We start from the raw sequence: 57,671 nt of genomic DNA on the forward strand, positions 1-57,671 counted from the left end.
GGGGCGGGGGGACCACGGGCGCTCCTTCTGCCGGAGGGGGGCGAACACGCTGACCACTGCCACCTGCGCTACCCAGTGGTAGCCCGCTGATTGCCGCGTTGCATCGTGGGGCCGACCCCTTGCACTGTCAACGCATCTGCGCCAGGCGGTAGTTGATTCCGCCAAGGTCACGCGCGCCGCCGTGCGGCCGGCCTTTTCGGCCGCCCTCCCCGCTCCGAGGTGCAGTGCCGCACCGGCCGCCCGGCGGGACCGGGCCGGGTGCACCGTCCGGCGGCGCGGGGGCGGTCCCCGCGCGTCCCGTTCCGCTCCCGCCACCGTGCGGCACAAGCCCGCTGTCCACGCGCCGTCACACCGGCGGCCCCGGGCCCCTCACTCCCCACCGGCCCGTTATCGCCCACCGGCCCCAGGGGTGGCCGATAACTGCTTGCCCCGGCATGCCCCGCATCCCGGTCCGGTGGTCCGCTGCCGCCGGGCCCAGAAGGGGCGGTCGGCCCAGCGGGTTTCCTGGGCGTGCACGGCACGGTGGCCGTGGTGGTAGGCGCCCCGGGCCGCGGCGACCTTCGCGGCGTAGTCGGCCAGGGCCGTCCGGTCGCCGTGCAGCCGGGCGTCGACCGCCTGGCCCGCGCTCAGCCCGGTGTAGAGGGCGGTGAGGATGCCCTGGGAGCTGAGCGGGTCGAAGGCGGCCGCCGCGTCTCCGGCGGCCGTCCAGCCGGCGCCGTGCACCCGGTCCAGATGTGCGCTGTGCGCGGGGGCCCGGCGGGGTGGCCGCAAGGTGCCCAGGCCGTGCGGAAGGGCCCGGCCGGAGAGGTGCCGGGTGGCCAGCAGCCGGTCGCGGAACCGCTCGGGCCCGCGGACGGCGGCAAGGAGGTCGGGGTCGGTGAAGTAGGCGACCAGGCGGTGCCGGGAGGGCAGCAGCGCGCTGTACCACCAGCCGTCCTCGTCGGACTCGACCAGCGAACGGCCGTCGGTGGGGGTCTGCGGGGCCGGGTCGAGGAGGAGGTGGAGGGCGGTGAGCCGGTCTCCCGTGCACCGCCGGGCACCGGAGCGGACGGCGAGCGCGGCGCGCCGTCCGGTGGCGTCCACCACCCAGCGGCAGCGGACCGTCCGTTCCCCGCCGCCGGTGCGGTCGCCCAGGGTGAGCCGCCAGGTGCCGTCCGGCTGCCGGGCGGGGCGCCGTACGCCGGTGTGCTCGGCGACGTCGGCGCCCGCCGCACGGGCGGCGGCGCGCAGCCGCCGGTCGAAGAGCGGACGGTCGAGGTGCCAGCCGTGACCGTACGGGTCGTGGAGGGAGTCCACGGCGTGCAGTGCGGCCGAGCCCCAGGCCGACAGGGTGCCGTGGCAGGGCAGATGGCCGCTGCCCAGGACCGGTCCCGCCACGCCGAGGTCGGCCAGGAGCAGCCGCCCCACGGACACCAGCGCCTCGCCGGTCTTGGGCGGGCCGGTGCCGGCGTCGGCGAGCAGGACGCTGCGCCCGGCCCGTACGAGGGCGAGCGCGGCGGCGCAGCCGGCCGGCCCACCGCCCGCGACCACGACGTCGTAGCCGGGTGCGGGGGTCACGGGGCGCCGTGGAAGGGGTCGAGCTTCTCCAGGTATCCGGCGGCGATCGCCGACTCGTCCTGACCGGTCGCCTCCTTGACCTCCAGGACCGCCTGCTGCACGAGCATGGACTCCACGGTCTCGGCCGGGACCTCCCCGGTCCAGGTACCGGCCACCCCTGCCAGTTGGGGCACGCCCGCCTCGGGTACCTGGATGTTGATGAGGTTGGCGTGGTCGGGAGCCGGCGGATAGCCGGGCTCGGACTCCACGTGCAGGTAGCGGGGGAACTTCGCGTCACCCACGGTGTATTCGCGGGTCTCGACGATGCCGAACCTGAACCAGTCGTCGATCATCTGCCGGCGCTGCTTGTTGAAGTCGGCGCCCCGCAGACCCCGCAGCCACACCGCCCGCTTCTCGAAGGCCTGCTCCCTGGCGCTGTCGTCGGAGCCGGCCGGCGGGGTGTTGACGGCGGCGAAGTCCGACTGCGTGAGCACGTGGTTGGGGATCTGGGCGGGCCAGAAGGTGGGCAGATAGGGGCTGTAGCGGGGGCCGAGCCCGGACCGCACCTGGTAGCCGGAGCGGCAGCTCGCCGCATCGCACTGCCAGGGGGCGGCCATCCAGCGGGTGAGGTCGCCCGGGCCCTGGGCGTACAGCGGGCCGTTCTTTCCCAGGGCGTCCTGGACCGTGAGGACGTCGCCGTAGTCGCGTTCCGGGTTCTCCGGCGTGCGGTGCAGGATGCGGAAGGGCTCGGCGTACAGGGTCTTGTGCCGCATCGGCCAGGTGACCTCGATGCCGGGGTGGAAGGCGTCGGCGGCGCAGTTCTCCAGTGCGGCCCGGTCCAGCAGGTGCGGCTGTTCGGCGGGCGGCGCCTCGTCCACGACCGGGTAGCCCGTGCGGGGCGGGCCGGTGGTGAAGTGGCCGTCGGCCCACTGGGCCAGCATCCGGTCCTGGGTCGCGGAGAGCGTGATGTGCTGCCGTACGGACGTGGGCTTGCCGCTGGCCATGGCGTCGCCGTAGAGCCAGGGCCAGGGCAGTGGGGACGTCCCGTCCCGCTCGAAGTCGCGCATCTGCACGTAGATCTGGAGGCGGAGTTCCCGGCTGGCCTCGCCCGGGTCGGCGAGCCGCTTGCGCAGGGCCGGTTCTCGGAAGTCATGCGGGCCGCCCCAGCCGAACTGGGTGGCGAAGCCGTGGTTGACCCACTGCAGATCGCAGAACCTCCGCAAGAGCGGTTCGATGTGGTCCGGGTACGAGACCTGCTGCACGGCGGGCAGCGTGTGCTCGGTGACGAACACGTCGTAGAGCAGGTCGTAGAGGGTGCGGACGGTCTTCACGCCGGGTGCGAAGTGCGGCGGGCCGACCACGACCCAGGCGGGGGTCGCGGTCTTCGTGCCGCCCCTGAGGGTGACCTCCGCGGTGACCGGGCCGTCGGAGACATCGTCGTACCAGGTGTCGTTGTTGGCGACGCCGGAGATCGGCGTCTCGGGCGTGGTGTAGGACGCCGACGTGCCGGCACCGCCGACGACCAGCAGGCGGCCGTCGGTCTGGGTGGAGATCGAGCCGAGGGGAGCCGGCCGGTTCATGATCTTCCCGGCGAAGGTGGCGGTCTCGTGCACGGAGGCGCGGATGGTCTGCCGGCCGGGATCGTTGACGAGCTTCTTGCGCTCCGCTCCCCGGACGCCGAAGTTCCGCCGGCGCCGCTGGGCGTCCGGCAGGGCGGTGGCCTCGGGGATGTCGAGCGGGAGGTGGAACTGGTACCAGGCGGCCTTCTTGTTGGCCAGGTGCACCGACCACGTGATCTCGGTGACCTCCTCGTCGCCCAGCTTGAGCTCCCGGACGACCTCGCCCGCCTGGTTGTAGCCGTAGATCCGGAAGCGGGCGGCCTGCCGGACGATCTTCCCCGAGCTGTCCTTGTACGAGCCGGCGGGCGGCGGCGGCTGGTCCGGTGACTCCGGGCCGAGGAAGGGCTGCTGACCACTGTTGCCCACCCGGGCTATGCCGATGGCGGGGTGGATCTTCACCTGTGCGATCTGGGTGTCCATCGAAGGCCTCTCACTGGGCGGGCGTGGATGCCCCCGAAGGCTTCAAACGTAGGATCGGCGCCGCTCAGGGGAGGACATCGAGGCGTCGCAATGGGTGCACGGATTCACCCCTTCGGGACGGCCCGCGCGCGGATCCGCCCGGAGCCCGCTCACGGGCCGTGACGGTGACCACCGGGCCGGCGGGGCGGTGCCCCAGCGGCAGGCCCGGTCCGCGGTCCCTGGGCGGCGCCGCACTGCGCGCCCGTCAGCCCGCCGTGAGGCCCAGCAGCGAGGGGTCGTGGGCCAGTTCGCGGAAGGCCGCCCGCGGGTCGGCCAGCAGCTTGCGTGCGGTGAGGTCGAGCAGTCCGCAGACGGCGCTCACCTCGGCCGCCACCGTCCCGTCCGTCGTGCGGACGGTCTGCTCGATCCGGAAGGTCTTGCCCTCGCCCCAGACGAACGCACAGCTCACCTCGACCTCGTCACCCGCGCGCAGCTCCCGCCGGTAGCGGATGGTGGTCTCGACCGTCACCGGGCCGATGCGCCGGTCCACCATGGTGCTCTGGCGGATCCCGCTCGCCTGCAACAGCGACCAGCGGGCGTGCTCGGCGTACTGGAGATAGACGCTCTGATTGAGATGCCCCTGGGTGTCCGTCTCGTAGCCGCGCACCGTGATCCCGACGGCGAACGGCTCCGCCGCGTCGTGGGTGCCCACTGCCGTGTCCGCCAGTTCCGTCACGAGCGCTCCGCTCCCCTCGGACCCACGCGCCACAGGGGCACATCAGGCCTCATCAGCCACTGGCTTCACACCGTACGCGACGGGTCACCGGGGGCGGAGCGTCCCCCGGCAATCGGACGCCGGCCCGTGAGAGCCGCGACGGGCGGCGGCGTGCGTCAGGGGCTGCCCGTCTTCAGCTTCAGATTCCACCTGGCCAGGGCCTCGCCGACCGGCTGGAAGATGGTCAGGGTGGGGCCGCCGAAGTTGCCGCAGGTCGCGGGGCCTCCTCCGGAGTGCATGCCGAGCGCCATCGGGGCGTTGGGCTGGGTGACGTACGAGCCGCCCGAATCGCCGGGCGCCGAGCAGGCGTTGGTGAACGACAGGCCCTCGATGACCGTGTTTCCGTAGTCCACGGTCTGGTCGACCCGGGTGATCTCCCCGCAGTGCCAGCCACTGCTCTGGCCGGAGCGGCACATCGACATCCCGACCAGCCCCTCCTGGGAGCCGGTGACGGCGACCGGCGTACCGCCCTGGCCCGCCACGTTCGAGCTGACGGTCCAGCCCGGCTGGTCGACCCGGACCAGTCCGAAGTCGCCCTCGCGTCCGTTGATGCTGTGCCCGCCGCCCTGGTTGGAGGTCCCCATGCGGCTGCCGTCCTTGCCGTAGGCGGCCTGATCGGCGGTGAGGGTGCAGTGACCGGCCGTCAGAAAGCCCTGGAAATCGCCGGGTCCGGTCACCGTGAAGCCGATGGAGCAGATGCCCTCGCTGCCGGGCAGCCACCGCTCCCCGCCCACCACCGATCCGCCCTGCTGCCGTGGCGTCTGGTCGCTGCGCTCGACGGTGACCGGGATCCTCGCGCGCGCCCCGAGGCCGCGGACGGTGCGCTCGAAGGCGTCGGTCCGCGGGCCGCGCCGGGTGCGGGCGACCCGGAGCACGACGCCGTTGGCGCGCTCGTCCACCCCCCAGCCGGTGACGCCCGGCACCCCGCCACCGGCCCGGCCGCTGATCCGGCGCATCAGGCCGGTGAGCGCGGCACGGCTGTGCGGCACCGTCCTGGGCACCGCCCCGACGTCCCGTACCCGCTGTGCGTCGGCGGCGCCGGTGACCGCGACGACGAGCCGGCCGGTCGACTTGTCGAACCACATGCCGGCGGGCGGCGCGCTCAGCGCCCGGCGCACGGCGGCCACCGAACGGTGGGCGTCGGCCTCCTGCGCGAGCCGGGTCCGCACCTGCGCCGCCGTCAGCCCGAGGTCCCGCCGCATCGCATCGAGCATGCCGCGCGGCGCCGGCGAGGGCGACGGGTCGGGCCGGATCCCGGCGTGTGCCGGGCTGAGCGGGCCGGCTGCCGCCAGGACGGCGGCCACGGCCGCGCCCCAGAGAGCTGCCTTGCGAGAGCGGCGTTCCATCGGGGTCTCCTCGCGGTGTCGAGTGCACGTCGGATCCGATGGAGCGAGCCTGCGCGACCCCGCGAGGTGCGGCACGAGGGAGACCGGGTGCACCATGTCCGGATGACCGACGAGCACCGGCACCAAATTCCCGCCGCCGGCGGCGCGGTGGCGTTCGCGCGGTTGCCGGAGGTGCTGCGCAAGGTGACCTACTCGGGTGCCCGCCATCCGGGAGCCGGGGCACCTGAATGCCCGTCATTCCTGCCGCGGAAGGCCGCCGGTGCCACCGTCCCGGCCGCCCCCGACGCCTTCGCCGACCTGGCCGACGGCGCCAACTGCCAGCGCTACGCCTATGCCGTGCTGCGCCACTTCGGGCTGCTGGTACCGCCGTTGCGCTCGGCGGAGCTGTGGGCGGACGACCGGGCGACCCGGCGGGCCGCCCGTCCGCAACCGCTGGACCTGGTGCTGTTCGACGCCGGCCCGGCCGCCGACCGGCCACCGGGGTACGGCGCGCACGTGGGCGTCCATCTGGGGCCCGACCAGGTGCTGCACCTGTGCCGGGAGGCCGGCCGGCCCGCCGTCTGGCGCTATGCGGACTTCGCGGCGCGGCCGCGTTACCGGCGGTTCCTCGGTGCCAAGCGGGTGGTGCGCGCGACCGGCCGCTGACGGCTCAGAAGCCGCCGCCGTCACCGCCGAAACCGCCGCCGTCCCCGAACCCGCCGCCGTCACCGAAGCCGCCGCCGAAGTCGTCCGGGTTGAAGTCGGATCCGGAGAAGTCACCGCCGTCGGCACCCGTGCCGCCGAAGTCGGCGCCGTAGGCGTTCGACGACATCATCATGTTGCCGAGCAGCGTGCCCACCAGGAGCCCGGGCAGCAGACCGCCGCCGAAGTAGCCGCCGGCCCAGGGGGCGTAGGCCGGTCCCGCGTCCCAGTAGGGGCGGTCGCCGCTCGCCGTGCGGACCGTGCGGGCCAGCGGTTCCCGGCCGTCGTCCAGGCGGCTCTTGTCCGCGGCGCAGACCGGTACGGTGCGCTCGGCACCGCCCGCCGGCGCCCAGGTCGCGTCGGTGACGGACGGGCCGTGGCGCGGGTCGAAAAAGCAGGGCAGCCGGCGCTCGGGCAGCGGCTTGCCCTCCCGTCGCGCGGCGAGGGTGGCCAGCGAGAACCGGCCGTCCTCCAGGGCCTGGGTCACGGCCTGCACCTCGCCGGGGTGCTGGACCGCCGCCATCGACGACTTGGCGTTCTCGTACGAGTCCAGCGCACGGCTGTAGTCCGCGCGCATCGCGTCGTCGGCGCCGGCCTCACCGGGGTGGAAGTCGAGCCGGTCCAGCTCCTCGCCGAAGGCGGTGATGTCCTCGTCGACGACGACCCGCAGCTCCTCCAGCGCGGCCCGCTCCTCCTCGGCCCGCCGCTTGCGGTTGCGGCGGGCGATGGCGTACGCGCCACCACCGCCGACGACCACCAGCACACCGAGCCCGATCGCCGTGCCGGTGTCGAAGCCGGAGCCCGCGGAGCCGCCCCAGGAGGACGGGGCCTGGCCGTTGGCCGACTGGTTCGCGGTGTCGACGAAGCTGTTCAGCCGGGCGCTGACCGTCGGGTAGTGGGAGCGCTTGACCGATCCGACGAGGTTCTGCACCGAGCTGTGCGACATCACCCGCGGGTCGGCGCCGGCGTTGAAGCCGTCGCCGAGTTCGACGGCGTAGACGCCGCTGATGCCGACCTTGGTGCGCAGGTCACGCAGCAGCGTGCTGGGCGGGTAGTCGGCGGTCCGCGGCAGCACGGCGACGAAGATCGGCTTGTCCGCGTCCTTGATCTTCTTGGCCAGTGCGTCCGCCTGGGCGGAGGTGAACTGGCCGGAGGCGCGCGGATCGACGTAGACCGGGCCCTTCTTCAGGGTGGCCGCGGCATCGTCGAGACCGCCGGCGGCACGGGCTCCCGGGGCCATCGCGGCGGCCACCGCCAGCAAGGCGGCCACCAGCAGGAGAACGGGTCCGATCAGCGCACGACGAGTTGCGGTCTTCATGTGTTCGACGCTACCCGAACCGCACTTTCCAGACATCACCGATGTAGCCATCGACGCCATGCACATCGGGGGATTTTCCCGCACCCCCGGGAGGCTGTCGCGCCGGAGATGTCCATCCAGGTGATCGCTCAGCGCGTCGTTTTTGATGATCGAAGTGCCGGGGATGTACCCGCTCGTGCCTCCCCCCAGGAAACGAGGAGACGATGTCTAGGGCCACCTCGATGGCCACCAATCTGGCCGTCGCCGTCGCCACCACCGCCGTCGGCTGCATGCTGGTGATCTCGCTCGCGCCGTCGCACCCCGAGTCCGGGAAGAGCTGGCCGCCGGACCGCAATGCGGTGGCCGCCACGTCCGGCCACGCGGGCTCGGCCGCCCGGGCCGCCACCTCGGCCCTGGGCGCGACCGCCGCCGGCCCGGAGGAGGAGCGGTTCGCCAGGCCCCCGACGGGGCGGATCGTGGTGACCGCCCCCGCGCCCGGCGTCGACTACAAGGCCAACGGCAGCTTCACGGTGGCCTGGACGAACACCACGGGTGAGCAGGTGGACGTCTGGCTGTACGCGGAGACCGGCCAGGGCGATGCGCAGCGGGTGGCGGTGGTGGCGTCCCGGGCCGGCGACGGGCCGACCGGCGAAGTGCTGGTGACGCTGCCCAACGTGCCGCCGGGCCGCCACTACTTCCTGGAGGTGGCCACCGCCGGTGACGGCGCGGTCCGCGGTGTCAGCCGGACCTTCGCCATCACCGCGTGACCGCCACCGCCGGCCGCGACGGACCGCTCTACGGCGCGTCGATCCCGACCAGCCCGGCCAGGGCGTCCCGGTGCCGCCCCGGCGAGCCGAGGGCGAGCTCATCGCTCTTGGCCCGCTTGAGGAACAGATGGGCCGGGTGCTCCCAGGTCATGCCGATGCCGCCGTGCAGCTGGACGCACTCCTCGGCGGCGCGGACCGCCACCGGCGCGCAGTACGCCTGGGCGACGGCCACCGCCACCGGGGCATCGGGGCTGTCGGCGGCCAGGGCGTCGGCGGCGTAACGGGCGGCGGCGCGGGCCGAGGCGACCTCCAGCCAGAGCGCGGCCATCCGGTGCTTGAGCGCCTGGAACGAGCCGACGGGGCGGCCGAACTGGGTGCGCTCGGCGGTGTGGCGCACGGTCTCGGCCAGGCACCACTCGGCGACGCCCAGCTGTTCCGAGGCGAGCAGCCCGGCGCCGGTGAGCAGGGCGCGGTCCACGGCGGCGCGGGCGCGGTCCCCAGTGGCCAGGAGGCGGCCGCGGGCGCCGTCGAAGGTGAGATGGCCGAGGGGGCGGGTGAGGTCGAGGGGCGTGACGGTCTCGGTGCGGACGCCGTCCGCCGCGGCCGCGACCGCGTACAGCGCCGGTCCGTCGGGGCGCCGCGCCGGGACGAGCAGCAGCTCGGCGGACGCGGCGTCGGCGACGGAGGTCACCCGGCCGGTGAGGGTGCCGTCCGCCGCGGCCCGTACGGCCGGGTCCGGCACCGCGCCCGGAGCGGTGGGCAGCGGGAGGGCCAGCACGGCGACGGTGCGGCCGGCGGCGAGCGGCGCGGCAGCTTCCGCACTCTCGGCGCTGTCGGCACCGCAGCCGAGCAGTGCGGTCACCGCGATGACGGCGCTGGTCAGGTAGGGCACGGGCGCGACCGAGCGGCCCAGCTCCTCCAGGACCACGGCGGCCTCGCGGGCGCTCGCACCCGCTCCGCCGAGCTTCTCGGGGACCAGCAGCCCCGCGGTGCCGATCTCCGTGGCGAGCGCCCGCCACAGGCCGGTGTCGTAGGCGACGTCGGACTCCAGGCCGGCGAGCACGGTGGCCGGATCGCTGCGGTCGGCGAGCAGCGACCGTACGGCGGCGCGCAGCGCCTCCTCCTCTGCGGAGTAGAGGAGGTCGGGGTCGGGCGCCGGGGCGCCGGGGCGGGGTGTCCCGTCGGTCATCGGGGGAGGTCCTTCCACGCGACGTCCTTGTCGGTGCGCGGCTCGGGCGGCAGCCCCAGCACACGTTCGGCGACGATGTTGAGCAGCACTTCCGAGGTGCCTCCTTCGATGGAGTTCCCCTTGGCGCGCAGGTAGCGGTAGCCGGCCTCGCGGCCGGTGAAGTCGACGCCGTCGGGCCGGCGCATCGTCCAGTCGTCGTAGGTCAGCCCGTCCTCGGCGAGGAACTCCACCTCCCAGCCGCTGATCTCCTGGGCGAGCCGGGCGAACGCCAGCTTCATCCCGCTGCCCTCGGGGCCGGGCTGGCCCTGGGAGAGCTGCTGGCGCAGCCGCTCCCCGGTCAGCCGGGCGACCTCCGACTCCACCCACAGCGCCAGCAGCCGCTGGTGCAGCTCGTGGGTGCGCAGGTCGGGGCGGGCGCGCCAGTCCTCGGCGGCGACGCCGATCATGCCGCCCTCGCGGGGGATGCGGACGCCGCCGATGGCGACCCGCTCGTTCATCAGCGTGGTCTGGGCGACCTTCCAGCCCTCGCCGATCCCGCCGAGGCGATGGGCGTCGGGGATCCGCACACCGGTGAGGAAGACCTCGTTGAACTCGGCCTCGCCGGTGATCTGCCGCAGCGGCCGCACCTCGACACCGGGGTCGGTCATGTCGCACACGAAGTAGCTGATGCCGCGGTGTTTGGGCACCGCGGGGTCGGTGCGGGCGATCAGGATCGCCCAGCGGGCCAGGTGCGCGCTGGACGTCCAGACCTTCTGGCCGTCCACGACCCAGCCGCCCTCCTCGTCCGGTACCGCGCGGGTCGCCAGCGCCGCCAGGTCGGAGCCGGCTCCGGGCTCGCTGAACAGCTGGCACCACACTTCCTCGCCGGTCCACAGGGGACGCAGCCAGCGCTGCTTCTGCTCGTCGGAGCCGAAGCGCAGGATGGTCGGCGCGGCCATGCCGAGGCCGATACCGATCCGTCCCGGGTCGTTGTCGGGCGCGCCGGCGGCGGTGAGTTCGGCGTCCACGACGGACTGCAGGGAGCGGGGCGCGTCCAGCCCGCCGAGGCCCTCGGGGAAGTGGACCCAGGCGAGCCCGGCGTCGAAGCGGGCCCGCAGGAACTCCAGCCGCCCGGTCGCGGCGGGAGGATGGGCGGCGAGCAGTGCGGCGGTGCGCCGCGGAGGTCCGCGGCGTCGGTCATCGCGCCTCCTCCGCTCCGGGCAGCACCACGAGCCGGCCGACGGACGTCCCGTCGGCGACCCGCTGTACGGCGTCGGCGGCCGCGGCCAACGGGACCCGCCCGCCGATGAGCGGCTTGACGGTGCCCTGCGCGGCGAGCTTGGTCAGCTCCTCGTGGCAGGCGTCGATCGCGGCCGGGTCCTTGGTCTGGTACAGGCCCCAATGCAGGCCCAGGATCGCGTAGTTCTTCACCAGGGCGTGGTTGAGAGCCGGGGTGGGGATGGCTCCGCCGGCGAAGCCGACGACGACGATCCGGCCCTCGAAGGCGATGCACTTGACGGACTTGGCGTACGCGTCGCCGCCCACCGGGTCGTAGACGACGTCGGCGCCGCGGCCTTCGGTGGCTTCCTTGACGCCGGCGACGATGTCGTCACGACGCCGGTCGAGGACGAGGTCACAGCCCAGCTCGCGGGCGATACGGGCCTTGTCCGCGCCGCCCGCGACGCCGATGACCCGCGCCCCGGCGGCCTTGCCGAGCTGGACCGCGGCGCTGCCGACGCCCCCCGCTGCGGCGTGCACCAGCAGGGTCTCGCCCGGCTGGAGGCGGGCCCGGCGGTGCAGTCCGAACCAGCCGGTCTGGTAGCCGATGTGCAGCGCCGCGGCCTCGGCGTCGTCCAGGGCCTCGGGCGCCGGACGGACGGTCGCCGCGTCGACGACCGCGAGTTCGGCCAGGCCCCCGTCGGGCAGCGGCGGCTGGGCGAGCACCCGCGCGCCGACGTCCCCGGCCGCCCCCTCCCCCACGGCGAGGACCTCGCCGCAGATCTCCACGCCCGGGGTGAACGGCAGCGGCGGCCGCACCTGGTAGAGCCCGCGGCACAGCAGCGCGTCCGGGAAGTTGACGTTGGCGGCCCGCACCCGCAGCAGCAGCTGCCCGGGGCCCGGCTGCGGATCCGGCACCTCCTCCAGCCGCATCACTTCACGCGGCTCGCCGTTCGCGTGTACGCGCCATGCCTTCACCTGGTGCCTCCACAGACTCGGATACGCGGTGGGGCGAAGGGCACACCGGCCCCCAAGGGCACACCGGCCCCCCTCGCCAGCGACATACTAAGCGGTCGGTATCACTGAGGGAACAGTCTGCGCCACCCGCGACGGGCAGCGGGCGCACCGTCCGGGGCGGCGGCGCGGCTATTCGCCGCGGAGCGCCGCCCAGGTCTCCGGGTCCTCGAAGCCGAGCGCCCACAGCCCGGTGCCGCGCACCCCGTACTTCCTCAGCAGCGGCATCAGCTCCCGGACGCCGCGCGCGTCCTGGTACCAGACCTCGTGGTCCTCGCCGTCCTTGCGGTAGGTGAAGTGCGGCGTACCGGAGCGCTCGTCGAAGAGGTACTCCGCGTCCTCCCGCTCGCGCAGCGCCTCGGCCTCCTTCCAGGTCCGGTGCGCGGCGTGGCCGGTGATCCCGCTGATCCAGTCCCAGCCGTAGCCCGGGAAGGCCACCTCGATCTTGTTCCGGGGGATGGTGGAGGTGGCGTACCGCAGGAATTCGCCGTACCAGTCCCTGGCGGACAGCGGCCCCGCGTCGCCGCCCGACCAGTGCAGGTCATAGCCCATGATCCGGACCCGGTCGGCGTATCTGCCGAGCTCCTCGTAGTCGAACGCCTCACCCGCCCCGCGGACCCGGGCGGGCACCGTGACCACGCACTGCGCCTCACGAGCGTGCAGCCGCGCACACAGCTGCTCGACGAGCGCGCTGTACCCCGTGCGCACCCGCGCGCGGACCTCCTTGTCGCGGGTGACCGCCATCGACTCGTAGTCCAGGTCGAGACCGTCGTAGGGCCGGCTGTCCATGATCCGCAGCAGTGCCTCGACGTGGTCCGTGCGCCGCCGCCGATCATGCATCAGACCGGCCATCTCCTCGGCGCCGAGGGTCTCGGTCACGGTCGGGACGACATCGATCCCGGCGCCGTGCAGCCCGTCGACGACGCTGCGCCGGCCGGCCCCTTCGTGTCCCGTGACGGTGCTGTCCGACGTCGCCTGATACCAGAAAGGGCTGACGGTGTGCAGCTGGGAGGCGTGCCGCAGCGCGTCGCGGTAGGCGGCGTCGGTGTCACCCCAGTAGGGCAGCCAGGCCGAGCCGGTACGCCCGCCGGCCCTCGGCTCCCGCGCCGTCGCGGCCGCCGGGGACCAGGGCGCGAGGAGCGCCGCGAGAGCCAGCAGGAGCGCAAGACCGACCCGCAGCCGGGACCCTGATGCCTGTTCCATGATCAGAGCGTCACCCGGCAGCTGCCCTGACGCACCGTCAGATACGCCGAACGGGGCGCCGGCCGGCCCGGCCTACGGGCCGATGAACCCGCCATACCGCCACAGATCCCCACATCCCAGAACGCGGTTCACCCACCGAGCACCTCTCCCCCACCCCGGCATGACCGTGAGCCCGCTCACGGCACCCCACCCAGAGGGCACCCCTTGAACCGACCAAATGAGGGGCGGGTTAGCATATGAGCACCGCCTAGCTCGAAAGATAAACCTGTGACTGTCAATGACGACTCGTTCACCAACTGGAAAAACCGCGAAGAGATCGCGGAGTCGATGATCCCGATCATCGGGAAGCTGCACCGCGAGCGGGACGTCACGGTCCTGCTGCACAGCCGCTCCTTGGTGAACAAGTCGGTGGTCAGCATCCTCAAGACGCACCGGTTCGCCCGGCAGATCGCCGGCGAGGAACTCTCGGTCACCGAGACGCTGCCGTTCCTGCAGGCGCTCACCACGCTCGATCTCGGCCCGTCCCAGATCGACATCGCCATGCTCGCCGAGACGTACCGGAGCGACGACCGCGGTCTGTCGGTGGAGGAGTTCACCGCCGAGGCCGTCGCCGGGGCCACGGGCGACGACAAGATCGAGCGCCGCGAGCCGCGCGACGTCGTCCTCTACGGGTTCGGCCGCATCGGCCGCCTCGTCGCCCGCCTGCTCATCGAGAAGGCCGGCTCCGGCAACGGCCTGCGGCTGCGCGCCGTCGTCGTCCGCCAGGGAGGCGAGCAGGACATCGTCAAGCGCGCCTCGCTGCTGCGCCGGGACTCCATCCACGGCCAGTTCCAGGGCACGATCACCGTTGACGAGGCGAACAGCAAGATCATCGCCAACGGCAACGAGATCAAGGTGATCTACGCGAACGACCCGTCGGAGGTCGACTACACGGCGTACGGCATCAAGGACGCCATCCTCATCGACAACACCGGCAAGTGGCGCGACCGCGAGGGCCTCTCGAAGCACCTGCGCCCCGGCATCGACAAGGTCGTCCTGACCGCGCCGGGCAAGGGCGACGTCCCCAACGTCGTCCATGGCGTCAACCACGACACCATCAAGCCGGACGAGCAGATCCTGTCCTGCGCGTCCTGCACCACCAACGCGATCGTCCCGCCGCTGAAGGCGATGGCGGACGAGTACGGCGTCCTGCGCGGTCACGTGGAGACCGTCCACTCGTTCACCAACGACCAGAACCTGCTGGACAACTACCACAACTCCGACCGCCGCGGCCGCTCGGCGCCGCTCAACATGGTCATCACCGAGACCGGTGCCGCCTCCGCCGTCGCCAAGGCGCTGCCGGACCTCCAGGCGAAGATCACCGGCAGCTCGATCCGCGTCCCGGTGCCGGACGTCTCGATCGCGATCCTCAACCTTCAGCTCGCGCGCGAGACCAGCCGTGAGGAGGTCCTCGACTACCTCCGCAATGTGTCGCTGACCTCGCCGCTCATGCGCCAGATCGACTTCACCAGCGCCCCCGACGCGGTCTCGAACGACTTCATCGGCTCGCGCCACGCCTCGATCGTCGACGCCGGCGCCACCAAGGTCGAGGGCGACAACGCGATCCTCTACCTCTGGTACGACAACGAGTTCGGCTACTCCTGCCAGGTCATCCGCGTCGTCCAGCACGTCTCCGGGGTGGAGTACCCGACCTACCCGGCGCCGGTGGTCTGACCTCGGCGGACTGTCCGACGCGTACCGGCCGGCGGGTGGCAGTGGGGCGCGGCAACGGGATCCCAAGAATCGGCATCCCTTTGCTCGCCCGCTGCCACCCGCCGGCCGATCTGCTGCGGAACGGCCCGGCGGCACCGGCCGGGCCGCCGGCCCGGCCGGACACGGGCGCTCCCGATGTCTACGTGCGTCCGGCCCGCTGCTGGGCGTCCCGCAGGGTGTCGGACGGGGTGGCCCAGCGGGCCCGGATCACCGGGAAGCCGGCCTTCTCGCAGGCGTCACAGACGAGTTCGTCGTCATCGACCACATGACGGACCTGACGGTCGCGGGCGATCCGGCGCAGGATCTCCAGCTTGGTGAGCCGGGCCGGGCGCCGGTCGTGGTCGGGACGCATCCACAACCGGCCCTCAGGAAGGCCGTGTCGGGCCAGCCAGGCCAGCGTGTCGCGGCGGCAGCGCTCCGGGCGGCCGGTGAGGTAGACCACCTCGCAGTCCTCGGTGCTGCGGAGGGCCAGGGCCACCCCCTCGGCGAACGGCGGGTCCTCGGTGGCCGCCGCGAAGAAGGCCTTCCAGTCCCGTGGGGTGCGCTCCAGCAGATGCTGCCGGTGGCCGGTGTCGGCGAGCGTGCCGTCCAGGTCGAAGACCGCCAAGGGGCGTGCCGTCATGCCGTCGTCGTCCTCTTCTGTCGTCCGTCGTCGGTCATCTTGGTCGTCTGCTGTCGTCTTCGGGCGTCGAAATCGCCGGATGCCCCGGGCGGGGTGACCACGATCCGGCCGGTATCGCTTCCCTGTGCGAGGGAGAGGTGATCGTACGCGATATCGGCACAGGGCGGCGTGGCCGGGGCGCTTGAGAGGGCGCCCCGGACGGCGAATTGCGGCACAAAAAACTCTGCAGTCCCGGCAGCTCACATTCGTCCATGGCAATTCTCCGCAAGAGCACCCAACCGGCCAGGATCAATTTTCCAGCCGATTCCCCTCGTTCGTCCGCAAAGGACCCGTCGAATCGGTAGCTTTTGTGCTGCATCGCGACGAAGCCGGCCGGCCCGGAAGCGCGGCATTCGGATGCGTGCGGGCCACTGCCGGCGAGCCGAAAGCGCCATGGCCCGGTGAAGGAAAGGGGATCCGCATGACCACTGGAATCAGAGGCTGCGACAACCAGTCGAACTCGTTCGTGTCCTTCGTCAACGAAGAGCACGCCGGGGACAGCGAGTCCGTGAACCCGAGGTCGTACAGCGACGCCTACGCCTGGATCTCGCAGCACAAGGACAAACCACTGAGCGTACAGACCGGTCGCGGCAGGTGCATCATCTGGGACGACGACTGGAAGGTCAAAGGGCAGTGGGACGACGGCAAGGGGGAGTTCGTCCTCGCCAAGGTCGAGAGCAGCCCGCAGGATTACCGCATGACGGTCGCCAGCACGGGTGACATCAGTCTGTCCGCGGTCTGATCCGCGAAATCAGCAGCGAAAGAGGGGGACGCGGATCGTCATGCCCATGGACAACTGGCGTATCACGAACGCCATGGAGAACGCGACGGGAAACTGGGTGTACTACATTTGCACCGCCGTGGCGAGCTTTGCGAATCTCCATTTCAGCCGGCACGTCGACAACCCCGCCGAAGACCATATGGCGACGAATGACGGAGCCTTCTACTACTACGGCGTGACCGGCACGTTCAATCAGGCGGCCCAACACGCCGACCAGTCGGTCCGGCAAATGCTCATCGACGCCTGGAACGACTACTTCACGACATAGCAGGGCCCACCGGTCCGCGCGCCGTGGCGGCGTCGCGGGCAGCGCTCCGGGCCCTGGCCGGTGCGGGGCGGGCCGGCCAGGGCCAGGAGTCGCGTGCAGCGCCCGGTCACAGCGCGCCCCGCCCCACACTCACTCGAACAGCCGTACGTTCCGCTCGCCCCTGTCCACCGCCGGCCCGGCGGGTCGCCGGGCCCCACGGCGGGCCCCGTGGCGGGCGGAGCGGCCGTCCTGGCGCCGAGGAGGCGCCGCGGCACCCTTCGGAAGTCTCCCGGTCCGGACGGCCCGTCGGTCCGGTGAGAGCCCCTCCGTCGCCGTTCCGGCGGCGGATGCGCCCTTGAGCGCATCGCCCGCAACAGATTAGGTGGAGGGCGGCAATCCTGCCGCCACCCCACAAGGGAGAGGGATTCCATGCCCGTACGGCCTGCTGTCACGGAAGCGGAGCTGGAAGCTCACCTGCGCGGAATATGCTTCAAAACGGGGCCGCCGCGTCGTATCGGAGTCGAGATCGAGTGGCTGGTGCACGACGCGCGCAACCCCCGATGTCCGGTCGAACCGGCCCGGCTGCGCAGCGCGGTCACGACCCTGCGCGCACTCCCCCTCCGCTCCCTGCTGACCTTCGAACCGGGCGGCCAGCTGGAACTCAGCTCACCCGCCGCCACCTCCCTCACCGGCTGCATCGAGGCCGTCACCGCCGATCTCGCCCTGGTCCGCCCCGCCATGCGGGCGATGGGGCTGGGCATGGCCGGCCACGGCCACAATCCCTGGCACCGCCCGCAGCGGGTGCTGACCGAACCGCGCTACGACGCCATGGAGGCGTACTTCGACCGCTGGGGCTCCGCCGGGCGGTCGATGATGTGCGCCACCGCCTCCGTGCAGGTGTGTGTGGATGCCGGGTACGAGGAGCCCGGCCCGCTCGGGCACGGCCGGCGCTGGCTGCTGGCGCATCTGCTGGGTGCCGTACTGGCCGCGGCCTTCGCCAATTCACCGACCAGCGAGGGCTGCCCCACCGGGTACCGCACCACCCGCCAGGTCGTCTGGTCCCAGCTCGACCCGGCCCGTACGCTCGCCCCGCCGCAGGGGCCGGACCCGCGCGCCGCCTGGGTGCGCTACGTCATGGACGCCCCGGTGATGTGCCTGCGCTCCGAGGGCGGCCCGTGGGACGCACCGGAAGGGCTCACGTTCCGGGAGTGGGTCCGGACCGGCGTGCCCCGGCCGCCCACCCAGGAGGATCTCGATTACCACGTCACCACGCTCTTCCCGCCCGTACGGCCGCGCGGCCATCTGGAGCTGCGCATGATCGACGCGCAGTCGGGCGAGGCCGGGTGGATCGTGCCGCTGGCCGTCACGGCCGCGCTGTTCGACGACCCGGAGGCCACGGAGAGTGCCTACCGCATCGTCAAGCCCCTTGCGGAGACCGCCGGTTCACGGCCGGCGCCGCGCAATCCGCTGTGGCGGCGGGCCGCCCGCGGGGCGCTGACCGATCCGGAGCTGCACGCCGCGGCGGTGGCCTGTTTCGCCGCCGCGCAGGAGGCGCTGCCGCGGCTCGGCGCCTCGGCCGAGGTGTGCGCAGCGGTCGCGGAGTTCACCGCGCGCTATGTGGCGCGCGGCCGCTGCCCCGCGGACGACCATCTCGACTCCCTGTACGCCATGGAGGGCGACCTCACCGTTGGGAAGGACAGCCAGTGACCATCGACCCCGAGCTCCTTCGTGAGCGGGCGGCCTCGGCGCTGCTGGCCGCCCGCGACCGCACCCGCCTGCTGACCACCTGCGTCGAGCACCCCGATCTCGTCGCCCAGCACTCCCCGCTGATGTCCCCGCTGGTGTGGGACCTGGCCCACATAGGCAACCAGGAGGAGCAGTGGCTGCTGCGCACCGTCGGCGGCCGTGACGCGCTGCGCCCCGACATCGACGCCGTCTACGACGCCTTCGAGCACCCCCGGGCGACCCGTCCCTCGCTGCCGCTGCTGGCACCGGACGAAGCGCACGGCTATGCCGCCGAGGTCCGCGGCCGGGTGCTGGACATCCTGGAGCGCACCCCGCTGCACGGCGGTCCGCTGCTGGACTCCGGCTTCGCCTTCGGCATGATCGCCCAGCACGAGCAGCAGCACGACGAGACCATGCTCATCACCCACCAACTCCGCCGCGGTGCGGCCGTGCTCACCGCGCCCGAGCCGCCGCCCGCCACCGACGAGATCATTCCGGCCGAAGTCCTGGTCTCCGGCGGCCCGTTCACCATGGGCACCTCCACCGAGCCCTGGGCGCTGGACAACGAGCGGCCCGCCCACCACCGCCTGGTCCCCGCCTTCCTCATCGACACCACCCCGGTCAGCAACGGCGCCTACCAGCGCTTCATCGAGGCCGGCGGCTACGAGGACCCGCGCTGGTGGGACCCCGCGGGCTGGGCGCAGGTACAGGAACACGCGCTGCACGCCCCGCTGTTCTGGCAGCGGGACGGCGGCCAGTGGCTGCGCCGGAGGTTCGGGGTGACCGAGCCGGTGCCGCCGGACGAGCCGGTGCTGCACGTGAGCTGGTACGAGGCGGATGCCTACGCCCGCTGGGCGGGGCGGCGGCTGCCGTCCGAGGTCGAGTGGGAGAAGGCCGCCCGGTACGACCCGGCGACCGGCCGGGCCATGCGCTACCCCTGGGGCGACGAGGACCCCACGCCGGCCCACGCCAACCTCGGCCAGCGGCATCTGCGGCCCGCCCCCATCGGCAGCTACCCGGACGGGCAGTCACCGCTGGGCGTACGGCAGCTGATCGGCGATGTGTGGGAGTGGACGGCGAGCGACTTCCTGCCGTACCCGGGCTTCGCCGCGTTCCCCTACCGGGAGTACTCGGAGGTGTTCTTCGGCGACGAGTACAAGGTGCTGCGCGGCGGGTCGTTCGCGGTCGACCCGGTGGCCTGCCGGGGCACCTTCCGCAACTGGGACCTGCCGGTCCGCCGGCAGATCTTCTCCGGGTTCCGTACCGCCCGGGACGCCGACCCGGAGGCGGGCATATGAGGCCCGCGGCCCGTCCGGCCCGGGAGGTCATCGCCTGATGTGCCGTCATCTTGCGTACCTGGGACCGGAGATACCCTTCGGGCAGCTGGTGCTGGCTCCGCCGCACAGCCTCTTCCGGCAGTCGTGGGCACCGCGCCAGCAGCGGCACGGCACGGTCAACGCGGACGGCTTCGGCGTCGGCTGGTACGCGCCGGACGACCCGGTGCCCGCCCGCTACCGGCGGGCCGGGCCGATCTGGGGCGACGAGCTGCTGCCGGACCTGGGCCGGGTGGTGCGCACGGGCGCGCTGCTCGCCGCCGTCCGGGACGCCACGGTCGCCGGTGCGGACGCCGAGGCCGCGGCCGCGCCGTACGCCGCCGGGCGCCATCTGTTCAGCCACAACGGCGCGGTGACCGGCTGGCCGGACTCGCTCGCCCCGCTGGCCGCGGAGCTGCCGACAGCGGAGCTGCTGCGGCTGCCGGCCCGCTGCGACGCGGCGTTCCTCTGGGCGCTGGTCCGGCACCGGCTGGAGCGCGGTGACGAGCTCGGCGAGGCGCTGGCCGGCACCGTCACGGCCGTCGCCGGGGCCGCCCCGGGCTCCCGGCTCAATCTGCTGCTCACCGACGGCACCACCATCGCCGCCACCACCTGGGGCGACACGCTCTACCACCTGGCCGTCCCCGGTGGCGGCACGGCCGTCGCCTCCGAACCGTACGACGATTCCCCCCACTGGACCGAGGTCCCGGACCGCACCCTGCTGCGCGCCACCCGGACCGAGGTCCACCTCACCCCGCTCAAGGAGCCCGTGACGTGAGCCCGCTCAGCATCACCCGCACCCTCCCTGCCGACGCCACCGCGGCCGCGCTGCGCACCGATGTCACGCAGGGGCTGTCCCGCACTCCCAAGCAGCTGCCGCCCAAGTGGTTCTACGACGCCCGCGGCAGCGAGCTGTTCGAGGACATCACCAAGCTGCCCGACTACTACCCGACCCGGGCCGAGCGGGAGATCCTGCTCACCCGCGCCGACCACATCGCCGCCGCCACCCAGGCCCGCACGCTGGTCGAGCTGGGCTCCGGCTCGTCCGACAAGACCCGCCATCTCATCGGTGCGCTCGGCTCGCTGCACACCTATGTGCCCATCGACGTCAGCGAATCCGCGCTGGCCGCGGCGGGCGAGGCGCTGCTGACCGAGCATCCCGGGCTCACCGTGCACGCGCTGGTCGCCGACTTCCAGCGGGGCATCGAGCTCCCCGCCACTCCCGGCCCGCGGCTGCTCGCCTTCCTCGGCGGCACCCTCGGGAATCTGCTGCCGGACGAGCGCGCGGCCTTCCTGCGCTCGGTGCACGACATGCTGTCCCCGGGCGATGCCCTGCTGCTCGGCACCGACCTGGTCAAGGACGAGGCCACCCTGGTGGCCGCCTATGACGATCCGCAGCGGGTGACGGCCGCGTTCAACAAGAACGTCCTGGAGGTCATCAACCGCGAGCTGGGCGGCGACTTCGATCCGGCGGACTTCGACCATGTCGCCGTGTGGGACGCCCGGCAGGAGTGGATCGAGATGCGGCTGCGGGCCCGCAAGGACCTGACCGTGAAGATCCCCGGCGTGGACCTCGCGGTGACCTTCGCCGCGGGCGAGGAGCTGCGGACCGAGGTCTCGGCCAAGTTCCGCCAGGAGGGTGTGCGCAAGGAACTCGCCGCGGCCGGGCTGGAGTTGAACAGCTGGTGGACGGACAGCGCGGACCGCTTCGCGCTGTCGCTGGCCTTCCGCGTCTGAGCCCCGTCCCTGCCCGGCCGGCGCGACCGAACGGGTCCGCCGGCCGGGTGTCATGTCCACGGTCGATGTGGTTCGATGCCCCGATCGCGCTTCGCACCGGAGCGTCCGGTGCGGGGGCACGCAGACTCGACGGACAGGGGACGCGGCATGGGGCTGGGACTGGATCGGCGGGGTTTCCTCAGGGGCGCGGCCGGGCTGTCGGCCGCCGGGGTGCTGACGGGCATCGGCAGCGGGCAGTTCACGGCCGGCGCGGCCCCACGGCGGGCCCGTGCCCTGTCCGCACAGGACTGGATGTCGGCGCTCGGCGACGGCACCCCCGTGCAGCGGCTGACGATCCCCGGCACCCATGACTCCGGTGCCCGGATCGGCGGCCCCTGGGTCGCCTGCCAGAACACCCCCGTTGATGCCCAACTCGCCTCCGGAATCCGCTTTCTGGACGTCCGCTGCCGGGCCATCGACGGCGTCTTCGCCATTCATCACGGCGCGTTCTACCAGCAGCTGATGTTCGGCGATGTGCTCAACGCCTGCCGGTCGTTCCTCCGGGCGCACCCCTCCGAGACGGTGCTGATGCGGGTCAAGCAGGAGTACTCGGAGGTCTCCGCCGACGAGTTCCGCCGGATCTTCGTCAGCTACCTGGACGACAAGGGCTACCGTCCGCTGTTCCGGCTGGACGGCGATCTGCCGACGCTGGGCGGGGCCCGCGGCAGGGTCGTCCTGCTGGCGGACTCCGACGGCCTCGGCGGCGTCCGGTACGCCGATCCGGCGCTCTTCGACATCCAGGACGACTACATGGCGGAGCCGTTCGGGAAGTACCCGAAGATCGAGGCGCAGTTCCGCAAGGCCGTCACCCAGCCGGGCAAGCTCTTCGTCAACTACGTCAGCACCTCCGCCTGGCTCCCGCCCCGCTCCAACGCGGACCGCCTCAACCCGCAGGTCGAACGGCTGCTGACGGGCTCGGAGGGCAGCCGCTGGACCGGCCTGGGCATCGTCCCGATGGACTTCCCGAACGAGGTCGGGCTGGCCGGGACGCTGATCGCGCACAACCTCGCCGGGCAGGGGGTACGGCTCGTCCGCTGAGCGGGTCGCGTGGGCCGCGTGGCGCGCTTGCCGGGCGGGGTGCGTAGGCCCGCGAGGAGCGACCCCGGGCATCGGTGCGGGGCACCGCCACGAGTTCACCCGACCGGCCTAACGGGACCGGTCCGTAGCGCGCCGTCCTCCCCCGTGGCACGAACCGGCCATCTGGCCCACCGGGCACCGGAGGTGACGGGTGTTCCGATGCGGTGTGCGCGTGATTTCCCCCTATGGCACCAGGGATTCGCCCAGGTGAGCCAACCGTGTCACCCAGCCCTGCATCAGACTGGGTGAAATGTCTGGTTCCGGTGCCGCCCCCGCGTCCGACGGGGTGACACCGGCTGATGTGGGGAGGCGGCGGCTGGTGGCGACGAGCGAACGCGGGACCGCGCCGGCGGACAGCGCCGGGCGGGCGGACGAGAGCGCCGGAGCACCGGCGGCCCCCGACTGCCCGGGTCCCGGCGGGCTGCCGTGCACGGGGCGCGGCCGGCCCGGCGTTCCGCTGCGGACGACCCTGGCGCTCGGGGTGGTGGCGATCGTGGTGGGCAGCACCGCTCTGGTGCTGAGCTCCTCGTCGCGCGATCCGTACCTGGCCGCCGGGGACCCCGCCACCGGTACCTACCTCGCCCCTTCGGTCGAGGGGGACCGGGCCGCCGCAGCCGTGCTCGCCGGGCCCTACGTGGAGCGGCCGGGGCCGCTGGTGCCGGCCCGGAGCAACCGTGCCACGGCGGCCACGTCGTCGGTGTCCCGGCCGCTGATGGCGGCCCCGACGGAACCCGCTCCGGCGGTCGGCGCGCTCTTCTCCCCCGACGAGGACGGCAGTCCGGTCCACCACTGCACGGCCAGCGTGGTGCACTCCCCGGCGGGTGACCTGGTCGTCACCGCGGCGCACTGTGTGCACGACGACGGCTTCCGTACCCGGCTGGTGTTCGCGCCCGGTCTGCACGACGGGGTGGCGCCGTACGGGCTGTGGGTGCCCAGCCGGATCGATGTCGACCCGCGCTGGATCAGCAGCCGGGACCCGGACCACGACGTGGCGTTCCTGCGGGTGCGCAGGGCGGGCCGGGGCGGCGGCCGGATCGAGGACGTCACGGGTGCCGAACGGCTCCGCTTCGACGCACCGCCCGGGCGCCCGGCGCAGCTGACCGGCTATCCCGAGGACCGGGACAGACCGGTCAGCTGCCGGCACACGGCGGACCTGCAGAGCGCCACCCAACTCCGGTTCGCCTGCCCGGGGTTCCCCAACGGGACGAGCGGCGGGCCGATGCTCACCGACCTCGACCCGGCCACCGGCACCGGATCGCTGATCGGCGTGATAGGCGGTCTCGACGAGGGCGGTGACGACCTCGTCTCGTACAGCAGCCGGTTCGGTGCGGAGGTGGCCGCGCTCTACCGGCGGGCGACCGCCGGGCCGGCCACGAAGGCGGCCCGGCCCGGCTCCGGGACCGAGGCCCTCGGCCTCACGCCCCGCGCGGCACCACGGTCTTGAGGACGGACGGCAGCGGATACCAGTCGTCGGTGGCGATGCTCGCGTGCGCCGAGGCGAGCTGACGGACCCGGGCCAGGGCCTGCGCCTCGGTCGGGCGGGTGCCGTCGATGACCGGCGGCACGTTGTGGGCGTCGGTCATGATGAGCAGGTAGTGGCGGGTGTCGTACCAGGCGGTGTCGATACTGCCGTTCAGATAGGTCGCGGCGTCCCCGTCGAAGGCCACGAACCAGGGGCGCAGTGACCGGTCGGCGTAGCGCTCGCGGGGGTCGCCGGCGGCCGCGCCGTGCACGGCGGGGAACGCCGTGGACTGCGCCAGCTTCCCCTGCGCCGCAAGGTCCTTGAGGTGTCCGGCGTACTCCACGTCCGTCCACAGCTTGTCGAACGGGTTCTTCTCCTCGACCGTGCCCGGTATCAGCTCGAACAGGAACTTGCCGGCCAGGTCGGCGCGGGCGGGCCAGCCGCCGGCCCGCACCGCCTCGTCCGGGGTGGCGTGCCCGGCGGTGAGGTCGCCGGGGCCGTAGACCGCATCGCCCAGCTTCTGCCGCACCAGCGCGTCGAACTCGGCGGGGCCGCGGCCGCCCTTGGCGTTGAAGCCGTCCTTCATCTCGACCTTGAGCAGGATCGGACGGTGGCCGGGGTGGGCGTCGTGCCAGGCCTTCATGTCGGCGAGGCAGCCGGCGAAGTCCTGGTTGCGGCCCTTGGTGCGCAGCTGCGCGGCGTTGGCGGCGCCCTCGCAGTTGTTGTTGTTCCCGAGCGGGTTGGTGTGCGAGACCCGCCAGGACCTGCCCAGGCCGTTCGTCCAGAGGTCGAGTTCGAGCAGAGCCGCGCCGGAGTCCAGGGCGTCCGCGAAGTAGGGGTACTTCTCCTTGTCGTAGGCGTTGTGCACGCCCACGGACGTGCTGGTGCCGTAGGTCGTACCGGCCGGCTCGGCACCGGCCGGACCGGTCATCGTGAGCACCGCCGCCGCCGCGACGGCGACCGTTCCCACACGCCGCTTCCCGTTCATGTTCCCCGCTTTCCTGAGGTCATCGGCCGTCCGGCACCGGTCCGGAGGCCGCTCGTCCGGTCGGTCACCCGGACGATCGGGCAGCAGCGTACGGGAGTTGGGGACGGAAGGGACCCCGGAGAAGGGGGAAGAGCGGAGGAACGGTCGGTGCCGGCGGAGCGGGAGCGGCCGGTCAACGGGGAGAGGATTCCCCCCGGTTGCCGGCACCCTCTTCCGCGCGGCCGGCACCTCCCGGGCGCCTCACCACTCGATCCGGTACCCCGTCAGCCAGTCGTCGGCGCCCGCGCTGTCGCGCGCCGCGCCGCCCCGGGGCGCGGGACCGCGGGTGGCGCCCGTCGCGGTGAGCTTGGCCATCCCCGCGCTCGCGGCGACGACCTTCTCCACCCGCTCCCTGCGCAGCTCTTCGTACGCGGCGAAGGCGCTGTGCGGGTCGGGCCGGTCGCGCAGACACCTGGCGAGCACGATGCCGTCCTCGATGGCCATCGAGGCGCCCTGGGCGGCGTTGGGGGCGGCGGCGTGTGCGGCGTCGCCGAGCACGACCATGGTGTCGGTGTGCCAGGTCGGAATGGTGGCGAGGTCGTAGGCGCTGGAGGCGATGAGGCGGTCGCCGCTGGCGCGGACGAGGGCGGCGGCCGGGGTGTCGTCCTCCGCGAAGAGTTCGGCCACCCGCTCGCGCCAGGCACCGGGGGCGGTGTCCGGCGGGCCGGTCCGGTCCAGTTCCGTGCCGGGGATGTTGGCGAACCACCAGACGGCGCCGTCGGGGGCGCGGGTGCAGCCGAAGAAGGCCCGCTTGCCGCGGATCATGGTGTAGGTGTCCGGCGGGAGCGGCACCTCCGTCTCGCGGACGTAGCCGCAGACGGTGTTCTGGCCGGTGTAGCGGGGGCGGGGCGCGGCCGGGTCGATCAGGGTGCGGGTGACGGAGTGCAGGCCGTCGGCGCCGATGAGGAGGTCACCCTCGGCGCGGCTGCCGTCGGCGAAGGAGGCGATCACCCGCGTGCCGTCCGCGGCGCGCACGGTCTCGGCGCCGACCAGCCGCTTGCCGTGCCGTACGGCGATCTGGCGGCGGGCCGCCTCGGCGTGCAGCACCTGATAGAGCGTGGCCCGCCGCAGGGTGCGCGGGCCGAGGTCGGTGCCCTGGGCGGCGCCGGCGATGGGCCGCTCCCCCAGCCGCTCCCCGCTCCCGTCGAGGAACTCCACCCGCTGCGCCGGGAAGGAGTGCGCGGCGACGGGGCCGTGTGCGTCGATCACCCGGAGCGCTTCGAGGCCGTTGGCGAAGAGCACGAGGAAGGCGCCCACGTCGTCGGCGCCGGTCGGATAGGCCTCGAAGATCTCGGCGTCGATGCCTGCCTTCCGCAGCGCCATCGCGGTCACCGCCCCCGCGATGCCACCGCCGATGATCAGGGCTTTGGTCATGTCGTCATCCCCCCGGGTCGGGTCGCCGCCCCGGTCGCGGACGGCGAGCGGTGCGGCCCCGGTTGGCCGCACCCACCCACCTTGGCCCTGGCGGGCCCGGAGATCCAGCCCGCCGGGAGGGACGCCGCGTCAGCCCGCCGCGTACACGTCCTCGATGTAGCGGCCGGAGGCGGTCAGTTCGCGCAGCCAGGCCTCGGACTCCTGCGGGGAGGCGCCGGTTTGCGCACCGTGCAGCTCGCGGAAGGCCGCCCGGACACCAGGCGCCATCCGGCTGCCGTCGCCGCAGACGTACACCCGCGCGCCGGCCTGGAGCAGCTCCCACACCTCGGCGGCCTCGGCGGCGATCCGGTGCTGGACGAACCGGTGGCCGTGCTCCGGGCGGGCGCTGAAGACGGGCCGCACGGAGATCACCCCGGCGGCTTCGGCGGCGGCGAACTCCGCGGCGTGCAGGAAGTCGCCGTCCGGGTCGTCACAGCCGAAGTAGAGCCGGGCGGGCGCCGTTTGACCGGCGGCGACCCGGTCGGCGACGGCGCCGCGGAAGGGCGCGAGGCCGGTGCCCGCCGCGACCAGAATCACCGGGGTGTCCTCGGCCGGATCGAGGCGGAAGGCCTCGCGGCAGGGCTGGACGCGGGCCAGGACGGTGTCGCCCGGCCGCAGGGAGTGCAGGTGGGTCGAGCCGGTGCCGCCGGGCAGCAGCGACACCATCAGGTCGGCGTGCCGGGCGTCGGTGGCGGGCGAGGACGACAGCGAGTAGTGCCGGATGCGCAGCGGCGGCAGCAGCTCCAGCACCGTCGGCCAGGGCAGGGCCCCGCGCAGCGCGGGGTGCGCCTCGATCAGCTCGATCAAGGTGCGCGGGTCGTCCTCGGCGAGGGACTCCAGGGCGAGCCGCTCGGGCGGGCACGGGTTGTGCGCGGCGAGCACGGCGACCTGCGCGGGGGTGGGCCGCAGACCCAGTTCCAGGTGGTACGTGAGAAGTTGACGCACCGTCACAGGACGGTCGACGGGCAGGGCGTCCCGGGCGGGCCCGCCGGCCCGGTGCAGTGCGAGAACGGTCTCCGGGTCGGCGCCGAGGGCCCGGGCGGCGCGCTCGACGGCGGACGGGGCGTTGGCCGGCAGCACGGCGAGGTGGTCCGCGGTGCGGTAGCCGACGCCGTCCGGCAGCGCGATCCGCAGGAAGCGCTTGGGCCGGGGCCAGTCCTCGGCGGTCAGGTCGTAGGCTTCGGTGACGGTCATCGGGACGAGGTCGTGGCGGGCGGCGAGCGCGTCCAGCGGGCCGCCGGTGATCTCGGTGACGGTGTAGCCGGTGTCCTCCGCCGCCGGCCGGGCGGCGCCGACGGAGGCCGGGTCGCCGTACCGGGCCAGCAGCTGGGTGCGCAGCGCCGCGGTGAACTCCTTGACGGCGCCGCCCAGGTCGCCGGAGGCGTCGGCCTCGACGCGCGGCAGCAGCCGGTGGGCGCCGAGGGCGTCCAGCCGGTCGTCGATGAGGGTCGGTATGTGCTGGTAGGTGGCGGCCCAGTTGCGGTCGCCGACGCCGAGGACGGCGAACGGGACGGCGGCCGCGGCGCCGTCCCGCGCGGTGTTCAGCCACTCCACGAAGGCCGCCGCGTCATCGGTGGGCCGGCCGTTGTAGGACGCGGCCACGATGACGACGGGCCGGTCGGCGGGCAGCGCACCGGCGGCGGCGTCCAGCGGCGCCACGTCGGGGGCGAAGCCCAGTCCGGTGGCCTCGTCGGCGAGCCGCTCGGCGAATTCGCGGCAGGTGCCGTAGTTGCTGCCGTGCAGCACCAGCAGGCCGGTGCCCTGGGGGACGCGGGTCGGCAGCCCGTCGTCGGTCGCGGCGCCGTCCTCGGTGCCGGTGCCGCCGCCCGGGAGGACGGCCAGCGCGGCGCGGACCGCGGCCCGGTCGGCCGGCGTACGGGCGGCCAGGGTCAGCGTGAACCCGTCCGGCTTGAGGGTGAGCGTCTCCTTGATGCGCAGCTGGTAGCCGGCGTGGTCGAGCAGCCGGTAGCGGTGCGCGAGCAGGGCGAGCAGCATGGTCGCCTCGTGCAGCGCGAACTGCCGCCCGATGCAGGCGCGTTCACCGGTGCCGAACGGCTTGTACGCATGCGGGGAGCGGGCCGCCTCGGCCTCCGGGCTGAAGCGGGAGGGGTCGAACAGCTCGGGGTTGTCGCCCCAGGCCGGGTCGCGGTGCAGCATCGGGGTGAGCACGGTGACCAGCTCCCCCGCCCGCACCGGGTAGCGGCCGCCGAGCAGGGTGTCCGCGCGGGCCTGGCGGGTGAAGGCGGCGGCGGTGGGCCACAGCCGCAGCGCCTCGTTGAGCACCTGACGGGTGAACGGCAGCCGGCCGATGTCCTCGAACGACGGGTCGGGATCGGCCTGGTCGCCCCACAGTTCGTCGGCCTCGCGCTGGACCATGCGCAGCGCCAGCGGGTCCTTGAGCAGGTGGTAGAGGGCGAAGGAGAGCGCGCCCGAGGTCGTCTCGTGGCCCGCGATCAGGAAGGTGATGACCTGGTTGCGGATATTGGCGAGATCGAGGGTGGGGCCGTCCGCCGCCGCCCCGTCCCCCTGGTCCCGGGCGCCGAGCATCAGGCCCAGCAGATCGTCGTCACCGGACTCGCCGCCGGCCGTCCGGGCGGCGATGACCTCGTCGACGACGGACGCGAGGTAGTCCGCGTCGGCCTGGAACGCGGCGTCCGCCGCGGAGTGGTCGGCAGCGGGGTCCCGGGAGAACTTCGTCATGCTCCACTCCAGGCAGCGCACCATCGCCTCGACGAACGGGTGCGGGGTGTCGCCGCGGGAGAACGACTCGAAGTCGAAGCCGAAGCCGGCCAGCCCGATGGTGTCCAGCGTCATCCGGGTCATGTCCTCGGCGACCTGGACGGGCGTGCCGTCGGCCACCCGGCGGTCCCAGGACGCCATGACCCGGCGGGCCACCTTGAGCATCGCCGGGTGGTAGGTCCGCATCGAGCCGAGCGCGAACGCCGGCATCAGGACCTCGTGCGCCTTGGCCCAGTTCGGCTCGTCGTTGTACGCGGTGAACAGACCGTCACCGGCGAACTCCCGGACGTTCTCCAGCACGACCGACACCCCCTTGCGGAAGCGGGATTCGTCGGCGACCTCGGTGACCAGGTCGAGCGAGGAGACGAACAGCGTCCGATGGGCGCCGAACTTGCGCGCGAAGGCCGGGCCGTGGATCCGGGCGAGGTCCATGGACTGCTGGAGGGGCGTATCCGTGAGCCCGGCCTCGGTGAGATCGGCCACCGGAATGCCGTCATCGGCGGCGTGTTGGTCACTGTGGAGCGCGATGGTGTCGGTCATGACTCCAGCGTGCAGGGCCCCGCGCTCCGGACGGGCCCGGGCCACTGCATGATTGTGCAGTGGTTTTTCGCCGCTGGCTCTTGCGCACGGACCGGAGAAGAGGCAATGCACAACGGGACTGCCGACGGGACGCCGGACGCCGGGAGCACCGGCACACCGCCCTGCGCGCCCAGCCCTCCCGATCCGGCCGGCCCCTACGCGGCCGGCCCCTGGCGCAATTACTTCCTGATCCTGCTGGACCGCATCCCCACGCCGATCGCGGTCTGCACGGCCCACGGCGAGGTGCTGATCGCCAATCCGGCCATGGCCACCGAGTGGGGCGCGGCCCCGGGACAACTGCGCGGCCGCAATCTGCTGGACCTCTTCGAGCCCCGTGCGAAGGCACAGCTCGACCGGCTCACCGAGGCGCTGCGGCTGGGGCGCCGGTCACGCTATCCGATCGAGGTGCGCTGGTCCGTCGGCCCCGACGGCACCGAGCGGGAAGGGGAACTGACGGTGGACCCGGTCGGCGATCCCTCGGTGAACCCGCCCGCGCTGCTGGCGCTGCTGCGGGTGCGCGAGACCGCCCCGCCGCCCGCGCCGCGCGGCTCGGCCAGCCCGATGGAGACGCAGATCCTGGCGCTGGCCGCGGGCGGCGCGACCACGGCGTCGATCGGGACGGCGCTGGGGCTGACCGTCGACGGGGTCAACTACCACCTCACCCGGCTGGCCCGCCGCTGGCGGGTCCAGGGCCGTACCGCGCTGGTCGCCAGGGCGTACGTGCTGGGCGTGCTGTCGCCGGACAGCTGGCCCCCGGCGCCCGCCTGACCGGCCGGGGCGGCGGGCCCGCGGGGCCCACGGCCCGGCCCGCCGCCCCGGCAGCACACCTGTGCGGATAACCTCCGTCGTGTGGACGAGAACGCAGCCGCGCGGTTCGAGCGCGGAACGGACGGCCCGAAGGTCATCGTCGTGGGCATCGACGGCTCCGACTCGTCGTGGCGCGCCGCCGCCTACGCGGCGGGACTGGCCCGGCGTCAGTCCTCGAAGCTCGCCATGGTCTACGTCCAGCCGGTGCTGCCCGTCGGGGCGGCGATGGGGGCGCCGGTCGCCGATGCCACGGACGAGGTGACCGAGGAGCTGATGACCGAGATCCGCCGGGCGACCGAGCGGCTGGCGGGGCTGTACCACCTGCGCTGGGAGTTCCACACGCTGCGTGGCGACCCGTACAACGGCATGGTGCAGATGGCCGACGAGCTCACGGCCGACGCGGTGGTGGTCGGCGCCTCGGAGTCGGCCGGGCACCGCATCATGGGCTCGGTCGCGGTACGCCTGGTCAAGGCCGGACGCTGGCCGGTCACCGTCGTTCCCTAGGGCGTGCCCTGGAGACCCGCTCCGCTGGTGAGCCCGGGCGCCCTGAGGCACGGTGGACAGTGGACGGGCGGAGCGCCGCCCCGGCGAGGGAGACCACCGTGACCGACCGCACGTATCGCGTGACCGAGATCGTCGGAACGTCCCAGCAGAGCATGGACGCCGCGGTCAAAAATGGCATCAAGCGCGCCTCGGAGACCCTGCGCAACCTCGACTGGTTCGAGGTCACCCAGGTCCGCGGGCATATCGTCGACGGCGCGATCGATCACTACCAGGTCGGTCTGAAGGTCGGCTTCCGCCTGGAGGAGGCCGAATGACACACCTCCCGGGTACGTCTCCCGGCGAGTCCCGCAGCACTGGGCCCCATCCGGTGGAGTCGCCTTCCTAAGACGCCCCCGAGGGTCCATCATGAGCCGCCGTCGGACCACAACGGAGCGACGGAGGGATGAGGCATGGGCCTGCGCGCGGGACAGGGCGTACTGCGCCGTAAACCGATTGAACACATCGAAGAGGCGGAAGGCAGCGCAAGTCAGCAGCTCACCCGGGCGCTCGGCCTGTGGCAGCTGACGGCCATCGGCGTCGGCGGCATCATCGGCGCGGGCATCTTCACCCTGGCCGGCACCGTCGCGAACGGCAAGGCCGGACCGGCCGTGGTGATCTCCTTCCTGATCGCGGGCGTCGCGAGCGCCGCGGCGGCCTTCTCCTACGCCGAGTTCGCCGGGCTGATCCCTAAGGCGGGCTCGGCCTACACCTACGGCTATGCGGTCCTCGGCGAGGTGGCCGGATGGTTCATCGGCTGGGACCTGCTGCTGGAGTACACCGCGATCGTGGCGGTGGTCGCGATCGGCATCTCCGGCTATTTCGGGTTTCTGCTCGGTGAGCTGGGCCTCGATCTGCCCTCCTGGATGCTGGGGGCGCCGGGCACCGGTCCGGGGCACCGGGTGGACCTCTTCGCCGCGGTGCTGTGCCTGCTGATCGCCTATCTGCTGACCCTGGGCATCAAGAACGCCGCGCGCTTCGAGACGATCGTGGTGGGCCTGAAGGTCCTGGTGGTCATCGTGGTGATCGTGGTCGGCTTCTTCCACATCAACACCGCGAACTACACCCCGTTCTTCCCGTTCGGGGTGACCGGCGCCTTCACCGGCGCGGCCACCGTCTTCTTCGCGGTCTTCGGTTATGACGCGATGAGCACGGCGGCCGAGGAGTCCAAGGACGCCCAGCGCCACATGCCGAAGGCGATCCTGTACTCGCTGGCCATCTCGATGGTGCTGTACGTCCTGGCCTGCCTGGTGCTGACGGGGATGCAGAACTACCAGCACATCGACCCGGAGAGCGGGTTCTCCTCGGCCTTCAAGGCGGTGGGGCTGAGCGGCCTGGCGGACGTCATCGCGGTCGGCGCGATCATCGGCATTCTGACCGTCATGTTCACCTTCATGCTCGGGGTGACCCGGGTGTGGTTCTCGATGAGCCGGGACGGGCTGCTGCCGAAGTGGTTCGCCAAGACCAGCCCCAAGCACCGTGTGCCGACCCGGGTGACCTGGATCGTCGGCTTCGCCTCCGCGGCCATCGCGGGCTTCCTGCCGATCGGGGAGGCCGCCGAGCTGACGAACATCGGCATTCTGCTCGCGTTCGTGGTCGTCTGCATCGCGGTCATCGTGCTCCGCTACCGGCACCCCGAACTGCCCCGGACGTTCCGTACGCCCGGGATGCCGGTGGTGCCGGCGATCGGGGTGTGCTTCTCGATCTGGCTGATCACGTTCCTGGCATGGCAGACCTGGGTCCGCTTCGCGGTGTGGTTCCTGGTCGGCATGGTCGTCTACTTCTCGTACTCCTACCGCCGTTCGAACCTGGCGCGGAGCGAGGGGCAGACCGCCTCCGGTCCGGACGACGGCGGGACACCGCAGTGAGCCACCGCCGCTGACCGGGCGCCGGCACACGACGGGGACCGGCGGACACCGGCCGCCGGTCCCCGCGCACGGTCAGAAGACGAACGGCCCCGGCGACTGCCGGGAGGTGGCCTTGCAGGTGGCCGTGATGCCCAGCACCACGACCTTCAGGGAGGTGGCCTCCAGGCTGTCCCCGTGGGCGACCGTGCCGGTGAGGGGGCCGGTGGAGACCTCGCTGCCGGCCGGGATCGCCGGGTTGGAACTGCCCTTGAACTGCGTGGTCCCCGAGCCGTTCTTGGTGAGCGTGAGGGTGGAGGTGACCGAGTTCGCGCCGATGTTTATCGGTGAGCTGATCGCCTTGGTGGCCAGGCTGATGGTCGCGGCCGTGCCGTTCTGGGTCGCGGTGAGCGTCGCCGTGCCGGAGCCGTACCAACCGCAGTCGAACGAGAGGGTCGCGGTGCCGGGTGTCACCGCGGTGGCGGCGGGCGCCATCGCGAGCGTGCCCGCGGTGGCGAGCGCGACGCCGAGCGCCGTACCGAAGCCGAGTCTGCCGGGTCTGAGGTGTCTCATGGGGGTACCGCCTTCGTGAGGGGGGTGCGGGTCCATGGCACCGGCCGTCGAGGGGTACGCGAGGGAACGGCTGGCAGCCACGCGGGGGCCGCGGCCGGACCCCGGTGCCGACCGGACGCCATGATCTGACGCTGAGTCAGCAACCCGTATTTCGCTGCCCATTGAGGCACGGGCCCCCGAAGAGAGCAAGGCAGGCACCGCATGATTTTCGGCTGCGCGACCTGCGCATCGCGGCCGGCACGCCACCCCTCACCCCTCGCGCCGCGCCACCCCCGGGACTGTGCCGACACCTCGTACGAGCCCTGGACGCACCGGAGTTACTCCGCCACCACCTCTTGACGCGCACCTGACCGACACCAAGAATGAGCGCGCTCTGACAACGTTGTCGAATGCCCGATGCGGAGGCCTTCCCGCACGCCCGGCCGCCGTACGGCGACGACCCGACCCGGAGGTCCCCATCCATGCCATGGCTCAGTCGTACCCGGCTGCGTACCGCGGGCGCGGTGCTGGCGGCCGCGCTCCTCGGGGGTGCGCTCACCGCCCCCGCCGCGCAGGCCGAGCCGGCCGCCGGCCCGCTCACCGACCTGGTCAACCCGTTCATCGGCACCCGGAACGACGGCAACACCTATCCGGGTGCCGCCGTCCCCTTGGGCATGGTGCAACTCTCCCCCGACACCGGGCACTACGCCGGCTACGGCTACGACGACGACCACATCCGCGGCTTCAGCGCGGTGCACCTCTCCGGTGTCGGCTGCGGGATCGGCGGTGATCTGCCGGTGCTGCCCACCACGGGCGACCTCACCGAAACGGACAATGCGAAGTACGCGGCCGCTTACGGCCATGACGACGAGTCGGCCCGCCCCGGCTACTACCGCGTCGGCCTGAAGTCCTACGGCGGGATCACCGCCGAACTGACGGCCACCGCACACACCGGCAAGCAGCGCTACACCTTCCCGGCCACCGACCGGGCCAATGTGCTGCTCAACGCGGGCCAGTCGCTGCACCGGACGGTCTCGACGCGGGTCGAGGTGCTCGACTCCCGCACCATCCGCACGACCCTCACGGGCCGCGGCTTCTGCCAGGACAGCAAGCCGTACACCGTCTACACCCTCACCCGCTTCGACCGGCCCTTCGCGTCGTACGGGACCTGGGACGGCGACAAGGTGACGGCCGGCTCCACGGGGTCCACCGCCACCGGCCGGCACGGGGCGTACGCCCGCTTCGACACCCGCACGGACCGGACCGTCGAGGCGACCACCGCGATCAGCTATGTGGACGCGGCGGGCGCGGCCCGCAATCTGCGTGCCGAGGGCGGCCCTTCCTTCGACCGGGCGAGGGCCGCGGCCGACTCCGCATGGGAGCAGCGGCTGGCGCTGGTGCAGGCGCGGGGCGGCGGCACGGCACTGCGCCGCACCTTTTACTCCTCGCTCTACCGGTCCTTCCTCGCGCCGAACATCGGCAGTGACGTGGACGGCCGCTACACCGGCTGGGACCAGCGCGTCCACCGGGCCGACGGCTTCACGTACTACCAGAACTGGTCGCTGTGGGACACCTATCGCACCCAGGCACAGCTGCTGGCGCTGCTGGCGCCGGGTGAGTCCCGCGACATGGCGCTGTCGGTGCTGCGGATCGACAAGGAGGGCGGCTGGCTGCCCAAGTGGGGCTACGGCACGGTCGAAACCAACATCATGACCGGCGATCCGGTCACGCCGTTCCTCGCCAACGCCTACCAGCAGGGGCTGTTGCGGGGCCATGAGGAGGAGGCGTACGCGGCGCTGAAGAAGAACGCCGACGGGGTGCCGCCGGCCGACTCCCCGGCCGTCGGGCGGGAGGCCAATGCGCAGTATCTGAAGAACGGTTTCGTGCCGTACCTCAAGGGCCACCAACCGCGTCCCAAGTCCGGCGACTCCGACTTCGCCCAGGGCGCCTCGGCGACCCTCGAATACGCCCTGTCGGACGCCATGCTGGCCCAGATGGCGCGCGATCTGGGACACGGCGCGGACGCCGACCGCTATGCGGCCCGCGGCCGGAACTACCGCACCCTCTTCGACAGCTCAACCGGCTTCTTCCGGGCCCGCGACGGGCAGGGCGCCTTCACCGGCCCCGCCGACCCGGCAAAGAGCGAGGGCTTCCACGAGGGCACGGCCTGGCAGTACCAGTGGCTGGTGCCGCAGGACCTGCCGGGGATGCTGGAGCTGATCGGCGGCAAGGACAAGGCCGATGCGCGCCTCGACTCGTTCTTCGCGTACCCGAAGCTGCTGGCGGACCCGGAGAAGACGGCGCGCGAGGTGTGGGTCAACGGCCCGTACGACTACTACAACGCGGACAAGTACAACCCGCAGAACGAGCCCGATCTGATCGCGCCGTACACCTATCTCGCCACCGGCCGCCCCTGGAAGACGACGGATGTGGTGCATGCGGCGCTGACCCTGTTCGCCGACGCCCCCACCGGGATGACCGGGAACGACGACCTGGGGACGATGTCGGCGTGGATGGTGCTCTCCTCGATGGGGATCTTCCCGGTCCAGCCCGGCACCGACAGCTGGGGGCTGAGCACCCCGGTCTTCGACCGGGTGGACCTGACGCTGGACCGGCGCTACTACCCCTCCGGACACTTCACCGTCACCGCTCCCGGTACGTCCTCCACCAACCGCTATGTGCAGTCCGTCCGGCTGGACGGCGCCGACCGCGACCGGACCTACCTCACCACCGGTGAGCTGCGCTCGGGCCGTGAACTGGCCTTCACCGTGGGGCCGAAGCCGTCCGGCTGGGGCACCGGCGATCATGCCGCGCCGCCGCCCGTGGGCAGCTCAGCCGCCCAGCAGCAGCACGGTCGCCAGCGCTGAGATCACCACGGCCGAGACCAGCGCGGTGACGACCTGCCCCCGTGGGCCGGTCAGCGCCCTGCCGAGCACGGCTCCTCCGGCGGCCAGGAACAGCTGCCAACTCGCGGAGGCGGTGAGCACGGCCGCCACGAAGGCGGCCGGTCCGGCGACACCGGTGCGCAGGGTGCCCGCGCCGCCCGCGAGCACGAGCGCGGAGAAGTAGACCACCGTCCACGGGTTGATCAACGTCAGCCCCAGGAAGGCGGCGTAGGCCCGGGCGGGGTGTCCCAGGACGTCCCGCTCCGGGCCGTCCGGCGTGCCGCGGTGGCGCAGTGCCCGCACGGCGATCCGTACCGCCATGCCGAGCAGGAGGGCGGCGCCGACCGACCGCAGCGGCCCCGCGACCGGGGCGACGGCGCGGGAGAGCGCGGCGCCGCCGGCCACCGCGGCGAGCGCATAGAGCCCATCGGCACTCGCCACCCCGAGGGCCGCCGCGGCGCCGGTCCGAAACGACGTCCGGGCGGTCAGGCTCACCAGCAGCACGGCCAGCGCGCCGACGGGAACAGCCAGGGCATAACCCGCCCAGAGCCCCGGCAGAAAGGCATCGGTCAGTATCTCGGTCATGCCGTTCAGCGTCGGGCGGGACCACCGTGCGGGTCCATCGGAAATTTCCGCACGACACCGTGTGACAGCGCCGCACGATGGACCGCCTATGCTCCGCGCATGATCGATCCCCGGCTCCAGACCCTTCGTGTCCTGCACGAACTGGGCACCGTCACCGCGACCGCCGAGGCCCTGCATCTGACCCCGTCGACGGTCTCCCAGCAGCTGCGTCAGCTGTCGGCCGGGCTCGGGCTCGGACTCCTGGAGCCGGCGGGCCGCAAGGTGCGCCTGACGCCGGCGGCGTTGGCGCTGGTCGAGCACGCCGATGCGCTGTTCGTGCGCTGGGAGGAGGCCCGCGCGGATCTCGCGGGGTACGCGGACGGGGTCGCGGGGCGGTTGCGGATCACGGGGGTGGCGACGGCGATCACGGCGGTGATCGCGCCGGCGGCCGCGCGGCTGCGTGACGAACTGCCACGGCTCGCGGTGGAGATCGGTGAGGATCCGGACGAGAACCGCTTCGAGCTGCTGCTGTCCGGCCGGGCGGACCTCGCCGTGGTCATTCCGGCGCCGGACGGCCCTGCGCCGAACGATGCGCGCTTCGTCCAGCTGCCGGTGCTGGAGGAGCCGCAGGACCTGCTGGTGCCGGCCGGGCACCGGTTCGCCCCGTGTGCGCGGCAGGGGGTGGCGCTGGCAGAAGCAGGCACGGAGAGCTGGATCCGCGCCGGTGACCCGGCCGATCAGCATCAACTGCTGCTGTCCGCCTGCGCCAGGGCGGGCTTCACCCCCCCGAGTGCGCCACCACGCGCTGGACTGGTACGCGGTCGCGGCCCTGATCGCGCACGGCTTCGGGATCGCTCTGGTGCCGCGGCTGGCGCCGGTGCCGGAGCAGTACCCGGTCGTGCGGGTGCCGCTGCGCGGGGAGCCGCTCCCCGTAAGGCGGTTCGTGGCGGCCGTCCGGCGCGGACGTGAACAACAGCCCCCGATCGCCCGCGCTCTGGCGGCGCTGCGCGCGGCCGCGGACGACCGGGAGGTGAAGCGGGTGTGAGCGCGGACGGGGCGGGCGTCAGCCCTGCAGGGCCTGCCAGAACTCGTCGAAGGACATCGTGCCGTCGTGGTCGCTGTCCTTGGCCTTGATGACGGCCTCGGCCATCGGGCCGGTGACGTACGGGTCGCCCATCTCGGCCATCGCGTGCTTGAACTCGTCCGGTGTGACCTGGCCGTCGCCGTCCGCGTCGAACCGGTCGAACGCCGCCCGGGCCTGCTCGATGTCTGCCATGAGAGGGTGCCCCCTTCGTGATGCTGCGCAGTGCTGCGCGGTGCTGTTGCCTGGTGATCTGACCTGCGTACATTAGCCGACCGTCACAAGGCGTCCGGCCGCGCCCTCTGCCGGGCCAGATAGGGCGCGGTACGGCTGCCCGGCGCGGCCGCCACCTCGGCCGGCGTTCCCGTGGCCACGATCCGGCCGCCCTCCGCGCCGCCGCCGGGACCGAGGTCGATGACGTGGTCGGCGCCGGCGACCACCCCCATGTCGTGCTCGACGACCACGACGGTGTGCCCGGCGTCGACCAGGCCGTGCAGCTGGCGCAGCAGCACCTCGGTGTCGGCCGGGTGCAGTCCGGTGGTGGGCTCGTCGAGCAGGTAGAGGGTGTGGCCACGGCGGGTCCGCTGGAGTTCGGAGGCGAGCTTGATGCGCTGGGCCTCGCCGCCGGACAGCTCCGTCGCGGGCTGGCCGAGCCGCAGGTAGCCCAGGCCCACGTCCTGGAGGGTGCGCAGGCTGCGGGCGGCCGCGGGGACGTCGGCCAGGAAGCCGGCGGCGTCGTCCACGGTCATCTCCAGGACGTCGGCGATGGTGCGGTCGCGGTAGGTGATCTGGAGGGTCTCGGGCTGGTAGCGGGCGCCGTGGCAGGTGGTGCAGGGCGCGTAGGTGCCGGGCAGGAAGAGCAGTTCGACGGCGACGAAGCCCTCGCCCTGGCAGGTGCCGCAGCGGCCGGCGGCGACGTTGAAGGAGAACCGGCCGGCGGTGTAGCCGCGGGCGCGGGCCTCGTCGGTGGCGGCGAAGACCTTGCGGACCGCGTCGAACAGCCCGGTGTAGGTGGCGAGGTTGGAACGCGGCGTCCGGCCGATCGGCTTCTGGTCGACGCGCACCAGCCGGTCGATCGCCTCCAGGCCCTCGGCGCCGGTGAGTTCCGCGCGAACCACCGTGCCGGCGCCGGCGGCCTCGGTGTCGTCCCCGCCGGCCGCGGTCTGCCGGTCCTCTCCGGTGCCGAGATGGTCGCGTACGGCGTCCGCGAGGACGCGGGTGACCAGCGTCGACTTGCCCGAACCGGAGACGCCGGTGACGGCGGTGAAGACGCCGAGCGGGAAGGTGGCGTCCAGACCGCGCAGATTGTGCAGGGTGATGCCGCGCAGCGCCAGTGCGCCCGCGGGGCGGCGCACCGTGCGCGCGGGGGGCGGTTCGGTGGCGAAGAGGAACCGGCGGGTGGCGGACGCGGCGGCGTGGGCGAGCCCGGCGACGGGGCCGCTGTGCAGCACCTGTCCGCCGTGTTCCCCGGCGCGCGGCCCGACGTCCACGATCCAGTCGGCGTGGCGCACGACCGCCATGTCGTGCTCGACGACGAACAGGGAGTTGCCCGCTTCCTTGAGCCGGCCCAGCACCGTGAGCAGTGACTCGGTGTCGGCGGGGTGCAGTCCGGCGGAGGGTTCGTCCAGGACGTAGACCACGCCGAAGAGGCCCGAGCGCAGCTGGGTGGCCAGCCGCAGCCGCTGGAGTTCACCGGCGGACAGGGTGGGGGCGGGCCGGTCCATGCTGAGGTAGCCCAGGCCGAGTTCGGTGAGCACCTCGATCCGGGCCACCAGGTCGCGGGCCAGGGTCGGGGCCACCTCGTCGTCCGCCCGCCCGGCGGTGGGCCGCAGCAGTGCGGCCAGCGCGCTCAGCGGCCGCCCGGCGAGGGTGGCGATGTCGTGCCCCTCGAAGGTCACAGCCAGGGACTCGGGGCGCAGCCGCCGCCCGTGGCACACCGGGCAGGGCTCGGCGACCATGAATCCCTGGACGCGCCCGCGCAGCGTCTCGCTCTTGGAGTCGGCGAAGGTGTGCAGCACATAGCGCCGGGCGCTCATGTACTGGCCCTTGTAGGGGCGTTGGATCCGGCCGACGTCGCGGACCGGGTGCACGGTGACGACGGGCTGTTCGTCGGTGAACAGGATCCAGTCGCGGTCCGCCTGCGGCAGCTCCCGCCAGGGCCGCTCGATGTCGTACCCGAGCGCGGCGAGGATGTCGCGGAGGTTCTTGCCCTGCCAGGCGCCCGGCCAGGCGGCGATGGCACCCTCACGGACGGAGAGCGACGGGTCGGGGACCAGGGACTCCTCGGTGACGCGGTGGACGGTGCCCAGGCCGTGGCACTCCGGGCAGGCGCCGGCCGCGGTGTTGGGCGAGAAGGCGTCGGAGTCGAGCCGTGGTGCGCCCCGCGGGTAGTCGCCGGCGCGGGAGAAGAGCATGCGCAGGGTGTTGGACAGGGTGGTGACGGTGCCGACCGAGGAGCGGGAGGTGGGCGCGGAGCGCCGCTGTTCCAGCGCGACGGCGGGCGGCAGTCCGGTGATGTCCTCGACCTTGGGCGCGCCGACCTGGTGGATCAGCCGCCGGGCGTAGGGGGCCACCGACTCGAAGTAGCGGCGCTGCGCCTCGGCGTAGAGGGTCCCGAAGGCGAGGGAGGACTTGCCCGATCCGGACACCCCGGTGAACGCGACCAGCGCGTCCCTCGGGATGTCCACATCGACGCTGCGGAGGTTGTGCTCGCGGGCGCCGCGCACCCGTACGTACGAGTCGGTCATCCCTCCATGATCGGGCACCGTCAGGGCGTGTCCCGGCCGGACGCGAGGGCGGCGCGGACCCGTTCGCGGGCCTCGTCCCAGGCGAGCGGTGTGGCGACGACCGCACGCAGGGCGCGGAGCAGGCGGGGCGGGAGTCCGACGGCGAGCACGCCGACGGCGCTGCCGTCCCGGCCGTAGAGCGCGACGGCCCGTCGCCGCGCCCGGTCCAGGACGGTGGTCTCGACCCGGTCGGCGCCCGCGGTGAGACCGTAGGCCTGGATCTTGAGGTCGTACTGGTCGGACCAGAAGTACGGCACGGGGGCGAACGGGCGGCGTTCCTGCGCCGGGGTGGCGTCCCCGGCCGCGGCGGCGGGGGCCTCGGCGGCGAGTTCGGCCAGGAGGTTGCGGGCGGCGGCCATGCCCTGTTCGGTGGCGTTCATCCGGTGCTCGAAGCGCAGCGGACGGCCGTGCTGCGGATGGTCCCAGCGCGCCACGTCACCTGCCGCGTAGATGCCGGGGGCGGCGGCGCAGTACGCGTCGCAGCGCAGCCCGTCGGTGGTGTCCAGCGCCGGGTCGGCCAGCCACTCGACGGCGGGCCGGGAGCCGATCGCCAGCAGCACGAGGTCGGCGGGCAGCAGGGTCCCTCCCCCTCCCCCGGCGGCTACGCCCTCACTGCCGGGGGGACCTCCACTGGCTACGCCCTCACTGGCGGGGGTACTCCCATTGGCCAGGCGGACGGCGGTGACCTGCCCGCGGCCCGTTCCCGCCGGCCCCGCGGGGGCCGTCTCGAACCCGTCCACCTCCCCGGTGCGCAGCTGGACGCCGCGGGCGCGGTGCTCCTCGGCGAGCAACGCGCCGACCTCCGCGCCGACGGCCTCGGCCATCGGTGTCTCCGCGATGCCCACGAGGGTGACCTCGTGTCCCAACTCCCTTGTCACCGCGGCTGCTTCACACCCCAGTACGCCGTTTCCGACGATCACCACGCGCCGCCCGCCTCCCCCGGCGGCTACGCCCCCACTGCCGGGGGCACCCCCATTGGCCAGCAGGCCGCGCAGGGTCAGCGCGTCGTCCAGGGTGCGCAGGGTGTGCACACCGGCGATGCCCTCGGCACCGGGCAGCGAACGGGCCGCGACACCGGTCGCAATGATCACGCCGGCACAGCCGAGCGTCTCCCCCTCTCGATCTCGCTCGTGCGGAGGGACCCCCACGCCGCCGTCGAGGGTGAGGGTGCGGGTCGCCACATCGAGGCCGGTGGCCCGGGTGCCGAGCCGCAGGTCCAGGTCGAGCGGGGCGAGCTGGTCCGCGGTCCGCAGCAGCAGCTTCTCCGGCTCCCAGGCGCCGTGCAGCAGCTGCTTGGACAACGGCGGCCGGTCGTACGGGAGGTGGGGTTCGTCGCCGATGAGGGTGAGCGGGCCGCGCCAGCCGAAGCGCCGCAGCGCCTCGGCCGCGGCGAGCCCGGCCGCCGAGGCGCCGACGACGGCGATCGGCCGGGCGGTCATGCGCGGCCCTCGGCCACGGCGACGGGGCAGCCGACGGCCGCGCGGCCCATGTCGGCATCAACGGTTATCTTCATGACGGAAGGCTCCATAGCGCTGTCGGGGTGTGCGGGGCCGGGCGGACCGGTCCACCACCACGATCACCCGCCGGCGGGGCCGGTGTCACCAGGTCTTTTCCCACTCATCCGGTGCCGGGCCACTTCCCGCTCTTCCGGATCCACGTCATGTCCCGCTCATCGGCGCCAGGTCATTTCCCCCTCATCCCGCACCAGGTCATCTCCCACCCTTCCCGCACCAGGTCATTTCCCGCTCATCCGGGTCCGGGTCAGCTCCCACTCCTCAGCCCGTCGGCCGCCGCGCCGCGGCTCAGCACGGCCTTGGCGATCTTCTTGCGGGCCTGGCCATGGCCGCTGGTCCGGGCGAGATTGCGCACCCGCACCCGTGCCCCCTGCTCGGCGAGCTGCGGGACGTACTCCGCCCTGACGACTCGCCATCGCCCGCCGGCCCGGTGCGGCGGGGCGAACCGGAAGCGGGCGATGCTGCTCAGGGTGCCGCGCGGCCTCTTCGGTGCGCCGGTGATCTGGTCACCGAGGCCGTAGACGACCCAGGTGCCATGGACCTTCTCGTACGGCTGCGGGGTGTGCGCCCGGGTGCCGACGATCAGGTCGATGTCGGGCCGCCCGTGGGTCGTCGAGGCGGTGAGCGCACGGGCGAGCGCGAGCTGCCGGCCGTCGGGGGCCGTTCGGTGCGCCGCGCCCCAGTACGGGCTGACGACCACGACGTCGGCGCCGGCCCGGCGGGCCGCCCGGGCATCGCCGATGATCCGTCTCTCGTCGAGCGGTTCGACCGCCCAGGGCGCGGACGCCGGTCGGCGGGCGCCCCCGGCACCGTCGGTGTACGACAGCTGAGCCACCCGTGCGCCGCCGGGGACCCGCAACAGCGCCGGGCTGCCGCGCTCGGCCGCGTCGCGCGCCGAGCCGGCATGCCGCAGCCCGACGGTGTCCAGCGCCTCCAGGGTGCGCCGCACGCCCGGGACGCCGTGATCGAGGGCATGGCGGGAGGCGGTGGCGCAGGAGTCGTAGCCGGTCGCCTTCAGGGCGGTGGCGATCTGCGGTGGCGCCTGGAGGACGGGGTACCCGGCGAAGGGGCCGCTCAGCGGTCCCAGCGGCGCGCCCAGCTGACACAGCGCCAGGTCGGCGGAGGAGATGACCGGCCGCACGCCCCTGAGCATCGGCCGGTAGTCGTAGCCGTCGTACGCGGCGTCGCTCCGTGCCGTGGTGAGGACCTCGGGCTGGGAGGGGAGGACCGCTCCCGCGGCGACCAGCGTGAAGGGCCGCCGGCCGGCGAGGACAGGGGCGCCGGCATGGGCGCGCGGCGAGGGTTCCGGGGTGGGCCGCGGCGCCGGCCGCGGGACGGAGTGCGGGACGGGGGGCGGGCCTGCGCACCCCGCGGCCAGCGCGACAAGGGCGGCAACGGCGGCAGACCGGGTGTACGCGCTCATGCTCGACACATATCAGCAGATTTATGGCGGAAAATGGTCCCGTCCCCCTGAGCCCGGCGCTCTCCCCCATACGGACCCACGGTTCCCACGACTCCCACGGCTCCCACGGCTCCCACGGCCGGGCCTCCCACCGTGGCGGCCGCCGCGGAGCGGCTCCGGGCATCGCTCGCGTGACCCGACGGGGAGCTGCCCGCGGCCCCCTCCGCGGCGGTCCACCGAGCCGTACGGCCTGCCGCTGCCGGAACCTCCCCCTGCCTTACGCGATGCTCACCCGGCCGTGGCAGCGCCGAAGAAGGCCGCCGCCAGCGGACGGTGGACCAGGCCGAGCGAGCGGTACAGGTCCAGGGCGGCCCGGTTCGCATCGGCCACCATCAGCGCCACCGTGCCGTAGCGGGCCAACGCGTCCTCGACCGCGACCTTGCACACCGCACGCCCCAGCCCCCGCCCTCGGGCAGCGGCGGCGGTCGCCACACCCGCCAGACAGCCGAGGTCCGGCGCGCACCAGGCGTGTGCGGCGACGCTGACCAGCGGCCCGCCGGCGGCAGTCCGGCCGTCGTCCGCGCGGGACGCCCGCTCCCGTACGCCGAACCACCGCTGGACGCCGGGTCGGGACGGATGGGCGTAGGAGTCGGGGAAAGCGGCATCGAGCAGTGCGGCGATCTCGTCGCCGTCGGCAGCGGTCAGCCGACCGGGCGCCGGAGCACCTGCCTCGTCCGGACCGGTTCCCGCCGAGCCGCCCGCCTCATCCAGCCCCGTCCATGCCGAACCGCCCGCCTCATCCGGACCGGTCGCCCCCGAGCCGCCCGCCTCATCCGGACCGGTCGCCCCCGAGCCGCCCGCCTCATCCGGACCGGTTGGCGCCAGGCCGTCAGAGCGCCCCCGTGAGCGCTCCATCCAGCCGAAATTCGCGGCCAGTTGCAGCTGCCACGGCAGCGCGGCGTGCACCGCGTGGATCAGCTCCCGGCCGCCGATCGGCCGGTAGCTGCGGCCCACCGCCCGCAGTACGTCACGGACCAGCGGCGCGGCGGTCCGGGGCTCGCCGTGCACGGCGAGCCGGTCGTGGCCCGAGAGCGCCGGGGAGGCCACCGCCACCGCCGAACCGTCCGGCGCCGCGAAGGCACGGATCCCCCGCCCCGCGGGCAGGCCCTGGGCGGCCCAGCGGATCAGCGCGTCCCCTCCGCAGAGCCCGGCCACTTCGGCCGCGTCGAAGATCTCCCGCATGGGGCGAGAGCTTACGACCGCCCGGCGCACGGGCGTCGCTCGGGCCCCGGCCCCGCCCCGGTCCTCAGGCGACCTCGATGCCGTACTAGGCGACCTCGATGCCGTACTCCTGCACCAGCGCCTCCAGGCCTCCGGAGAAGCCCTTGCCGCCGATCACGAAGTCCCAGTCACCGCCCGCCCGTTGTCGGAACGAGCCGAGTACCAGGGCGGTCTCCCCGGGCCGCCCGTCCGAGACCTCCAGTTGCCCCAGCTCCTCCCCCGAGGCGTCCAGCAGACGTATCTGTGCATCGGTGAAACCGGAGAGATCGGCGTCGGGGTTGACCTGGGGGTCGATCGCGGCGACCAGGACCAGCCGGTCGGCGTCCGCCGGCAGCCCCTCGAACCGCACCTGCATCGCGGCCCGGTCGGGGGCGAAGCCGGGCAGCATCCGCACCGAACCATCGGGATTGCGCGGGTTGTTGTAGAAGACGAACTGGTCGTCGCTGAGGACACTGCTCCCCTTGCACACCAGGGCACAGACATCGAGGGCGACCTCTCCGGCCCAGTTCATGCCGAGGATGTTGTGGTCCGCTGGCTCCTCGGCGGAGTCGGGGCCGGCCGGGGCGGCCGCGCCCAGCCGGCCGCGCAGCCCGTACCGCCCGAGCAGGTCGACGAGTTCAGGGCCGGCGATGAGGCCGAGCGGTTTGCCGTTGGCGAAGGTGTGGGCGCCGGGACCGAACCGGGAGGTCGTCACCAGCACGCCCTTGTTGGCGCCCGCCGACTGGACGGTGCCGTAGAGATCTCGGACGGCGGTGGGCGGGACGGTGTGGCGGTAGCGCTTGACCTGCACCACGATCTTGCCGCCGCGGACCGGGTCAGGATCCAGCGCGTCCACATCGACCCCGCCGTCGCCGGACCGCTGGGTGGTCACGGCCTGCATGCCCATGGCCCGGAACAGCTCGGCGATCAGATTCTCGAAGGCGATCGGGTCCATCTCGTACAGATCGGGCTCGCCGTCCGTGCCGTGCGTGACGACCGCTTCGCCGCCGCCGACATCGCTGGGCAGCCGTCCAGGGCGCACCGCGGTCCGCTGGTCGGGGCGGGCGGAGAGCTGGCCGCGCAGCCCCTCGGTCAGGCACTCCACCGCACTGACCTGTTCGAGGTGGAGCAGGTCGAAGGCGCTGCGGGGCGCCATGACGGTCGCCAGATACAGCTGGGCCGGGCGGCCGGTCGCCGGGTCCACGTCGTCCACGAAGCCGTTCAGCGCCACCGAGTCCAGCGTCCCGTAGGTGTCGGCGGCGAAGAGGTCACGCAGCACCAGCAGCACGCTCTGGGCCAGCACATCGCGGTAGAGCGCCCGGCACTGCGCGGCCGGCCGGGCGGTCTCCTTCTCCTGGTCGGCGCTGGGCATGTACCGGACGGACCTGGTCGGCGGAACGATGTCGTAGCCGGGGAGTTCCCAGTCCAGGACGAGTTGGCGGGCGCTCGGGTCGTAAGCCGCGGCGACCTGCCGGGGAAAGCCCTCCGGCCAGGCCGTGGAGGAGTACAGCGCGGCCGAGAAGTACTCGACGGCCGCATCCGCGTCGCCGCCGCGCAGGCCGGTGAGGAGTTCCTCGATGCCGGAGTTGTGCGCCCGGATTTCTTGCAGCGCCCCGGCCGCCCACTGGTCGTACTGCCGGCGGTAGGCGGTGAGTTGGGCCTGCCGCCGGCTCTCCGCGGCCTGTGCGGCGTACCAGTCCTGTTCGTAGCGGGCGCGGGCCTCTTCCTGGGCGCGGTCGCGGCGGGCGCCGAGCTGCCAGCCGCCGGTGGGTGTCCGATAGCGGGCCGGGTCGGGCATCGGCACCGGGGCGGCGAGGGCGCCGGGCGCGAACTCCTCGACATGCTCGGGGCGCAGCAGCGCGGCGGCGGTGAAGGCGGGGGCGCGGCAGCCGTCGGTGAGCAGGCCGGAGAGCGCGGCGACCCGGCTCTCCAGTTCCTCGGTGCGGCGGCGGGCGTCGGCCTCGCGCTGCTGACGGTAGGCCGTCTGTCGCTCGCGGTGCATCCGCGCCATGGCGCGCTCGGCGTCCCGTGCCTGCCGCTCCTGGTCGCGCTGCTGCTGAGCCCGCGCGCGGCGCTGGGCTTCCTGCTGGCGCTGCTGCTGACGCTGCGCCTCGGCCCAGACAGCCATTAATCCATGGGAACGGCGGCTCATGCTGGTCTTCGTCCTCCCCCCGGGGCAGCTGCCCCCGGAACTCTTTGGAAGCGGCTTCACCTGCGCTGTTGATACGACTTTAGCGGGGGAGCAAGAAGCCGGTCACGGCTTGTGGACAACATTCGGCGCACGGTGCACGGCGCGCGCCGGCCGCCGTCGCGGCCGGCGCGCACCCGGGGTCATTCGGCCGCCGCGGCCCGCAGTTTCGCCGCCGTCCGAGCCGGGTCGTAGCCGTCCGGCACGCCCGGCACCAACACCACATCGCCCTCGATGTGCTTGGTGCGCAACGGCAGGATCTCTCGATAGGCGGGCGATGCGTACCAGCCCCGGGCCTGCGCCATGTCCGGGAAGGCGAGGACGACGACGGTTCCGGGCCAGCTGCCTTCCTGGACCTCCACCTCCTCGCCGTGGACGAGGAAGCGGCCGCCGAAGGGGTCCAGCGTCGCCTGGATCTTCTCGATGTACTCGAAGATCTCCGGGTGCGGGTCGGTGGGGCGCAGGTGGGCGATGGCGTATGCGGTCATGGTGTGGTGTGGCCTTTCCCGTGGGCGGATGGTCGTCAAGGTCCACGCTTCCATGGGCCGCCTCACGGGTCGATGGCCTCCTGGGTCATCTGCGGCCGCACGGGCCGATCGCCTCCGGGGTCATAGCGGCCGCACGGGCCTGTGACCTCCGGGGGCAGCACCACAGGGGGTCGTGGCCGGGCCCCGGGCAGTGTGCACGGCGGCCAGGGCGGTGACGGTGCTCTGCGTCCACGACAGCATGGCCCGCTCCCGGTCCTCCGGGTCGTCGCAGGCCGGGCGGCCGAAGGCGCCGCAGGGGCTCTGCTGGGCGAGGAGAAACCCGACGGCGTCGCGGGTGAGCCGGTGCGTCGCCGCTCCGCTGCGGGCCAAGTCGCGGACGATGCCGGCGACCTGCCCCAGGTGATAGTCCTTCCAGGCCGCGGGCAGGTCCCCGGCGGCCGGCTCCGGGGCCGCGGGCGGCGCCGCAGCCCCGCCGGTCAGCGCGGCGGCCCGCCGAGGGGACAACAGCCCGAGCCCGGCGAGGCGCTGGACACTGGGCACCGCTTGGGGCGGGACGGTGTCCAGGAGTTCGACGGCGGCCGCGGTGGACTTCAGGAATCTGTCGAGCGAGACGCAGGTGATGCCGTGCGCCCGCAGCCCGGACACGAATGCGCCGACGACCTCCATCCCGTGCGCCTGCCACACGGCGGCGTCCGCGTCCGCGAGGCGTTCGGCGAAGTCGAGGAGCAGCGGCCGGGTGAGCTCGGGCTCGCCCAGGGCCTCCGCCGCATGGGCGGCAGCCGCGGCGGCCGGCAGCCACCTCGCGGGATCGTGGCGCCGGACCGTACCGGCCAGCCACTGCACCGCCCGCCGCAGTGGTTGCCGCAGCTCCTGGCGGCACTCCGGAGCGGCGGGCCGAGCCGTCCGCAGCACCTCCGGGCTGCGGTCCAGGAGCGCAGCCAAGGCGGCGACGATGGTGGTGTGGTAGCCGGTGGCCCAATGCCGGTAGGCGTCGTCGCCGTCGGTGAGCCCCGGGTGGACCACGCCCTGCGGGCCGTTCACCCGCCCCTCGTCCTCCTGCACCGAAAGGAGGAACTCCCATGCCCTGCCGGCCTCTTCGGAGTCCCGCACCCCCAAACACAGCAGACAACACAGGAGCTCCCCCACCAGGTCGGCATTGCCCTGGCTCCGGGTGAGGACGAGGAGCGCCTCCAGCAGTTCCACCGCCGCGCCCGGATCGAAGCTCCGCGGCCCGTGTGGCCGCCGCAGACCGAAGTCCGTGGCGTAGAAGATCGTGTGGGTGAGGGCGTAGATGTCGCGGTCGGCGAGCTTGATGACATTGGGGTTCTGGCGCAGCAGGGTGAACGGCAGAACGTCGGCCATGGACGGCAGGGTGTGCGGGATGCCGCACAGCTCCAGGGTGTGCAGCAGGTCGAGTTGCCGGTAGGGGATCCGCTCGAAGGCCGCCGCATAGCCGCCCTCCGCGGCCTGCTGGATGACGCTCCGGAACTCCGGGTCCTCCCGTCCGCAGAGACGGAGTGCCGCATAGGTGCCCGCGTACAGCAGAAGCGCGGCCTCGTCCCGGGCGATCAGCTCGCGGTAGGAGGGCCGGGCCGCGATGTCCTCGATCGTGTCGAGGAGGGCCGCATAGTCGTCCTCCAGGGGTGCCGGGTCGAGACGCGCCCGCAGCCCCACGAGGAACGCCGTTTCGAGGAGGGCCTTACGGGCGAACAGCACCCGGTCCGGGGCCGCGTGGGCGGGGTCGATGAGATCGCGGCGCGCAGCGAGCCAGGCGACTGCCCGTGACTCCACCGCGCGCCTCTGTGCCGATCCGTCACCGGGCTGCGTCGTGTCCATCGAATGCCTCCCGGCGATCGGTGATGTCAATGCCTCAGTTGCCCGCGGTGGCGTCGTCGCAGTCCGCGACCTGGTTGGCTACCACCAGGACGTAGCGCTCCCAGGCGAGCACATAGCCGGCCACGTCATCGAGTTGGCTGACCTGATCGACGACGCGCTCCAGCGGGACGCTGAGGTCGACGAGTCCGCTGGTCCTCAGGAAATCGAGGGCCTTACGGGCATCGACCGGAGGGGGAGGACAGGACATGGCTTGCTCCTTTTGGGTGGTTCGGACAGATATCGCGAGTATCACGGTGAATGACTGCGCCGTCACCGTATGAGCCCGATGTGGATGCGCGGACGGATCCATCGGGCCTGTTCGGAGCCGCACAGGCCCGCGCCAAACCACCCCAACGGGCGAGTAATCGGATGGCAGTTCGTGGGTAATGGGCTCCGCTTGGCCTCGCAGGCCGCTCGTCGGAGTTGACGCGTGAGCCCCCACCACCCGTGTCTCGCCGAGGAGTTCACGGTGGGGCCGAACCGGACCCCCTCCCCCGTCGGGCGTTGCCCGGGCGCCCTTGTGGCATTAACCTTGCGCGGGTGACTACCGGGTCGGCCATGTGCCACGAGCGAGTGAGGTTCCCGGTCACCACGTGACCGCCAGGCGGGCGCCCAGAGGCCCGCCCCTCCCCTCCTCCGCAGTTCGCGCGTTCCGCGCTTATCACCTGTAGACGAACTCCGTCTGCGGGCCCTGCCGTTCGCCAAACGAGTACGCACTCCGCAGGCCTACGCGCATCGCGTACATGCGCTTTCTGATTCCCCCCATCTTTCCCTCCCCCTTTCCCTCCCTCTCTCTTTCCCACACACCTATCTCACGGTCGAACTGGCGTCGTTCTACGGCTCATTCACCGTGCACTGCGTCGCGCCTGTTTCCAGAGGCAATTCGTCACGCCGACGCACCCTTGGCGATTCACCACAACAATTCGCCATACCGCCATACCGATCCGCCGTGCCCTACAGGAGATTCTCTACCCCTCCCCGGGGCGCGGCACCCTATCCACCCACCCCTGTCCAACCCATGGCCCCTTTCCACACCCCTTCCGGGGACCCATTCCGCGCTCACCAATACCCACTGGAGAAAACACCGACCATGACGAACGATTTCAACCGGCGGATCATCGAAGAGTTCCGTGCCCACGGCGGACGGGTCGGTGGGCCCTTCGAGGGCGGCCGCCTGCTGTTGCTGACCACTACCGGTGCCCGGTCCGGCGCCCCGCACACCACCCCGCTCGGCTATCTTCCCGACGGCGGCGGACGCGTCCTGGTCATCGCCTCGGCCGCCGGGGCGCCCCGGCACCCGGCCTGGTTCCACAACCTGGTGGCCAACCCCCGTGTCACGGTCGAGGCCGGCGTCTTCACCTACGAAGCGCGGGCTGTCGTCCTGGAGGGGGCCGAACGCGACCGTGCCTTCGCCCGCGCGGCCGAGGCCGATCCCGGATGGTCCGCCTATCAGGCCCGGACCGAGCGGGTGCTCCCCGTGGTGGCCCTGCAGGAAATCCCCGCGGGGCCGCCGAATATCGCCGCTGCGTCGCCAGGTGCCGCGCTCAAGGCCGTGCACGACGGATTCCGGCGGGAACTCGACCTGATCCGCAAGGAAATCGCCGCATCGGGTCCCGGCCTCGGCGCCCAGCTCCGGATGAATTGCCTGACGCTCTGCCAGGGGCTGCACAATCACCACACCGGCGAGGACGCCGGAATGTTTCCGATGCTCGGCCGGCACCATCCCGAGCTCGCGCCGGCCCTGGAACGGATGCGGCAGGAACACGAGAAACTCGCCCTGCTTCTCCATGAATTGCAGGGGGTCATCTCCGCGAAGGACGCGGATCCGCAGCGGGCGCTCGCCGAGGTCGAGCGGCTGACCGGGGAGGTGGAGAACCATCTGGCGTACGAGGAGGAGCAGTTGATACCCGTCCTTGATGGGCCGTCCTGCTGAGACCGGGCTCCGCCGGGCGGCTCACGGCGGTCAGATCGCGCCGTCGTGGCCCGCCCAGTACGGATCCCGCAGTTGCCGCTTGAAGAGTTTTCCCGACTCGTCGCGCGGCAGCCGCTCCTCGAAGACCACGGCCCGGGGCACCTTGTACCCGGCGAGGCGCGCGGCGACATGCGCGCGTACCTCCTCGGCGCTGAGCACCACACCGGGTTCGGTCTGCAGATGCGCGGCGAGGGTTTCGCCGAACTCCTCGTCGGGGATGCCGAAGACCGCCGCGTCACAGACCCCGTCGAGGGCCAGCAGGCAGCCCTCGATCTCGGCGGGGTAGATGTTGACGCCGCCGGAGATGACCATGTCGTGGCGGCGGTCGCTGAGGTAGAGATAGCCGTCCGCGTCGAGCTGGCCGATGTCGCCGATGGTGACGTACCCGGGCAGGCCCGGCGCTTCCATGGCGGCGCGCCGGTCCGGGTCGCCGAGGTAGGTGAACCGGGGCCAGTCGTCGCCCGGTTTGAGGTAGATGTCGCCGGTGGCGCCGGCCGGCAGCGGCGTTCCGTCGGGGCCGAGGACCGCGACGGCGCAGGTGCCGGTGGCCCGTCCGACGGTGCCGGGATGGGCCAGCCACTCCGCGCTGTCGCACCATGTCACGGCGCCGGTCTCGCTGCCGCCGTAGTACTCCCGAAGGACCGGTCCCAGCCAGTCGATCATGGCGTGTTTGACATGGGGCGGGCAGGGCGCCGCGGCGTGGACGACGGAGGTGAGCGAGGACAGGTCGTAGCGCTCGCGGACGTCCTTGGGCAGTCGCAGCAGCCGGACGAACATCGTGGGGACGACCTGCACCTGCTCGATGCGGTGGCGGGCGATCAGCCGCAGGAACTCCTCGGCGTCGAACCGCGGCATCAGGGTGATGTCCAGCCCGGCCGCGAGGGCGAGGACGGCATGCTGACTGGGCGAGGCGTGGTAGAGCGGGGCGGGGATGAGCGTGCGGCCGCCGGGAGCGACGGCGAAGTACTCCAGGAACCGCTGCACCGCTTCGTCGAGCCGGTCCTGGGCGACCGGTTCGCGCAGCACCCCCTTGGGGCGTCCGGTGGTTCCGGAGCTGTAGATGACGGTGGGCGGGTGCTCCCCGGCGGTCCGTTCGAGCGGTGGATGGCCGGCCAGCCAGGGGTCGAGCAGTGGATGGTCCCCGGTGGGGGCGGGTGCCTCGAACCCGCAGGCGGCCGCGACGCCGGCAGGGACGGCGGCCTCGACGATCCGTACGCCCTCGGGGAGCACCGCTCGCACGCCGGCCAGCAGGTCGGTGTGCACGAAGACGACCTTGCTGCCGCTGTCGCTGAGCACATGGCTCAGTTCGTGCTGCCGGAAGTGCCAGTTCACGGGCACCGCCGAAACGCCGAGCAGGGCGGCAGCAGCGGTGATCTCCAGGTGGGCGGGCTCGTTGCGCATCACGACGGCGATCCGGTCGCCGGGCTCCACGCCCGCTTCCCGCAGGCCGGTGGCGATCCGCGCCGCACGGTCGAGGAAGGCCGGATAGTCGCGTTCGTGGCCGGCACAGCGGATGGCCGGGGTGCCGGCGGCGGACGGGACGACGGCTTCCATGGTGCCTCCAGTGAGTGCGACCTGGCCGCTCATTGAACCGTCACGTCCCGTAGTCCGCCAGGGTGTTGAGCGCGGGCCGACGGCCCAAACGCCGACTTCCGGTCAGCTCTGCGGCCACCGGCCCCGCTTGTCCCGGCCACTCACACCACCCTTCCCCTGAGATCCGAGGTCTCACGGCACTTCCCCGAACAACTCCCCCAACTCCCGCCCTTTTCCTGCAAGATGCTCCGATGTTTGTCGCGTACGAGGTCTTCCGGTCGGGTGCCGGGGCCTGCACCATGCGGGTGGCACAGGAGGCACGTACGTGACCAACTGACCCGAGGAGCGAGCGATGCACAGCCGCACCAGACCGTTCCGGCTGCTGGGAATCGCGGGGGTGCTGGGCGCCCTGCTGCTGCCCGCCGGCGGCCCCGTGGCCGCGGCGCAGCCCCCGCCCCGGCCCGCCGCCGGCCCCGGCACCAACCACGCGACCGACGACCCCTTCACCGCACCGCGCACCGCGTGGTGGCGGCAGGGCCGCTTCGGACTGTTCCTCCACTTCGGCGCGTACTCGAACCTGGAGGGCGAATACACCCGGCCCGACGGCACGGTGTGCCGCAACGCGGAGTGGATCAAGCGGGAGTGCCGGATCCCCGACGAGGCGTACGAGCGGCAGGCCGCCACCTTCGACCCGTCCGCCTTCGACGCCGAGGCGATCGTGCGGGCAGCGAAGGATGCCGGGCAGCGCTATATCGTCATCACGGCCAAGCACCACGACGGCTATGCGATGTGGCCGACGAAGCAGAACACCTGGAATCTGCGGGACCACTCCGCCTTCGACCCGCACCGCGACCTCCTCGCCGAGTTGAAGAAGGCCGCCGACGCCGCCGGGCTCAAACTGGGCTTCTACTACTCGATCTGGGACTGGCACGACCCGGACTTCGCCGCTCCCGAGACCTTCCCGCGCTACAAAAAACGGATGTACGGCCAGCTCAAGGAGCTGATCGACAACTACGACCCGGCGCTGCTGTGGTTCGACGGCGAGTGGGACACGGACAACCCCGCCAACCACTGGTCACGCCGGGACGGTGCGGATCTCCAGGCGTATCTGCACGCCCTGAACCCTCGCCTGATCGTCAACAACCGCGTCGGCAAACGCGAGCTGGTCGACGGTGACTTCGGCACGCCGGAGCAGGAGATCCCCGCGGAGCCGGTCGACGGGCAGCTGTGGGAGAGCTGTATGACGCTCAACGACCACTGGGGCTTCGCCAGGTACGACAGCAATTGGAAGTCTCCGGCCACCGTGGTGCGCAATCTGCTGGAGGTGGCGAGCCGCGGCGGCAACTACCTGCTCAACGTGGGCCCGGACCGGCTCGGGCGGCTCCCGCAGCCGGCCGTCGACCGGCTGCGCGCGACCGGCCGGTGGCTGGACGCGCACGGCCAGGGCGCCGCGGTCCACGGCGCCGGGCACACCGGGCTGGTGGCGGCCCCGTCCTGGGGCGCGGTCTCCCGCCGCGGCAACGAGCTGTACGCCTCCGTCACCTCCTGGCCGGCCGCCGGCTCCGCTCTCCACCTCGCCGCCAGGAGCCCGTTCGCGATCACCGCGGCCCGGGTGCTGGGCAGTTCGCAGCAGGTGAAGGTCACCCCGGCCGGGGACGGCTTCGACCTCACCCCGTCCGGCCCCTCCCCCGATCCGCTCGCGAGCGTCATCCGGCTCACGATCCGGCCGCCGGCCGCCGCGCCCGCCGGCACCGGCACCGGACTGACGGCGCAGAGCTGGGCGAACGACTCCTTCACCGGTCCGCCCGCGGTGACCACCGTCGACCCGACGGTGAACAAGTCCTACCGCTTCGACGGCTCACCGGACCCGACGATCCCCGCCGATCACTTCAGCAACCGCTGGACCGGCAGCATCCAGCCGCGCTTCGACGAGACCTACACCTTCACCACGGTCTCCGACGACACGGTGCGGTTGTGGATCGACGGCACCTTGGTGATCGACAACCGCACCCCGCACGGCCCGAAGGCCGACAAGGGAACGGTCACGCTGCAGGCCGGACACCGGCACCGCATCCGGATCGACCACACGGAACAGACCGGCGAGGCCTATCTGAAGCTCCTGTGGTCCAGCCCCAGCCAGTCCCAGCAGATCGTGCCGCAGCGTCAGCTGTACGCCGACTGACCGCGACCGTACCGGGGCGTACGGGCCGATCACGACGGGCGCCGGGCGACGGCGACGAACGCTCCGGCCGGTGGGCGGAACCCCCGCGCCCCCGGTTGGGCCGTTCGGGTCAAGGCGGCCGAGCGGTGGCGGGCCCCCCACTGGTAAGGGACGGCGTACCGCTCCCGGCGGTGGACGGGCACGACGACGGCCGGTGCCGCGCAAGCTCGGGCGCCGGCCCCGACCCCCGAAGGAACGGGCCCGGGGGTCGGGGCCGGCGCAAGGATCAGCCGGTCAGTCGATGCCGCGGAAGATATTGGGCTCGGCGGGGTCGTCCTCGCAGCCGGCCAGACGGACCGGGGCACAGCGATCCCAGGCTTCCAGGTTGCGGACTTCCTTGATCCGGCCTGGCCGCTCGCCCTGCTTCAAACGGGGCTGCTTGTGTTGAGCCTTGCGCAAAGCCACCACGCACTCCTTCATCGAGGTATTGGTCTGACGCGGTGGCGCCGTATTCACAAACCGGGAGGTCAGCCAAGGTTTGTGGCGTTCCCGCGACGGGCCAATGGTGTTGGCGTCTCCCAGAAAGGTCGTCCGTCGACCCTCAGAGTAACTACGCCGCACGCGGCGCGCTCGACGTTTTCCAGCGAGAGGGGAATGCGTGAGCAAGGCGGAAAAACCACCCCCCATAAGCGGCGGGAAAACCGGCGGAATTTGTGATGCACATCACTCACCCGAACGGCCCTCACCGCACTCACCGCAACGGCTCTCGGGTTGCTGCATACGCCCCGATCCCTACGCTGGAGAGTGAGCGGGGGATACCGTCCGCCGAGGCCGCGCGCCGTGCCGCAGAGCGCGCGGCTCAGTGCTACCCATGGGCGGGTGGCATGGTTCTCGGATTCCGGTTACTGGCTCGGGCGGCTCGTCTTCCAGCGGATGCTGGCCGCGCTCTATCTGGTCGCGTTCCTCGCGGCGGTGCGCCAGTTCCGCGCGCTCATCGGTTCACGCGGCCTGTTGCCGGTGCCCGATTTTGTGGCGCGGGTGCCGTTCCGTGCGGCGCCCTCGGTCTTCCACTGGCACTACTCGGACCGCTTCTTCGCCCTCTGGTCGTGGTGCGGGGTCGCGCTGTCCGCGGCCGTGGTGGCGGGGGCCGCGGACGCCGTCCCGCTGTGGGCGGCGATGCTGATGTGGGCCGCACTGTGGGGGCTGTACCTGTCCATCGTGAACGTCGGGCAGACCTGGTACGGCTTCGGCTGGGAGTCGCTGCTGCTGGAGGCGGGCTCGCTGGCGGTGTTCCTCGGCAACGACGACACCGCTCCCCCGGTGCTGATCATGTGGCTGCTGCGCTGGGTGCTGTTCCGGGTGGAGTTCGGGGCCGGGCTGATCAAGATGCGCGGCGACAGCTGCTGGCGGGATCTGACCTGCCTGTACTACCACCACGAAACCCAGCCGATGCCCGGCCCGCTGAGCTGGTTCTTCCATCATCTGCCGCGGCCCCTCCACCGGGTCGAGACGGCCGCCAACCACGTCGCCCAACTCGCCGTTCCGGTCCTGCTGTTCACTCCGCAGCCGATTGCCGGCTGGGCCGCGGCCGCGATGGTCGTCACCCAGCTGTGGCTGGTGCTGTCCGGCAACTTCGCCTGGCTGAACTGGGTGACCATCGCGCTCGCCATGTCGGCCGCCGCCCCGCTGTGGGGCCGGCCGTCCGCGCCGCTCGCCGCGCCCCCCGTGTGGTTCGAGGTGCTGGTCCTGCTCGCCACCGCCGGTGTTCTCGTGCTCAGCTACCGGCCGGCGCGCAATCTCCTGACCCGGCAGCAGATGATGAACACGTCCTACGAGTCGCTGCATCTGGTCAATTCGTACGGCGCCTTCGGCACGATCACCCGGGTGCGCCGGGAGATCGTGGTGGAGGGGACGGCGGACGCGGTGACCGGGCCACAGACCACCTGGCGTGCGTATGAGTTCCACGGCAAGCCGGGCGACGTGCGGCGGCTGCCCCGCCAGTTCGCGCCGTACCACCTGCGGCTGGACTGGCTGATGTGGTTCGCCGCGCTGTCGCCCGCCTATGCGCGGGCGTGGTTCGTGCCGTTCGTGGCGCGGCTGCTGGAGAACGACCGGGACACCCTGCGGCTGCTGCGCACCAATCCGTTCCCCGATCTGCCGCCGGCCCGGATCAGGGCCCGGGTCTTCCGCTACCGCTTCACGACGTGGCGGGAACTGCGGGAGACCGGAGCGTGGTGGCACCGGACCGAGGAGCGGGAGTTCCTGGCGCCGGTCGGGCGGTCAGCTCTGCACGGAAGGCGATGACCATCTCGCGGGCGTGACGCAGCCCGATCCTCGTGAAGTCCCGCTCCAGCGTGTCGAGTTCGGCCAGCGACTCGTCCCGGTCGCGGCCCAGGCGGGCGCGGGACTTGACCAGGCCGAGGCGGGAGAGGGCCACCCCGCGCGGCTCCTGCATCTCGCTGAACTCCCGCAGCGCGAGGGAGTAGGTCTCGCGGGCGGACACGTACTGTCCGGCGCGGAAGAAGACGTTGGCGCGCATCTTGTGGTTGTAGGCGAGCGCGCTGGCCAGATCCATGGTGCGGCAGATGGCCTCCGCCTCGGACAGCAGCGTCAGCGCCCGTTCCGTCTCACCCTGGACGGACAG

At 72.7% G+C, this 57,671-nt stretch carries 47 protein-coding genes and 1 pseudogene (1 of these 48 running past the window's edge); 21 read left to right on the forward strand and 27 right to left on the reverse strand.

Translation table 11 applies throughout. The annotated features are described in order from the left end of the window. Positions 1–387 precede the first annotated feature (387 nt). From EST54_RS12745 to EST54_RS12760, 4 genes are all read right to left on the reverse strand, one after another. Complete coding sequence (locus EST54_RS12745; RefSeq protein WP_129247713.1) at positions 388–1,557, reverse strand: NAD(P)/FAD-dependent oxidoreductase; 1,170 nt, start codon at positions 1,555–1,557, stop codon at positions 388–390. Continuing rightward, positions 1,554–3,575: a LodA/GoxA family CTQ-dependent oxidase gene (locus EST54_RS12750; protein WP_129247714.1), complete on the reverse strand. Its 2,022-nt coding sequence runs from the start codon at positions 3,573–3,575 to the stop codon at positions 1,554–1,556. Before EST54_RS12750 ends, EST54_RS12745 begins: the two co-directional genes overlap by 4 nt. Before the next feature lie 244 nt (positions 3,576–3,819). Beyond that, a complete protein-coding gene (locus tag EST54_RS12755; protein WP_244942506.1) occupies positions 3,820–4,290 on the reverse strand; it encodes an acyl-CoA thioesterase in 471 nt (156 codons plus the stop codon). Between the two features lie 155 nt (positions 4,291–4,445). Then, a complete protein-coding gene (locus EST54_RS12760; RefSeq protein ID WP_129247715.1) occupies positions 4,446–5,675 on the reverse strand; it encodes a S1 family peptidase in 1,230 nt (409 codons plus the stop codon). A gap of 102 nt (positions 5,676–5,777) precedes the next feature. Here EST54_RS12760 and EST54_RS12765 point away from each other — a divergent pair, with 102 nt between their 5' ends. Beyond that, positions 5,778–6,320: a CHAP domain-containing protein gene (locus EST54_RS12765; RefSeq protein WP_129247716.1), complete on the forward strand. Its 543-nt coding sequence runs from the start codon at positions 5,778–5,780 to the stop codon at positions 6,318–6,320. Between the two features lie 4 nt (positions 6,321–6,324). Here the strand turns inward: EST54_RS12765 and EST54_RS12770 are convergent, their stop codons facing one another. Next, on the reverse strand, positions 6,325–7,674 hold the full coding sequence (locus tag EST54_RS12770) for a hypothetical protein (RefSeq protein ID WP_129247717.1): 1,350 nt from the start codon (positions 7,672–7,674) through the stop codon (positions 6,325–6,327). A 203-nt stretch (positions 7,675–7,877) separates the two neighbouring features. Between EST54_RS12770 and EST54_RS12775 the strand changes: the two genes are divergently transcribed. After that, positions 7,878–8,420 carry a GPI anchored serine-threonine rich family protein gene (locus tag EST54_RS12775; protein WP_239012645.1) on the forward strand — a complete coding sequence of 181 codons (543 nt, stop codon included), beginning with the start codon at positions 7,878–7,880 and terminating at the stop codon, positions 8,418–8,420. A 28-nt stretch (positions 8,421–8,448) separates the two neighbouring features. Here the strand turns inward: EST54_RS12775 and EST54_RS12780 are convergent, their stop codons facing one another. The 4 genes from EST54_RS12780 to EST54_RS12795 form a co-directional block, all read right to left on the reverse strand. Beyond that, complete coding sequence (locus EST54_RS12780) at positions 8,449–9,609, reverse strand: acyl-CoA dehydrogenase family protein (protein WP_129247718.1); 1,161 nt, start codon at positions 9,607–9,609, stop codon at positions 8,449–8,451. Continuing rightward, positions 9,606–10,751: an acyl-CoA dehydrogenase family protein gene (locus EST54_RS12785; RefSeq protein WP_129247719.1), complete on the reverse strand. Its 1,146-nt coding sequence runs from the start codon at positions 10,749–10,751 to the stop codon at positions 9,606–9,608. The genes EST54_RS12780 and EST54_RS12785 overlap by 4 nt, the downstream gene beginning before the upstream one ends. 34 nt (positions 10,752–10,785) lie before the next feature. Further along, the gene (locus tag EST54_RS12790; RefSeq protein WP_129247720.1) at positions 10,786–11,784 is read right to left on the reverse strand and encodes an NADPH:quinone oxidoreductase family protein; all 999 of its coding nucleotides are present in this window, start codon (positions 11,782–11,784) and stop codon (positions 10,786–10,788) included. Positions 11,785–11,952: 168 nt separating this feature from the next. Beyond that, on the reverse strand, positions 11,953–13,023 hold the full coding sequence (locus tag EST54_RS12795; RefSeq protein ID WP_129247721.1) for a glycosyl hydrolase family 18 protein: 1,071 nt from the start codon (positions 13,021–13,023) through the stop codon (positions 11,953–11,955). Between the two features lie 267 nt (positions 13,024–13,290). Between EST54_RS12795 and EST54_RS12800 the strand changes: the two genes are divergently transcribed. Further along, a complete protein-coding gene (locus tag EST54_RS12800; RefSeq protein WP_129247722.1) occupies positions 13,291–14,736 on the forward strand; it encodes a glyceraldehyde-3-phosphate dehydrogenase in 1,446 nt (481 codons plus the stop codon). Positions 14,737–14,914: 178 nt separating this feature from the next. Here the strand turns inward: EST54_RS12800 and EST54_RS12805 are convergent, their stop codons facing one another. Further along, entirely contained in the window at positions 14,915–15,397 is a 483-nt protein-coding gene (locus tag EST54_RS12805; RefSeq protein ID WP_129247723.1) for a phosphatase domain-containing protein, read from the reverse strand. Positions 15,398–15,857: 460 nt separating this feature from the next. On the opposite strand from EST54_RS12805, the gene EST54_RS12815 reads away from it, so the two are divergent. From EST54_RS12815 to EST54_RS12850, 8 genes are all read left to right on the forward strand, one after another. Next, complete coding sequence (locus EST54_RS12815) at positions 15,858–16,178, forward strand: hypothetical protein (RefSeq protein WP_129247724.1); 321 nt, start codon at positions 15,858–15,860, stop codon at positions 16,176–16,178. Positions 16,179–16,224: 46 nt separating this feature from the next. After that, entirely contained in the window at positions 16,225–16,485 is a 261-nt protein-coding gene (locus EST54_RS12820) for a hypothetical protein (RefSeq protein WP_129247725.1), read from the forward strand. A 408-nt stretch (positions 16,486–16,893) separates the two neighbouring features. After that, positions 16,894–18,171 carry an ergothioneine biosynthesis glutamate--cysteine ligase EgtA gene (gene egtA / locus EST54_RS12825; protein WP_129247726.1) on the forward strand — a complete coding sequence of 426 codons (1,278 nt, stop codon included), beginning with the start codon at positions 16,894–16,896 and terminating at the stop codon, positions 18,169–18,171. After that, the gene (gene egtB / locus EST54_RS12830) at positions 18,168–19,487 is read left to right on the forward strand and encodes an ergothioneine biosynthesis protein EgtB (RefSeq protein WP_129247727.1); all 1,320 of its coding nucleotides are present in this window, start codon (positions 18,168–18,170) and stop codon (positions 19,485–19,487) included. Before egtA ends, egtB begins: the two co-directional genes overlap by 4 nt. Before the next feature lie 37 nt (positions 19,488–19,524). Further along, positions 19,525–20,280, forward strand: a complete 756-nt coding sequence (gene egtC / locus EST54_RS12835; protein WP_129247728.1) for an ergothioneine biosynthesis protein EgtC — start codon at positions 19,525–19,527, stop codon at positions 20,278–20,280. Further along, positions 20,277–21,239, forward strand: a complete 963-nt coding sequence (gene egtD, locus EST54_RS12840) for an L-histidine N(alpha)-methyltransferase (protein WP_129247729.1) — start codon at positions 20,277–20,279, stop codon at positions 21,237–21,239. The genes egtC and egtD overlap by 4 nt, the downstream gene beginning before the upstream one ends. A gap of 147 nt (positions 21,240–21,386) precedes the next feature. Beyond that, positions 21,387–22,316, forward strand: coding sequence for a phosphatidylinositol-specific phospholipase C (locus tag EST54_RS12845; protein ID WP_129247730.1), 930 nt, complete (start codon positions 21,387–21,389; stop codon positions 22,314–22,316). 358 nt (positions 22,317–22,674) lie between these two features. Then, a complete protein-coding gene (locus tag EST54_RS12850; protein ID WP_129247769.1) occupies positions 22,675–23,799 on the forward strand; it encodes a trypsin-like serine peptidase in 1,125 nt (374 codons plus the stop codon). On the opposite strand, the gene EST54_RS12855 is transcribed toward EST54_RS12850, so the two are convergent. The 3 genes from EST54_RS12855 to EST54_RS12865 all read right to left on the reverse strand — a co-directional run bounded on the left by EST54_RS12855 (position 23,771) and on the right by EST54_RS12865 (position 29,536). Then, a complete protein-coding gene (locus EST54_RS12855; RefSeq protein WP_129247731.1) occupies positions 23,771–24,805 on the reverse strand; it encodes a phosphatidylinositol-specific phospholipase C domain-containing protein in 1,035 nt (344 codons plus the stop codon). The two genes, EST54_RS12850 and EST54_RS12855, sit on opposite strands and share 29 nt — an antisense overlap. Before the next feature lie 240 nt (positions 24,806–25,045). After that, complete coding sequence (locus EST54_RS12860; protein ID WP_129247732.1) at positions 25,046–26,218, reverse strand: FAD-dependent monooxygenase; 1,173 nt, start codon at positions 26,216–26,218, stop codon at positions 25,046–25,048. A gap of 129 nt (positions 26,219–26,347) precedes the next feature. Beyond that, the gene (locus tag EST54_RS12865; protein WP_129247733.1) at positions 26,348–29,536 is read right to left on the reverse strand and encodes a cytochrome P450; all 3,189 of its coding nucleotides are present in this window, start codon (positions 29,534–29,536) and stop codon (positions 26,348–26,350) included. Positions 29,537–29,641: 105 nt separating this feature from the next. Between EST54_RS12865 and EST54_RS12870 the strand changes: the two genes are divergently transcribed. From EST54_RS12870 to EST54_RS12885, 4 genes are all read left to right on the forward strand, one after another. Further along, a complete protein-coding gene (locus tag EST54_RS12870) occupies positions 29,642–30,343 on the forward strand; it encodes a PAS domain-containing protein (RefSeq protein WP_129247734.1) in 702 nt (233 codons plus the stop codon). Positions 30,344–30,424: 81 nt separating this feature from the next. Then, on the forward strand, positions 30,425–30,886 hold the full coding sequence (locus EST54_RS12875; RefSeq protein WP_129247735.1) for a universal stress protein: 462 nt from the start codon (positions 30,425–30,427) through the stop codon (positions 30,884–30,886). 98 nt (positions 30,887–30,984) lie between these two features. Beyond that, positions 30,985–31,200: a dodecin gene (locus EST54_RS12880; RefSeq protein ID WP_129247736.1), complete on the forward strand. Its 216-nt coding sequence runs from the start codon at positions 30,985–30,987 to the stop codon at positions 31,198–31,200. 135 nt (positions 31,201–31,335) lie between these two features. Continuing rightward, positions 31,336–32,790 (forward strand): amino acid permease, encoded by a 1,455-nt coding sequence (locus EST54_RS12885; RefSeq protein WP_129247737.1) that lies wholly within the window; start codon positions 31,336–31,338, stop codon positions 32,788–32,790. Between the two features lie 72 nt (positions 32,791–32,862). Here EST54_RS12885 and EST54_RS12890 read toward each other — a convergent pair whose 3' ends face one another. Next, complete coding sequence (locus EST54_RS12890; RefSeq protein WP_129247738.1) at positions 32,863–33,339, reverse strand: hypothetical protein; 477 nt, start codon at positions 33,337–33,339, stop codon at positions 32,863–32,865. A gap of 461 nt (positions 33,340–33,800) precedes the next feature. Here EST54_RS12890 and EST54_RS12895 point away from each other — a divergent pair, with 461 nt between their 5' ends. Beyond that, entirely contained in the window at positions 33,801–36,185 is a 2,385-nt protein-coding gene (locus tag EST54_RS12895; protein ID WP_129247739.1) for a GH92 family glycosyl hydrolase, read from the forward strand. Here the strand turns inward: EST54_RS12895 and EST54_RS12900 are convergent. Beyond that, entirely contained in the window at positions 36,150–36,788 is a 639-nt protein-coding gene (locus tag EST54_RS12900) for a LysE family transporter (RefSeq protein WP_129247740.1), read from the reverse strand. The two genes, EST54_RS12895 and EST54_RS12900, sit on opposite strands and share 36 nt — an antisense overlap. A 99-nt stretch (positions 36,789–36,887) precedes the next feature. On the opposite strand from EST54_RS12900, the pseudogene EST54_RS35875 reads away from it, so the two are divergent. Further along, positions 36,888–37,487 (forward strand): annotated as a pseudogene (locus EST54_RS35875) (LysR family transcriptional regulator); the annotation flags it as partial. Positions 37,488–37,557: 70 nt separating this feature from the next. After that, a complete protein-coding gene (locus tag EST54_RS35880) occupies positions 37,558–37,812 on the forward strand; it encodes a LysR substrate-binding domain-containing protein (RefSeq protein ID WP_275543267.1) in 255 nt (84 codons plus the stop codon). 18 nt (positions 37,813–37,830) lie between these two features. Here EST54_RS35880 and EST54_RS12910 read toward each other — a convergent pair whose 3' ends face one another. From EST54_RS12910 to EST54_RS12950, 9 genes are all read right to left on the reverse strand, one after another. Continuing rightward, positions 37,831–38,043, reverse strand: coding sequence for an EF-hand domain-containing protein (locus EST54_RS12910; RefSeq protein ID WP_129247741.1), 213 nt, complete (start codon positions 38,041–38,043; stop codon positions 37,831–37,833). A gap of 83 nt (positions 38,044–38,126) precedes the next feature. Further along, complete coding sequence (locus tag EST54_RS12915; protein ID WP_129247742.1) at positions 38,127–40,595, reverse strand: excinuclease ABC subunit UvrA; 2,469 nt, start codon at positions 40,593–40,595, stop codon at positions 38,127–38,129. Between the two features lie 20 nt (positions 40,596–40,615). After that, complete coding sequence (locus EST54_RS12920; protein ID WP_129247743.1) at positions 40,616–42,073, reverse strand: NAD(P)/FAD-dependent oxidoreductase; 1,458 nt, start codon at positions 42,071–42,073, stop codon at positions 40,616–40,618. A gap of 322 nt (positions 42,074–42,395) precedes the next feature. After that, on the reverse strand, positions 42,396–43,571 hold the full coding sequence (locus EST54_RS12925; RefSeq protein WP_129247744.1) for a CapA family protein: 1,176 nt from the start codon (positions 43,569–43,571) through the stop codon (positions 42,396–42,398). 267 nt (positions 43,572–43,838) lie between these two features. After that, complete coding sequence (locus EST54_RS12930; protein WP_129247745.1) at positions 43,839–44,792, reverse strand: GNAT family N-acetyltransferase; 954 nt, start codon at positions 44,790–44,792, stop codon at positions 43,839–43,841. Positions 44,793–44,877: 85 nt separating this feature from the next. Next, the gene (locus tag EST54_RS12935; RefSeq protein ID WP_129247746.1) at positions 44,878–46,962 is read right to left on the reverse strand and encodes a restriction endonuclease; all 2,085 of its coding nucleotides are present in this window, start codon (positions 46,960–46,962) and stop codon (positions 44,878–44,880) included. 179 nt (positions 46,963–47,141) lie between these two features. After that, a complete protein-coding gene (locus EST54_RS12940) occupies positions 47,142–47,486 on the reverse strand; it encodes a DUF1330 domain-containing protein (RefSeq protein WP_129247747.1) in 345 nt (114 codons plus the stop codon). Positions 47,487–47,606: 120 nt separating this feature from the next. Next, positions 47,607–49,322, reverse strand: coding sequence for a DUF6895 family protein (locus tag EST54_RS12945; RefSeq protein ID WP_129247748.1), 1,716 nt, complete (start codon positions 49,320–49,322; stop codon positions 47,607–47,609). Positions 49,323–49,356: 34 nt separating this feature from the next. Continuing rightward, the gene (locus EST54_RS12950; protein WP_129247749.1) at positions 49,357–49,569 is read right to left on the reverse strand and encodes a hypothetical protein; all 213 of its coding nucleotides are present in this window, start codon (positions 49,567–49,569) and stop codon (positions 49,357–49,359) included. 882 nt (positions 49,570–50,451) lie between these two features. Between EST54_RS12950 and EST54_RS12955 the strand changes: the two genes are divergently transcribed. Continuing rightward, positions 50,452–51,294 (forward strand): nitroreductase/quinone reductase family protein, encoded by an 843-nt coding sequence (locus tag EST54_RS12955; protein ID WP_129247750.1) that lies wholly within the window; start codon positions 50,452–50,454, stop codon positions 51,292–51,294. Positions 51,295–51,324: 30 nt separating this feature from the next. On the opposite strand, the gene EST54_RS12960 is transcribed toward EST54_RS12955, so the two are convergent. Next, positions 51,325–52,887, reverse strand: coding sequence for an AMP-binding protein (locus EST54_RS12960; RefSeq protein ID WP_129247751.1), 1,563 nt, complete (start codon positions 52,885–52,887; stop codon positions 51,325–51,327). A gap of 331 nt (positions 52,888–53,218) precedes the next feature. Here EST54_RS12960 and EST54_RS12965 point away from each other — a divergent pair, with 331 nt between their 5' ends. Beyond that, positions 53,219–55,048 carry an alpha-L-fucosidase gene (locus EST54_RS12965; RefSeq protein WP_129247752.1) on the forward strand — a complete coding sequence of 610 codons (1,830 nt, stop codon included), beginning with the start codon at positions 53,219–53,221 and terminating at the stop codon, positions 55,046–55,048. Between the two features lie 273 nt (positions 55,049–55,321). On the opposite strand, the gene EST54_RS34425 is transcribed toward EST54_RS12965, so the two are convergent. Further along, positions 55,322–55,492 carry a hypothetical protein gene (locus EST54_RS34425; RefSeq protein WP_154073961.1) on the reverse strand — a complete coding sequence of 57 codons (171 nt, stop codon included), beginning with the start codon at positions 55,490–55,492 and terminating at the stop codon, positions 55,322–55,324. Positions 55,493–55,906: 414 nt separating this feature from the next. On the opposite strand from EST54_RS34425, the gene EST54_RS12970 reads away from it, so the two are divergent. Next, positions 55,907–57,331, forward strand: a complete 1,425-nt coding sequence (locus tag EST54_RS12970) for a lipase maturation factor family protein (RefSeq protein ID WP_129247753.1) — start codon at positions 55,907–55,909, stop codon at positions 57,329–57,331. On the opposite strand, the gene EST54_RS12975 is transcribed toward EST54_RS12970, so the two are convergent. Next, on the reverse strand, positions 57,225–57,671 hold the end of the coding sequence (locus tag EST54_RS12975; RefSeq protein ID WP_129247754.1) for a tetratricopeptide repeat protein. Its footprint extends 642 nt past the window's final position; only the last 447 of its 1,089 coding nucleotides appear in the window; its start codon lies beyond the right edge, outside the window; the stop codon is at positions 57,225–57,227. The genes EST54_RS12970 and EST54_RS12975 overlap by 107 nt on opposite strands.

The sequence above is a fragment of the Streptomyces sioyaensis genome, assembly GCF_004122735.1.
Lineage (GTDB): Bacteria > Actinomycetota > Actinomycetes > Streptomycetales > Streptomycetaceae > Streptomyces > Streptomyces sioyaensis.

Coding starts and splice junctions, on each gene's coding strand:
- EST54_RS12750 (WP_129247714.1), bottom strand. CDS start 3,575: ATGGACACCCAGATCGCACAGGTGAAGATCCACCCCGCCATCGGCATA.
- EST54_RS12760 (WP_129247715.1), bottom strand. CDS start 5,675: ATGGAACGCCGCTCTCGCAAGGCAGCTCTCTGGGGCGCGGCCGTGGCC.
- EST54_RS12765 (WP_129247716.1), top strand. CDS start 5,778: ATGACCGACGAGCACCGGCACCAAATTCCCGCCGCCGGCGGCGCGGTG.
- EST54_RS12770 (WP_129247717.1), bottom strand. CDS start 7,674: ATGAAGACCGCAACTCGTCGTGCGCTGATCGGACCCGTTCTCCTGCTG.
- EST54_RS12775 (WP_239012645.1), top strand. CDS start 7,878: ATGTCTAGGGCCACCTCGATGGCCACCAATCTGGCCGTCGCCGTCGCC.
- EST54_RS12780 (WP_129247718.1), bottom strand. CDS start 9,609: ATGACCGACGGGACACCCCGCCCCGGCGCCCCGGCGCCCGACCCCGAC.
- EST54_RS12795 (WP_129247721.1), bottom strand. CDS start 13,023: ATGGAACAGGCATCAGGGTCCCGGCTGCGGGTCGGTCTTGCGCTCCTG.
- EST54_RS12805 (WP_129247723.1), bottom strand. CDS start 15,397: ATGACGGCACGCCCCTTGGCGGTCTTCGACCTGGACGGCACGCTCGCC.
- EST54_RS12815 (WP_129247724.1), top strand. CDS start 15,858: ATGACCACTGGAATCAGAGGCTGCGACAACCAGTCGAACTCGTTCGTG.
- EST54_RS12820 (WP_129247725.1), top strand. CDS start 16,225: ATGGACAACTGGCGTATCACGAACGCCATGGAGAACGCGACGGGAAAC.
- egtA (WP_129247726.1), top strand. CDS start 16,894: ATGCCCGTACGGCCTGCTGTCACGGAAGCGGAGCTGGAAGCTCACCTG.
- egtC (WP_129247728.1), top strand. CDS start 19,525: ATGTGCCGTCATCTTGCGTACCTGGGACCGGAGATACCCTTCGGGCAG.
- EST54_RS12845 (WP_129247730.1), top strand. CDS start 21,387: ATGGGGCTGGGACTGGATCGGCGGGGTTTCCTCAGGGGCGCGGCCGGG.
- EST54_RS12855 (WP_129247731.1), bottom strand. CDS start 24,805: ATGAACGGGAAGCGGCGTGTGGGAACGGTCGCCGTCGCGGCGGCGGCG.
- EST54_RS12860 (WP_129247732.1), bottom strand. CDS start 26,218: ATGACCAAAGCCCTGATCATCGGCGGTGGCATCGCGGGGGCGGTGACC.
- EST54_RS12865 (WP_129247733.1), bottom strand. CDS start 29,536: ATGACCGACACCATCGCGCTCCACAGTGACCAACACGCCGCCGATGAC.
- EST54_RS12870 (WP_129247734.1), top strand. CDS start 29,642: ATGCACAACGGGACTGCCGACGGGACGCCGGACGCCGGGAGCACCGGC.
- EST54_RS12885 (WP_129247737.1), top strand. CDS start 31,336: ATGGGCCTGCGCGCGGGACAGGGCGTACTGCGCCGTAAACCGATTGAA.
- EST54_RS12890 (WP_129247738.1), bottom strand. CDS start 33,339: ATGAGACACCTCAGACCCGGCAGACTCGGCTTCGGTACGGCGCTCGGC.
- EST54_RS12895 (WP_129247739.1), top strand. CDS start 33,801: ATGCCATGGCTCAGTCGTACCCGGCTGCGTACCGCGGGCGCGGTGCTG.
- EST54_RS12900 (WP_129247740.1), bottom strand. CDS start 36,788: ATGACCGAGATACTGACCGATGCCTTTCTGCCGGGGCTCTGGGCGGGT.
- EST54_RS12910 (WP_129247741.1), bottom strand. CDS start 38,043: ATGGCAGACATCGAGCAGGCCCGGGCGGCGTTCGACCGGTTCGACGCG.
- EST54_RS12915 (WP_129247742.1), bottom strand. CDS start 40,595: ATGACCGACTCGTACGTACGGGTGCGCGGCGCCCGCGAGCACAACCTC.
- EST54_RS12920 (WP_129247743.1), bottom strand. CDS start 42,073: ATGACCGCCCGGCCGATCGCCGTCGTCGGCGCCTCGGCGGCCGGGCTC.
- EST54_RS12925 (WP_129247744.1), bottom strand. CDS start 43,571: ATGAGCGCGTACACCCGGTCTGCCGCCGTTGCCGCCCTTGTCGCGCTG.
- EST54_RS12930 (WP_129247745.1), bottom strand. CDS start 44,792: ATGCGGGAGATCTTCGACGCGGCCGAAGTGGCCGGGCTCTGCGGAGGG.
- EST54_RS12935 (WP_129247746.1), bottom strand. CDS start 46,962: ATGAGCCGCCGTTCCCATGGATTAATGGCTGTCTGGGCCGAGGCGCAG.
- EST54_RS12940 (WP_129247747.1), bottom strand. CDS start 47,486: ATGACCGCATACGCCATCGCCCACCTGCGCCCCACCGACCCGCACCCG.
- EST54_RS12945 (WP_129247748.1), bottom strand. CDS start 49,322: ATGGACACGACGCAGCCCGGTGACGGATCGGCACAGAGGCGCGCGGTG.
- EST54_RS12950 (WP_129247749.1), bottom strand. CDS start 49,569: ATGTCCTGTCCTCCCCCTCCGGTCGATGCCCGTAAGGCCCTCGATTTC.
- EST54_RS12955 (WP_129247750.1), top strand. CDS start 50,452: ATGACGAACGATTTCAACCGGCGGATCATCGAAGAGTTCCGTGCCCAC.
- EST54_RS12960 (WP_129247751.1), bottom strand. CDS start 52,887: ATGGAAGCCGTCGTCCCGTCCGCCGCCGGCACCCCGGCCATCCGCTGT.
- EST54_RS12965 (WP_129247752.1), top strand. CDS start 53,219: ATGCACAGCCGCACCAGACCGTTCCGGCTGCTGGGAATCGCGGGGGTG.